Origin of the sequence: Geothrix fermentans DSM 14018, from assembly GCF_000428885.1 — a bacterium.
Classification (GTDB): domain Bacteria; phylum Acidobacteriota; class Holophagae; order Holophagales; family Holophagaceae; genus Geothrix; species Geothrix fermentans.
On record NZ_KE386810.1, the window covers coordinates 562187 to 616808 of the forward strand.

Below are 54622 nucleotides of genomic sequence, written 5' to 3' on the forward strand. Positions count from 1 at the left end.
ATCAAGGGAGGTGGTCCATCCGTAGGACCAGATGTCCCCGTCGTGCTGCATGGACTTCTCCGTGAGGGCCTCGAAGGGGAGCCGCCGGACTTCGATGCGGATCCCCACCTTGGCCGCCTCCTCCGACAGCAGCTGGGCCGTGCTGCGGCGGATGGAGGTGGCCTGCTCGTAGGCCACCAGGGAGAGCGGGCGGCCGCTGCCGTCATGCCGGATTCCATCGGGGCCCAGGTGCCATCCGGCGGCCTCCAGGATCGCCACGGCCCGCCCGGGCTGAGGCAGGGGCCTGGGGGTGCCATCGTGGGCCCAGTTCTCCGGAGGCCAGAAGGCCGAAGCCAACCGGGCCGGGAAGAACCGCCGCGCCCGGGCCAGCTCCTGCCAGGGCACCAGCTCCGCCAGGGCCTGGCGCAGGGCCACGTCGCCCAGAAGGCTCAGCTTGGGATCGCAGTTGAGGAAGAAGGCTCCGAAGGCCGCCTGGGGCACGGAGTAGGCCTGGAGGCGCCCGGCGCCCTGGGCCCCCTTCCTGACCAGGTAGTGCGGCAGGGCCCGGACCAGGGCGTAGTGGTACTGGCGGTCCAGCAGGGCCTGGACCAGGTTCTTCTCGTCGGTGGAATCCTTGAACTCGAAGGCCGGCCAGGTGCCGGGGTGCGCGCCCCGATAGCCGGGCCAGAGCTCCAGCTTCAGATGGGTGGTGGTGGCCTTGCCGACCACCCGGTAGGGTCCCGAGCCCACAGGCTGGAAGTTCACGGCCGCCGCCTGGGGCTTGGCCCCCGGCTGGTAGTGGCGCCGGGGCACGGGGATGAAGTTGTAGAGGTCCGAGAGCAGCGTCCCCCGGGGCCGCGAAAGGCGGATCCGCACCCGGAGGGGCCCCTCGGCCACCAGGCTGTCCAGGGAGGCCACCCCCCCGGCCGTGTCCGCGATGGCCCTGACCTGGGGCAGGCGGAGGGCCTTCCAGGTGAAGACGAGATCCTCCGCCTCGATGGGGGTCCCGTCCTGCCAGGTCATGCCCGGCCGAAGTTCCAGGAGGACCTCGCGCCCCCCCTTGAGGACCGTCCAGCTCTGGAGGAGCCCCGGGATGAAGGTGCCTTCGGCGTCCAGGGTCACCAGGCGGTCGAAGACCAGGTCCACGGCCTCCCCGTCCGTATCCCGGCTCATGAGGAGCGGGTTCAGCGTGGTCCACCCGTCCACGGCCACACGAATGGGCTCGACGGCGCCCAAGCCCCCGAGGAGGCAGACCGAAAGGAGGAGGGATCGCCAAGGCATCGTGCCCCCTCCATCGGCCGGATCGGGGAGGGACTGAAATCTATCCCTTCGAGGCGGTTTCCACCAACTCCACCAGCGCCTCGGCCATGCGCTGGCCGGCCCGGGGCGGGTTCTCCACCACGGTCCCCACCAGCTTCTGCGTGCCTCCGGGCTGGGTGGCGAACAGGTAGAAGGTCGGAACGCGCACCACGGGCTGGGGGGCACAGCCCTTGGGCCACTGGGCCTCCGCCAGGGCCTTGTCCCGGTAGACGCCCAGGTAGTGGACCTCGATGAAGGGGTTGGGGTCCGCCTCCAGGCCCAGCAGGTCCGGCAGCTGGTACTGGCTGTCACCGCACCAGGAGCCGAAGACCGCCACCAGCGTGAAGGGCTGCCGCACGGCCTTCCACCGGGCCTTCAGATCCGCCGGCAGTGGCGCATTGGCCAGGGTGTCCCTGAAGACGGCCCGATGGGCCAGGATCTCCGCGGCCGTCGCCGGCCCCAGCAGCAGGGGCTGGTGATCCCGGGCGTCGCAGGGCAGCCCTCCGGGCGTGCTGGCCGGGATGGGCGGCGGCACGGCGGGCGGCTCTGCCTGCAATCCGAGGGTTCCAAGGGCCAGGAGGACAGCTTTCATGGGGATCTCCGGGCTCCAGTCTAGCCCTGCGATAAACTTGACTCAATCACTCAGGAATACTAGCCTGGAAGCTGGAGAAGGTTTCGTGAAGATCTCGGCCCGAGGCAGGTACAGCATGCAGGCCCTGTTCGACCTGGCCCACCACAGCCATGGCCAGCCGGTGCCCCTGCATGTCATCGCCGAGCGCCAGAAGCTCTCCCTGCCCTTCCTGGAGCAGATCTTCAACAAGCTCAAGAAGGCCGGTGTCGTCGCCAGCGTGCGCGGCCCCAAGGGCGGCTACATCCTCACCCGGCCCTGCAACCAGGTGAGCGTGGGCGAGATCCTGCGTCTCACGGACAGCAGCTTCTACGCCGTGGCCAAGGAGGATCCCCGCTCCGCCAACCAGGCGCTCATGGCCGACGAGCGCATGAGCCTCATGCTCTGGAACCGGCTCTCCGACCACATTTCCGCCTTCATGGAGAAGGTGACCTTCGCGGACCTCTGCTCCGAGACCTCCAGCAACACCTGTCCCGACTGCACCTGCCCCGAGTATGTGAAGGATGTGCAGGGCCAGATGACCCGCGGCGAGCGCAAAGCCTGCGGAGTGATGTAGGACCGTGAGCAATCCCTGCGCCCTTCCCAGCCTGGCCCTGCCGCCCACCGAGGCCGAGCTCAAGACCCTGCCCCGCCTGGAGCGGAAGCTCGCCCGGCGCGTGGGCGAGACGAACGCCGCCTACAAGCTCATCGAGGATGGCGACCGCATCCTGGTGGCCGTGAGCGGCGGCAAGGACTCCTGGGCCCTGCTGGACATCCTTGAGCGGCTGCGGAAGCGCGCCCCCGTGACCTTCCAGGTGGAGGCCGTCACCGTGGATCCGGGCTTCCCCCAGTTCAACCCCGATCCCATCGCCGAGACCTGCGAACGCCTGGGCGTGCCACACCACATCATCCCGGCCCCCATCGACAAGATGGTGCGCAGCAAGCCCGAGGAGCTGCCCTGCATCATCTGCTCCCGGCTGCGGCGTGGCGTGCTCTACTCCTTCGCCAAGCAGCGCGGCTTCTCCAAGATCGCCCTGGGCCACCACCTGGACGACCTGCTGGAGACCCTGCTCATCAACCTGTTCTTCGAAGGCCGTCTCAGCACCATGCCCCTCCGCTTGGTGAGCGACGACGGCGCCAACACGGTGATCCGCCCCCTGGGCACCTGCGAGGAGAAGGACCTGCAACGCTACGCCTGGCTGCGGGGCTTCCCCATCGTGCCCTGCGGCTGCCCCCTCTGCGGCTGCTCCAGCCTGGAGAGCCGCCGCAAGCAGGCGAAGGAGCTTATCGCCTCCATGGAAACGAGCATCCCCCGTCTCAAGGCCTCCATGCTCGGCGCCATGGGCAACGTGAAGCTCAGTCACCTGCTGGACCTGAAGCTCGGGGCCTTGGAGGCCAAGGGCGTGGACGAGGCTGTGGAGCGGCTGGGGTAGCGATCCCAGGTTCCATGGACTAAGGACTCCACGAAGGACACGAAGAAAGGCACCAAGGACACGAATGGAACCCTTCGTGCTCTTGATTTGCCTTCGTGTCCTTCGTGGAGTCCTTTTGCCCTTCAGTCCAGGCTCAGCCACAGCCCCTTGAGGTAGAACCCCTCGGGATGGTTCAGGGCGTAGGGATGATCGCTGGGCTGACCGAGGTGGGCCAGCACCCTCGCTTCGCGGCCGGCTTCGAGCAGGGCCGTCCACACGGCCTCCTGGAACCGCGTACGGTCCAGGTGCTGGCTGCAGGAGAAGACCCAGAGCAGGCCGCCGGGCGCCGTGGCGCGGGCCCCGAGGCGGAAGACGTCCTTGTAGGCCTTGAAGGCCTTGTCCACGTCCTTGCGCTGCTTGGCGAAGGCCGGGGGATCCACGATGACGCGGTCCCAACCCATGGGTTCCAGCTGGCGCATGAGCTCAAAGGCGTCGCCCTCCATGCGGAGGTGGGCCTCAGGGTCCAGGCCGTTGGCGGCCCAGTCGCGCTCCGCCTGGTCCAGCGCCGGGGCACTGATGTCCAGCGTGGCCACCTGGGAGGCGCCGCCCAGGCCCGCATGGATGCTGAAGCCGCCGGTGTAGCCGAAGGCATTGAGCACGCGGCAACCTTCGGCGTGGGCGCCGACCTGCAGCCGGTGCACCCGCTGGTCCAGGAAGAAGCCTGTCTTCTGGCCGCGAAGCAGATCCACGCTCAGCTTCGCGGCACCTTCATGCACCGTCACAGACCCACCGAGGCTGCCCTTGAGCAGCCGGTTCACGGGATCAAGCCCCTCCTCCTTCCTGCCGGACTGGCTGCGCTCCACGAAGGCGGTGAGGCCCTCGCGCTTGCCGATCTCGAAGAGGATGGGCCACCAGAGATCGCGCAGGGCCTCCAGGCCCGCGGTCCCCACCTGCAGCACGAGGGCCTGGGCGTAGCGGTCCACCACCAGGCCCGGCAGGCCGTCGCCCTCGCCGAAGATCCAGCGGCAGCCGCCCTGGGGGTCCCAGAGCCCCAGGGTCTTCCGCAGGGCCAGGGCCGATTCGAAGCGCGAGCGGAAGAAGGCCTCGTCCAGGGGCGCGTCCTCGAAGCGGAAGATCCGCGCCGCCAGGGGGTTCGCGGTGCTGGCCGTACCCACGCCCAGCACCTGGCCGGAATCATCCGCGAGGCGCACCAGGGTGGCTTCCGAGGGCCTCGCCAGCGCCCCGGAGAACACCCACGGGTGGCGCTTGGAAATCAATCCCTCCTTGCCGGGCTTGAGGCGGAGCAGCGGATAAGGCCAGCGGGACGTATTCATGGCTTCAGATTAGCTTGATAGGCTGGAGGGATGCGCCTCCACGCCCTCCTCGCCCTCGCCTTTATCCTGCTCCCCCTCAGGGCCGAAGCCCCGGGACCCGCGGCAGGCCCCGTCCTCATCATCAGCGAGGATGGACTGGGCGCCGACCAGTTCCGCCCGGACACCATGCCGAACCTCTGGGCCATGGCCAGGCAGGGACGCCGCGCCGCGGTGCTCCCGCCCTTCCCCGCCACCACCTTCAATGGGCACGTCACCCTGGCCACGGGCTGCTGGCCCGAGCACCACGGCGTGGTGGCCAACGGCTACCTCCGTCCCGAGGACAAGCTGCGCGTCCCCGCGGCCAACCGGGTGGAGGACATCCTCCGGGAGCCGCTGTGGGTGGCCGCCACGAGGAGCGGCGTGCGCACCGCCGTCTTCCACTGGGTGGGCGCCTCCGGCCCCTGGGAGGGTGTGGCGCCCTGGCGCATGCAGGCCTTCCGGCCGGGGATTCCCGATGCCGAGGGACTGGCTTTCAGCGAACGGGCCCTGGCCGAAGGCGCGCAGCTCGTCATGGCCTACCTCTCCGGCAGCGACGAGGAGGGCCACCTCAAGGGCCCCCGCAGCCCAGAGACCCTGGCCAAGCTGCGGACCCTCGACGCCGAGCTGGCCCCCTGGCTCACGCGCATGCAGGCCGCCCATCCGGGCCTGCGCATCATCCTCACGGCGGACCACGGCATGGTCCCCATGAAGCGGCGCGTGCACCTGCCGAGCGTCCTCGACGGCATTCCCGTGGACCTCATCACCCACGGCGGCAGCGCCTACGTCTACCTCAAGCAGCCCGGCGACCGGGCCCGCGTCCTCGCCCGCCTGCACAGGGCCGGGCTCAAGGCCTGGGCCCGGGAGCAGGTGCCCAGCCGCTACCACCTGGGCGGCAGCCCCCGGGTGGGCGATGTCGTCGTCCTGGCCCCCCTGGGCACCTGGCTCTCCCAGGCCCGCAGCAGCCGCGAGGACGAGTCCGAGCGCCACGGTCGTGCCGGCGCCCACGCATACACGCCGGAATCCGCCCCCATGAAGTCGTGGCTCGTGGTGCTCGGCGCCGGCCAGGGCCCCCTGGCGGACGTCCCCGCCTGGGACATCGCTCCCACCGCGGCCGCCTGGCTGGGCATCCGCTGGGCGCAGGCCCCGGACGGGAAGCCCGTGGCGGCGCTGCTCCCCCGCTGATCAGCGGATGAGCGCCAGCAGCACCTGCGCCAGGACGATCTTGAGGATGGTGGCCAGGGGATAGACCGTGGCGAACCCCACATTGGGCAGCTCGTTGCCCGTGTGGTGGTTGGCGTAGCCCAGGACCACGGGCTGGGTGTGGGTGCCGGCCACGATGCCGAACATCACGTTGAGGGGGATGCCGAAGCCCTTGTGCCCGATGAGCATGGTCAGCGAGTCCGCCACGAGGCAGACGAGGAAGGCCGCGCCCAGGAACAGGGGCAGGACTCCCGCGTTGCCCGACACGATGGCGCGGAATCCTTCTCCGGAGATCACGCCGATGCCCGCCGCGAAGAGCACCAGCCCGAACTGGCGGATGGTGTGGTTGGCGCTGTAGGGGAAGTTCCAGACCAACGGCCCGATGCGGTGGAAGCGGCCGAGGATCAGCGCCACGGCCAGGGGACCGCCGGCGAAGCCCAGCTTGAAGACGATGCCGTGGCCGAGCGGGATGGGCAGCTGGCCCAGGGAGAGGCCCGCCGCCAGGCCCATGGCGAAGGTGAGGAAGCTCACCTCGCTGAGGGCGCGATAGCTGTCCCCGAAGAAGGCCTCGATGGCCTCGATGTTGTCCCGGCGTGTGGTGACGCGCACCCGGTCGCCCAGCTCCAGCACGGTGTCGCCGGCCGGCACGAACCAGAGATCCCCGCGCCGCACGCGGGTGATGATGGCTTGGTGCTTGTTCACCAGGTCCAGCTTGCCGAGGGGCACGCCCACCACGTCCCAGTTCGAGACGAAGACCCGCGTGGCATCCAGCGCGCTCTGGTCGCGGTCCAGCTCCACGTGGCTGCGCTCCCCGATGAGGGCCGCCACCTGGACGAGGTCGTCCGGCGATCCCACCACCGTCACCAGGTCGTCCAGCTTCAGCCTGAAGTCCGGCCCCGGCAGGAGCAGCTCGGCCTTGCGCAACACCCGCCCGAATACCACCTGGAACCGGCCGGCGGCGCGGATCTCCCGCTTTGTCAGGGATTCCGCCTCGGGTTTCGTCACCCTCAGAGTCCAGACCTCCAGCCGGTGGTGGCCCGTCTGGTAGTCCTTGAGGCCGTCCGCCTCCTCCCGCAGGTTCACGCGGAAGAGCTTCGGGCTCACGAGGATGACGAGCATGGGCACCAGCACGCCGATGGGGTAGGCGATGGCGGAGGCCACCGTGGGCTGGGCCAGCTCCAGGGGCCCGGCACCCAGGGACTTCACGCGCTCGATGACACCCGCCAGGGCCGGCATGTTGGTGAAGCTGCCCGTGAGCAGGCCCGCGGCGTAACGGGCGTTGAACCCCATCAGGTGGGCCAGGAGCACCACGAAGCCCGTGGAGGCCACCATCACCAGGACGACCACGGCGTTCTTCTTCATGCCCTCGCGGCTGAAGGCCGCCCAGAAGCTGTGGGAGATGGAAAGCCCCATGGCGTAGACGAAGACGGCCAGGCCCAGCTCGTAGACGAGCTTCATCTCCCGGGAGATGTCCTTCTTGAGACCGGGATCCAGGCCGGGCGCCATCACCAGCGCACCCAGGGCGATGCCCGCGAAGAGGATGCTGGCGATGCCGAAGGAGGCCCCGGCGATCCGGATCTTGCTGATGGGGTAGCCCAGCGCCACCACGGCGAACAGCATCAGGAGCGGGTTGTGCGCGAAGAAGAAGAGGGTCTGCTCGATCATGCCCGCCCCGCTCAGGATCACCTGGGGATCATGTCAACCGCCGGATGGCCGCCGCCAGGGCCTCCACCTCGCCGGGCCGCGCGTCCGGGAGCAGCGAAAACCGGAGCACCGAGCGCGCGTCGTCCGAACTATACCCCAAGGTCATGATTGCGTAACTGGGCTTCACCGCCCCGCTGTGGCAGGCGCTGCCGGTGCTGACGGCGAAGCCGGCCAGGTCCAGGGCGGCGTGCAGGGCCTCGCCGTTGCGGCCCCGGAACAGGAGGCAGCTGGTATTGGGCAGGCGTGGCTGGCCGGCGCCGATGACCTCGATGCCCCGGTTCCAAGAGGTGATTTCCGTCTCGAAGGCATCGCGGATCGGCGCCAGGGCCCCATTCATCGCTTGACGCTCCGTCAAGTGGCGCACGGCGGCCGCCAGGCCCAGGATGGCCGGCAGGTCCTCGGTCCCGCCGCGGCGGCGGCGCTCCTGCGGGCCTTCCATGAGGGCCTCCCAGGGCAGGCCCGGTCGCATCCACAGCAGGGCCGCGCCCCGGGGGCCGCCCATCTTGTGGCCGCTGAACACGGCCGCGTCGCAGTCCGACAGGTCCACGGCCACCTTGCCCCAGGCCTGGCAGCAGTCTTTGATGCGGACCGCGTCCAGCACCGGGGGCATCCCGTAGAGGATCCCCGTCTCGTTGTTGGCGGCCATCTGCACCACCGTGGCGCAGTCCGCCGGGACCTCCGGCAGCCAGCTCACGCGGGGCCAATCCCGCAGGGGATTCAGGCAGGCGCTGTGCTCCCCCGGGAACACCGCGGCGGGCCGGTCCCCCAGGGCTCCGTGGAGCCCCCGGATGAGCAGGTGCAGGGCCTCCGTGGCACTGGCGCAGAACACCAACTCCCCCGGCGCCACCCCCAGGGAGGCCGCAATCTCGCGGCGGGCCTCCTCCAGGCGGAACCGCGCCCGCTGCCCTTCCCGGTGGGTGCTGGTGGGGTTGGCCCAGTCTTCCGCCATGGCCCGCCGCACCGCCTCCACCGCATCCGGGTGGGGCGGCGTGGTGGCGTTGGCGTCGAAGTAGAGGCGCGGCATCTCTCCAATGTACTCTGGGGCATGCCCAAATCCCTGGAAGGCAAGCTCGTCGTCGCCATCTCCTCCCGGGCCCTCTTCGACTTCGAGGAGGAGAACCGGGTCTTCGAGGAATCGGATGACCGGGCCTACATGGAACTCCAGCTCTCACGACTGGATGTGCCCGCCCAGCCCGGCGTGGCCTACCCGCTGGTGAAGAAGCTGCTGGCCTTCAACACCGGAAACGAGGGCCGGGTGGCCGTGGTGATCCTCTCCCGCAACGACCCCGTGAGCGGCCTGCGGGTGTTCCGTAGCGCCCAGGAGGCCAACCTCAAGCTGGAACAGGGCGTCTTCACCCGGGGCCGGAACCCCTATCCCTACCTCACCTCCCTGGGGGCGAACCTGTTCCTGTCCGCCAAAGAGGAGGACGTCCGCGCCGCCCTGAACGCAGGCTTCGCCGCAGCGAGGGTCTACCCGGACAGCGCCGTGGCTGCGGACCGCCACCCTGACGAGATCCGCATCGCCTTCGATGGTGATGCCGTGCTGTTCAGCGACGAGGCCGAGCGGATCTACGCCGAGGGGGGCCTGGCGGCCTTCCAGGCCCATGAGATCGAGCGGGCGGCGGTCCCCCTGCCCCCCGGTCCCTTCAAGCCCCTCCTCGAGGCGCTGAGACCCCTGCAGGACATGGCCGAGGGTGCCCCCATGCGCATCCGCACCGCGCTTGTGACCGCCCGCAGCGCCCCCGCCCACGAGCGCGCCATCCGCACGCTCATGGCCTGGAACATCCAGGTGGACGAGGCCATGTTCCTGGGCGGTCTGGAGAAGGCCGACTTCCTGCGCGAGTTCGAGCCCGACTTCTTCTTCGATGACCAGACGGGATACTGCGATACCGCCGCGAAGGTGGGACCGACGGGCCATGTGGTGAGTGGCGTGAAGAACGAAGAGAGGGCTTCGAGATAGCGCCTCGCTGGGCTCGGAACGCTGCGCGTTCCGAGCAGGGGGAAAGGATCCCCTTTAACAAGTCGTCAACCATACTCCAAAGGCGAGCCGCGTGCGGACCGCCTTTGGAGCCGCCAGGCTGCGCCACGGCTACACTCGAAACCTACGGAGGATCCATGTCCCGCAGGCTGGTGGAGTGCGTGCCGAACATCTCGGAGGGCCGGGATGCCGCGAAGATCAGGCAGGTGACGGACGCCATCGCGGCGGTGCCGGGCGTGCGGATCCTGGATGTGGACCCGGGGGCGGACACGAACCGCACGGTTATCACCTTCGTGGGCGAGCCAGAGGCTGTGCTGGAAGGCGCCTTCACCTGCATCCGGGAAGCCGCCAAGGTCATCGACATGCGCCAGCACAAGGGCGCCCACCCCCGCATGGGCGCCACGGACGTGACGCCCTTCGTGCCCGTGGAGGACGTCACCATGGAGGACTGCGCCGAGCTGGCCCGCCGCCTGGGCCAGCGCGTGGCGGCCGAGCTGGCCATCCCGGTCTACCTCTACGAATCCGCCGCCTCGCGGCCCGAGCGCCGGAATTTGGCGGAGGTGCGCCGGGGCGAGTACGAGGGTCTGGAGAAGAAGCTGCGGGATCCCCAGTGGCAGCCCGATTTCGCCGCCCCCTACAACGCCCAGGCCGGGGCCGCCATCATCGGCGCCCGGGAGTTCCTGGTGGCCTACAACGTGACGCTGAACAGCGCCGACAAGGCCCACGCCACGGACATCGCCTTCGAGTTGCGCGAGAAGGGCCGCGTGGCCCGGCGCGGCCGCGTGAAGCCCTACTACCAGGCCGGCGAGCTGATCTACTACGCCGAGGGCAGCTTCCCCTGCGGCAACTGCGACTTCACCGGGAGCACCTTCCAGGAGACTGTGGACCACTGCGCCTCGGCCCATGGCTACGACCTGCCGGCCCTCATGCGCCTGAACGACGTGGACCCTGCGAGCCCCGTGGGCGAGAAGGTCCGCCGCCGGGGCCTCTACGACCACTGCAAGGCCATCGGCTGGTACGTGGACACCTACCGCCGCGCCCAGATCAGCATCAACCTCACGGACTACAAGCAGACGGCGCCCCACACGGTGCTGGAGGCCGCCCGCGGCCTCGCCGCCGAGCGGGGCCTGGTGGTCACGGGCAGCGAGATCGTGGGCCTGGTGCCCTTCCAGTGTCTGCTGGCCTCGGGCCGCCACTACCTGAAGGCCATGGGCAAGTCCACGGGCGTGCCCACCCCCGACATCCTCCAGACCGCCGTGTTCTCCATGGGCCTGGGCGATGTCGCCCCCTTCGAGGTCGAGAAGAAGGTGCTGGGCCTGCCCACCTACGATCCCAAGTCCCTCGTCGCCATGCCGGTCCACGCCTTCACGGACGAGGTCAGCCGCGACACGCCGGCCCCCGGCGGCGGCTCCATCGCGGCCCTGGCGGGCAGCCTGGGCGCGGCCCTGGCGAGCATGGTGGCGAACCTGGCCCAGGGCGGGCCGGACGCCGGGAAGGACGCCAAGCTCGTCGCCCTGGCGGAGAAGGCCCAGGCACTAAAGGACCGCCTCATGGTGGCCGTGGACGCCGACACCAACGCCTTCAACGCCTTCATGGACGCCCGCCGCCTGCCGGACGCCACCCCCGAGCAGAAGGCCGCCCGGCACGAGGCCATGCAGGCCGGCCTCAAGGTGGCCATCGACGTGCCCCTGGACACGGCGAAGACCAGCTTCGCGGCCCTGGAGCTGGCCGGCGAGGCCGCCCAACTGGGCAAGGTGGCCTCCATCACCGATGCGGCCGTGGGTGCCCAGATGGCCTATGCCGGGGTGCGCGGCGGCATCTGGAACGTCGTGATCAACCTCAAGGACATCACGGATGCCGCCTACGTCACCAACATGCAGGCCCAGTGCTCCAGCCTGCTGGCGCAGGCTGGAGAACGGCTGAGCGAGATCACGACCTTCGTGGATCAGAAGCTCATCGATCGGCTGAAGAAGAAGTAGGCGGTGGCTGTCAGCTATCGGCTATCAGCTCTCAGCTATCAGCTCTCAGTGACTGACAGCTGATAGCTCTACTCCGCCATCCAGAAGAACAGCGCCGTCATCCGCTTGGTGGCGAGATCGTGGCCGAAGTAGCCGGTGGCGGAGTGCACCAGGTCCGCCCGGTAGAGCAGCAGGCGGTTGAAGACGTTGGGCACGGCGACATCGGGATGCCAGGCCTGGAGGGGCAGTCCGGTCACGCCCAGGGCCTCCCGCAGGTTGGCGTGGGGCGGCGGGCACAGGTTCCCGCCCAGGGTGCCGTTGGGGGAGCGGAGACGGTAGAACGTGGTGCCCGCGGCGGCCGGGGCTCGGGGCGTCAGGTAGATCACGGCCGCATAGCGGCACAGCCGCCGCGAGTCCGTGTGGGGCCGGGGACCGGACTCCCGGGCCCCCACCACCTGCACCACGTTGTGGTTGAGGTAGGCGCCGTCCGGGGCGGTCTCGCACCACAGCCGCTTCGCGCCGGTGAGCTCCCGCACTTTCGCTTCGAGGGGCTCCAGTTCCTCGGGCCTCAGGGCACCCCGCGAGCGCATGCCCGGCCAGGTCTCCCCGGTGTGCGGGAAGCCCAGCTCCCAGGCCTCCAGGGCGCAGAACCGCGCCACCAGGGCCGTGGGATCCGGGAGGATGCCGTCCACGATCCAGTAGTCGCGCCCTTCGGTGGGCTTCCGGTAGGGAAGGGATGGGGGCCGCGAGGGGCCGGATGGAGGAGGTGTGCGCACGGCGGCTCCGGGCCTCCAGCCTACCCCCGGCCACGAAAAAGGGGGCCTTTCGGGCCCCCCACTCCCCCCCCCCCGGGGAGAGTTCTCGTGGATTCACGCGGCCAAGCACATGGAACGCGCGACCGATAGACACTTCTCGACCCTAGAGTGCCCCAACTTGAGGAGTGGTGTCAGAAAAAAACGTCTTGATTAAGACAAGATTTGATCCTTGTCACGGCAGCCATCCCCGGCAAGGAATGCCAGGGACATAATGGGTGATCCAGAGGAGCCGCCGACCACATGGGACTCAACCAGGGCTTTGTCCACCGGGAGCAGGTCGGAGCGGAAGGGTCCGGGGTGCCTCTGGTGGCCCATCTGGCCGATCGGCACCCCCTGGCAGGCCCGGAGCTGTGGCGGAAGCGGATCCAGGAGGGACTGGTGCAGCTCGAAGGGGTCCCCGCCCTTCCGGAGGCGGTCCTGCGGGCCGGCCAGTGGATCACCTGGGCGCGCCCGCCGTGGGTCGAGCCCGAGGTCCCCCTGGCCACGGCCGTGTTCTACGAGGACGAGGATCTGCTGGCCGTGGCCAAGCCCAGCGGGCTGCCCACCCTGCCCGCCGGCGGCGCGTTCCTGGACCACACCTTATTGGCTCTGGTGCGCCGGCGGGCGCCGGAGGCCACACCCATGCACCGGCTGGGCCGCGCCACCTCGGGTCTGGTGCTCTTCGCCCGCACGGCCGCCGCCCGGGGCCCGCTCCAGGAGCAGTTCCGGGCGCGGCAGGTCCGCAAGGTCTACCTCACCCTCTGCACCGGCTCGCCGGAGCAGGACGCCTTCGACATCGCCACCCCCATCGGCGAGGTGCCCTACGCCCCCCTGGGCCTCCTCCATGCGGCCTCACCCGGGGGGCGCTCCTCCCTCAGCCACGCCCGGGTGCTGGAGCGGCGCGAGGGGTGCGCGCTCATGGAGGTGGAGATCGCCACAGGCCGCCCCCACCAGATCCGCATCCACCTGGCCTCGGCGGGGCATCCCCTGGTGGGTGATCCCCTCTACGGCCCCGGTGGCGTCCCCCTGCCGGAGACGCGCGCCGTCCCCGGCGACCCGGGCTACCTGCTGCACGCCCACCGGCTGGAGTTTGCGCATCCTCGAACGGGGACCTGGCTCGCCCTCGCCTGCCCCCCGCCGCCGCCCCTCCGCTCTCAGCGCCCGGGGTGGTAGGTGCGCCTGGCGTGCGCCTCCACGGCCTCCCGGTAGAACCAGACCTCCTTGAACTGGCCCTTGGCGTAGCGCTCGGCCTGGTCGGCGAAGTGCGGCGAGGCCGGATCGCCGCTCTCCCCGCCGGCCAGGAGGCTCTTGGCCTGGATCCTGGGACCGAACGCCACCACCGCCACGAAGCTGTTGCCCCGGTTGCCGTAGATCCGCCTGGTGCCCGTGGCGGTCGCGGGGCCGAAGGCCGCCAGGGAGCCCCAGGTGGACGAGGCGAAGGGCACTGGGAGGCTTGGCTTGGCATCGTCGTAGGCCAGGTCGATGGCGCCGCTCAGCCGCTGGAAGCGGTTGATCTCGCCCCAGGGTGTCTTCCAGGTTCCGAAGTCCTTCTGCAGCTTCTCCAGGGCCCGGATGAGGGACTGGAGGCGCTCCACGGGCGCCGTGTCCCTGGCCATGAAGTCGTAGACGGGCACACCCTTGGCCCGGGCCGGCGCCGCGCAGCGCGCCATCAGATCCTGCCCCCAGGCGATCGCCAGGGAGGTGGGGACCGAGTCCAGCCCGCTGCGCAGGTCCCAGGCCCGCAGCAGCGCCACGGGCTCCGCCAGCCGGGCCCGGAGCGGATCCTCCTCCGGTGTGGCGTCGTAGGCCTGGAAGAGCGCCGGCAGCAGGTCCGCGAAGGCGGTGAGCTCAGGGTCGTAGGCCGCCGCGATGAGGCCGTCGAGGGTGACGCCCGTGCGGCCCTGGAGTACCTTCACCGCGTGGAGGCCCCGGGGATTCTCCGGCTGGCTCCACATGTAGGCCGGATAGTCCGACTGTCGCGGGCTGTCAGGTCCCGCCGCCGAGAAAGGCCAGTTGTTGGTGTTCTGGATCCAGCCGTGCTTCGGGTTCACCACCTGGATGGCCTCGCGCACCGGGTGGAGTCCCTGCCAGTCCGTGGCGGGGTTGCTGCCGTCCACGGGCTTCGTGAAGTCGAAGCGCGGGTCCCGCCGCGGCACGAAGTTCCCGTAGAAGAGGGCGATGTTCCCGTCCGCGTCGGCGTACACGGTGTTGTTGGAGGAGTTGGTGCGGAGGTCCAGCACCTTCACGAACTCAGCGTAGGTGCGGGCTTTGGTGCGCCGGTAGGACTGCATGAGGGCATGGACGGGATCCTGCATCAGCCGGAGGCTCACCCACCGGCCATCAGCCTCGCGGACCACGGGGCCGCGATGGCTGTAGTAGGCCGTGACAGTGGCCTCCTTCATCTGCAATCCGTCCCGGTACTTGAGCGTGATCCGCTTCGTGCGGAAGGGACGCAGCGTATCGCCGTAGCGGTAATAGGCCCGGCCTCCCTTCCGCACCACGGTCTCCAGCCACTCGTCGATGACGTCGGCGCCGCCGGAGGTGTGCATCCAGCCCATGCGTTCGTTGAAGCCCTGGTAGACGAAGAACTGGCCCCAGGTGACGGCCCCGTAGGCGTTGAGCCCCTCGCCGCTCACGGCGTGGACCTCGGGGCGGAAGTAGAACGAGGTGTGGGGGTTGATCAACAGCAGGGCGTGGCCCGAGGCCGTGACGGACGGGGCCAGGGCGAAGCCGTTGGAGCCCGACGGCTCGCTGGAGGGATCCGGCAGGGCCTCCGGCGGCATGTGGGTGTCCGCCTGGCGGCCGTAGAAGCGGGCCAGGGGCGTAAGGCGGATGGACTCGATGTCCCCGCCGATGCTGCCTTCGGTGAAGCTGAGGGCCATCCACGGCTCGAAGCGCGTCAGGAGCCGCGGCCTGACGGACGGGTGCTCGTGGAGGTAGAAGTTGAGCCCGTCGGCCCAGGCCACCATCAGCGCCTTCAGCCAGGCCGGGCTGGCGGCGAACTTCGCCTTCAGGTCCGCCGGATCAATGAAGAGCCGCATCCGCAGATCCCGGGCCAGCTCGCGCGGGCCCTCCACCTCGGCCAGTCGGCCCAAGGCGTTGAGGTAGTTGGTCTCCACCCGCGGGAAGTCGTCCTCGGCCTGGGCGTAGATCAGCCCGAACACCGTGTCCGCGTCCGTCTTCCCGTAGACGTGGGGGATGCCCCAGGTGTCCCGGATGATCGTCACGCGCGCGGCCCGCTGGCGCCACCGTGCCAGGTCGCCGGACGGCGTCCGGGCGGCGAGGGCCGGCAGGCAGGTGAGGGCCAGGACGAGGAGGAGACGCCGCATGGGGGATCCGATCAGCAGGGGAACCCACCCATGGTCCCCCCGCGCCGGTTCCGGATCAATCCGGTGCCCGGCGTGTTGCGCTCGTCAACCTAGGCGTGCACGCCCGGCGCCTCGCGGCCGGTGCGCTCCACGTACTCGGCGTAGGTGCCCGGGAACAACAGGGGCCCCGCGTGCTCTTCTCCGCCCAGTTCCAGCACGCGGTTGGCCAGGCCCCGGAGGAAGGTGCGGTCATGGGAGACGAAGAGCATGGTGCCCTCGAAGTCCTTCAGGGCCTCGATGAGCATCTCCTTGGTGGCCAGATCCAGGTGGTTGGTGGGCTCGTCCAGCACCAGGAAGTTGGGCGGATCGAAGAGCATGCGGGCCATCACCAGCCGCGACTTCTCGCCGCCGGAGAGGGCGCGGATCCGCTTGTCCACATCGTCCCCTGAGAACTGGAAGGCCCCCAGGAGGTTGCGCAGCACGCCCAAGCCCTCCAGCGGGAAGTCCTTCTGCAACTGCTCCAGCACGGTCAGGTCGGGATCCAACAGGTCCAGGGCCTGCTGGGAGAAGTAGCCCAGCTTGAGGCTCGCGCCCAACTTCACAGTGCCGGCGTCCGGCGCCAGGGCCCCCGCCACCATCTTCAGCAGCGTGGACTTGCCGGCGCCGTTCTTGCCCATGACGCACCAGCGCTCGCCGCGGCGGATGTGCAAGGCGAACTGGTCGTAGAGCTTCTTGGAACCATAAGCCTTGCCGACGCCCTCCAGCATGGCCACGTCATCGCCGGAGCGGCCGGGGATGCGGAAGTCCCACTTCACGACGCGGCGCCGCTTGGGCGGCTCCACGCGCTCGATCTTGTCCAGGGCCTTGATGCGGCTCTGCACCTGGGCTGCCTTGGCGGCGTGGGCGCTGAACCGCTCGATGAAGCGCTGCTCCTTGGCCAGCTTGGCCTGCTGCCGGGCGTAGGCGGCCTCCTGGTTGGCCTCGCGGGCCTCCCGCTCCTTGGCGTAGAAGTCGTAGTTGCCGGAATACGTGACGATGTCGCCACCGTCGATCTCCAGCACCTTGGTGACCACGCGGTTCATGAAGTCCCGGTCGTGGCTGGTCATGAGGAGCGTGGCCGGCACGGACTTGAGGAAGCCCTCCAGCCAGAGGATGGACTCGATGTCCAGGTGGTTGGTGGGCTCGTCCATGAGCAGCACATCGAAGTTGCCCAGCAGCACCTTGGCCATGGACACGCGCATCTTCCAGCCGCCGGAAAGCGCGCCCACGTCGCCGTCGATCTGCGCATCCTCGAAGCCCAGGCCGTAGAGGCAGGCCCGGGCCCGGGCCTCCAGCTCATAGCCACCCAGGTGCTGGTACTCCTCCTGGACGTGGCCGAAGCGCTCCAGCACGGCCTCGAAGTCCGGCGTGTCCGGGTCGGACATGGCCTTCTCCAGGTCCATCAGCTCGTGGTGCAGGTCCCCCAGGCGCCCGCTGCCGGCGATGGCCTCGTCCAGCACGGGCCGGCCGGACATCTCGTCCACCTCCTGCCGGAAGTAGCCGAGGGTGAGCTTCTTCGGGAGGGTGACGACGCCGTCGTCCGGCGCCTCCTCACCCATGATCATGCGGAAGAGCGTGGACTTCCCCGCCCCGTTGGGGCCGACGAGGCCGACCTTCTCGCCGGGATTCAGCTGGAAGTCCGCCTCGATGAACAGGACCTGCTTGCCGTACTGCTTGCTGACGCTGGAGAACGAGATCATGGGGCTCCGGATCGTGGAACAGGGCTGCCGGAGGCCTTGGGAAGACCTGCCAGGAACAGCGGCCCAGGTCCCTGACGGTGGACCCCTGGCCACGAGCTTCCAGGGTACCACAGGGCCCCGGCAGGCCTAGGCGGGCCCCTTGATGACGCCCTCCAGCCCCAGGAGCTTCCGGGCCACACCGAGCTGGCCAAGGTGGTAGGCCTCGTGCTGGAGGAAGGTGCCCACGATCTCCTCGAGCGGAGCGGGCGCATTCAGGAAAGGGTGGGGACGCAGCGCGCGCCAGTCCGGCACGGCCTCGAAGGCCGCGGCCAGGGCCGCCTGGGTCGCGTCGACGGCCGCCACGAGCTCCGCGAGCTCGCCCCGCTTCGAAGTGGCCACCGGGTCCGGGGCATGGAAGACCTCCTTCAGCATCCAGCGCCGGGTGTCCACCACGTGGCTCAGGATCCAGGCGATGCTGTTGACGCCCGGCGCAGGCGCTCGGTCGGCCATCTCCTGGCTGATGCCCTGGAGGTTGAGCGCCATGAGGGGCGCACGGTTGATCTGGAAGAGGGTGGTCCAGGGCTGGGTCATGGCGGACTCCGTGCAGGGGCCTGGGAGGCCCGGGGTGGAAGGGAACCGGATTGGATGGTGGTACTCAGCCCTCGACGTGGGCCTTGAGCCGGGCCAGGGCGTCGTCCCACTGCCGCGACAGCCGCTCCAGGACCAGGTGGGCATCCTCCAGGCGCTGGGGCTGGAAGGCCCAGAGGCGCTCGCGCCCCTGGCGCCGGCTGCTGACCAGGCCCGCCTCGGACAGCACCCCCAGGTGCTTGGTGAGGGCCTGGCGGGACACCGCGAACTGGCCGCTCAGGCGCGAGACCGTGAGCGGCCCGCCTGCGCAGAGGGTCAGGAGCAGCCCGAGCCGGGTGGCATCTCCCAGCGCCGCGAAGAGCGGGGCCGCTTCCTGGACCCGGTCGGGCGGCAGGTTCTCAGCCCGCGACATGGCGTTCGATGTTCTTGAGCTGGCCCGCCCAGCCGCGTTCGTTCATGCGGAAGGCCTCGTCGCGGCGGTGCGCAGGGACCCGGTCGAACCCGGACTCGACCACGGACAGGAGGGTCCCCCCACCCTGGGGCGAAAGCCGGAACTCCACCAGCGTGGTGGGTTCCTGGGAGTAGTCCACCGCGGGGTCCACGGCGTAGGGGTGCCAACGGTAGGAGAACAGGGTCTCGGCGTCCATCCGCTCGACCAGGAGTTCCATGGTGATGTGCTCGTAACCCGGGTGCGTGATCCTTCCCGTGAGCCGCTGGCCGGGCACGAAGGGGCCATCCAGGGCCACGCGGAACCAGGTCCCGAACTCCCCGGCGTCCGTCAGCGCCCGCCAGACGCGGGCCACGGGCGCCTGGAGCAGGATCTCCTTCTCGATGCGGTCGGTGCTGGATGCAGTCATGTGCAACCTCCGGGTTACATGTTAGGAGGCCCGCGGCTTCGCGCAACCCCCAGGTTGCATTTTTGAATCGGCCCGGAAAACCCTAGTGGTTCACCCGCGGTCCGTGCATGAGCTCGACCACGGCCTGGTTCAGGCGCAGGCGGGTCTCGTGGCGCTCGAAGGCGCGGGTGAGGTAGCGGGCCCGGATCTCCATGCCGGTCGGCCCGGGCACCACCTGGACACCGGGCACCGCTGAGAAGGCCTTCACCCGGTACCGGGCTGCGGTCTGCTGCCACTCGGCTTCAGCGATCTTGGCGTTGGCCTGGGTCTGCGTCTCCACCAGCCGCTGGACGCCGTCGAGGACCGGGTAGGGATCCTGGCCCATGGGGAGGACGACGTGGAGTTCATCCCACATCCACTTGCCCGAAGTGGAGAAGTTGAAGAAGTGCCCCTCGATGGCGAAGTTGTTCACGAAGGCCACCCGGCGGCCCGTGGGGTGGCCCGCATCGCTCCAGCTGCCGGTCTCCAGGATCACCGTGCGGAGCAGCCCGATCTCAACCACCTCGCCGCCCACACCGCGGATCTCCACCCAGTCGCCCATGCGGATGCCATTCTTCCCCATGAGGATGAACCAACCGAAGAAGGCCACGATGAAGTCCTTGAGGGCCACCGTCAGGCCGGCGCCCGCAAGGCCGAAGATGGTGGTGGCCTGGGCCGGCATCCCCATGATCAGGAAGCCGATGGCCAGGACCGCCACCACGCGCAGGATCACCTTGAACACGGAAGTCGAGGCCCCGAGTGAGACCCGCTCGGCCGAGGAGGCGCGGTCGCGCCGCCAGTCGATGAAGAGGCTGAGCAGGGCGACGACCACCGCCACCCCGAGGATGACCAGACCCTGCGCCAGCATCTTGTGCAGGGCGGCGGTGCGGTAGCCGTCCGCCAGGACGAGCCAGGCGCCATAGGTCTCGACCAGGCCCTGCTGGTCCTGGATGCGGCGGGAGATGATGGCCAGCCGGCGCTGGGCGTCCCCGAACTGCTTGAGGGAGGACAAGGCGGCCTTGGCCTCCCCGCGGTCGACCTTGTGTCCGGCCGCTCCATGCATGAGGGATGAGGCGGCGCTCCGGGCAGCCTCGCGATCCTCGGCCTCCTTCTTGACCTGGGCTTCGACCTCCACCCGCCGCTTGGAGGCGGATTCCACTTTGACCTGGGCTTCGGCCTGGGCCCGGACCAGGCGCTGGCACTTGTCCCGCTGGAACCGCCACTCCTGCAGCCGCCCCATCAGGCTGCCCGCCTGGAAGGTGCTGGGTGCCTTGGTCCCGACCATGGCCTGGGAGGAATCCCGGTCCGCGGCCTCGTGGGCCTCCTTCAGGCGGCGGATCCGGGCCTGGGGATCCCCGCCGGCCTGGGCAAGGTCGTCCGAGGCAGTCTCAGCCTCATCCTTGTCCAGCTCCAGCTGGGCCTTGGCGATGTCAATCTGGTCCTCGAGGACGTCCTTTTCGGATTCCGGGGCCGTGGCGAGCTTCCGGGTCAGTCCGGCCAACTGCTTCTCGCCGGCTTCCACGGCCGCCTGGGCCTTGACCTTGGCTTCCATGAGCTCTTTCAGCTCAGGAGTCTCCTTCACCGGGGTGGTCGCCGCCCGGCGGATGGCGAAGCTGAAGGCGAGGTCCACGGAGTGGTTGCCCAGCCGTTCCGCCTGGAGGGCCAGCTGCTTCTCCTCGAGGGTGATGGCCATGGGCACCAGGCTCCTGGCCGTGAGGAGCGGCGATTGGTCGATGAGCCGCTCCTGCACCGGGGCGGCCTTCCGCTTGCCTTTCTTCACCGTGGGGGCGGGCGCCTCCTGCCCCGGGGGAGGGGCCGGTGCCTCCCGGGTCAGGATCCATCCGGCAGTGGCACCGGCCGTAAGGATCAGCAGGGTGGCGGCGGGAATCCAGGATCTGGCGCTCATTCCACCAGACAACCATGAACAGGGCCGGAACGCAAAAACCCCGGAGCAGGCTCCGGGGTTCCATGAATGCCGAGGGGATTCAGCCCTTCTTCGGGGCGTCCTTCTTCTTGGCGCAATCCGGGCAGTCCTTGCAGGAGGCGGCCTTGTTCTTCTCGCAGCAGGCCATCCCGCAGCACTTCTTGGGCTCGGCCTTCTTCTCTTCGGCAGCGTAGCCGGCCAGGGCGAAGGAGCTCACCAGGGCCAGCGCCAGCATTTTCTTCATGGGGATTCTCCAGGCAGGGGGCACAGCCCCGCACACACACCATAACCCGCGTCAGGGGATTTCCCCGCGGGAGAAAACCATCAGTGGCCGAACAGATTCTTGAGCACCATGGCGGCCATGGCGGGATTGGCTCCCAGGCGGCGCTTCATGTAATGGATGGCGAACTTCCAGTCCTCGGCGAAGGGGACGTAGAGGCGCATGATGTGGCCCCGCTTCACGATCTCCTTCTGGATCTCTGCGCGGGGGACACCCATCAGCATCTGGAATTCGTAGGCGTCCTTCGCCACGCCCTTCTTGTCCAGGTGCTCGATGCAGCGGCGGATCAGGGGCTCGTCGTGGGTGGCGATCTCGGGGTAGTGACCATGGTCCAGCAGCAGCTGCACGTACTCGAAGAGCTTCTCCTTCATGTCCTTCTTGTCCTGCAGGGCGACCTCCGCGGGTTCCTTGTAGATGCCGATGCAGATGCGGACCTTGCAGGGCTTGAGGTGGAGGGCCTTGATGTCCTCGCCGGTGCGGAAGAGGCGGCTCTGCAGCACGATGCCGAAGTTGTCGAACTCATTCCGGATGGCCTTGAACATCCTCAGCGTGACGTCCGTGAAGTGCCGGTCCTCCATGTCCAGGGTGATGTGGACCCCATGCACGGCCGCGGCGGCGACGATGCGGCGCAGGTTCTCCTGGCAGTAGGCCTCGCTCTCGTTGATGCCCAGCTGCGTGGGCTTGAGGCTGATGCTGGCGTTGGAGCGGGTCTTCACCGCCTCGATCATCCTGAAGTACACCTGGACCGTGGCCTCCACATCCTCCCGCTTGAACACCTCCTCGCCCAGCAGGTCCAGGGTGGCCGAGAGCCCCTGCTTGTGGAGCTCGTCCACCTTGGCCATGCCGCTTTCAAGGCCCTTGCCCGCGCAGTAGGGCGCGGCGAAGGTGCGGACGAGCCCGTCCGGCATGAGATCGAGCACGATGCGTTTCAAATCCACGGTGTTCCTCCCGTCGTTCCTGCGTTTCCCGGCCCTTCCCTGCGGCCGGACAGCCCTACAAATATACCGGCGTCCATGCTCCTGACCGAGCGCGCAGAATGAGATGTGACCTCGGAGACAACGCGAAAAAGCCCGCGGACTTTGGATCCGCGGGCTTCTCGTGCTGGTGGTTCCTCTGGGACTCGAACCCAGGACCCTCTGATTAAGAGTCAGATGCTCTAACCAGCTGAGCTAAGGAACCGCTGGAAGAACCAGTCTAGCAGGGTGCACCGGGGACGCAAGAGCCGGATCTGCACCCATTTCTAGAGGCTGGGCATCTTCATGGCCCGGCGGACGTCCACCATGGTCTCGGCGGCCACGGCCCGGGCCCGGGCGCTGCCGTCCTGGAGGACGGCTTCCAGCTCGGCGGGATGGGCCAGGGAGGCCTCGATCTTCTCCCGCACGGGCTCCACGCGCCGGATGATGGCCTCGGCCACGCGCTTCTTGCAGTCGAAGCAGCCGATGCCCGCCCGGCGGCACTCCGTGTTCACCATCTGCACGGTCGCGTCGTCGCTGAAGAGCTTGTGGAAGTCGAAAACCGGGCAGATGTCGGGGTTGCCGGGATCGGTCTTCCGGACGCGGGCGGGATCGGAGGCCATCTGCCGGGTACACTTCTCGAGGATGGCGGCATTGGTGTCGCGCAGGTAGATGCAGTTCCCGTAGCTCTTGGACATCTTCCGCCCGTCGAGGCCCGGCACCTTGGGCGTCTTGGTGAGCACGGCCTCGGGCTCCGGGAAGACCTCCTTCTGGTAGAGGAAGTTGAAGCGGCGGAGTACCTCGCGGGCCAGTTCGATGTGGAAGAGCTGGTCCTCGCCCACGGGCACCTTGTGGGCGCGGTAGATGATGATGTCGGCGGTCATCAGGAGGGGGTAGCCCAGGAAGCCGTAGCTGCCGAGGTCGGCCACGGCGTTCTGCAGCTTTTCCTTGTAGGTGGGCACCCGCTCCAGCCAGGAGAGGGGCGTCACCATGGACAGCAGCAGGTGCAGCTCCGCGTGCTCCTTCACGAGGCTCTGCACGAAGATGGTGGCCTTCTGCGGATCCAACCCCGCGGCCAGGTAGGTGGCGGTCAGCTCCAGCGTGGCGGGCCAGATCTCATCCACGGCCTCGTACTTCGACGTGAGCGCATGCCAGTCCGCGATCATGTAGAAGGCCTCGCCCTGGCCCTGAAGCACCGTGAAGTTGTCCAGGGCTCCCACCAGGTGGCCGATGTGCTGGGAGCCCGAGGGCTGGATGCCGGAAAGGATGCGTTGCATGGGAACTCCGATGGGGCGCGTGGATCAGAAGTGGAGGACGAGGCGGGCGACGAGCTCGATGCCGTAGAACACCAGCCCGAACACGGGACCCAGCACGTAGCCCAGGAGCCCCGTGAGGGCCACCACGATGAGGATGCCGCCCATCCAGGGCTGGATCCGGTCGAACTTCGGCAGCCAGCGCCAGGGCAGGAAGCCCCGCAGGATGCCGGCTCCGTCCAGGGGCCCCATGGGCAGCAGGTTGAAGAGGGCCAGGCCGATGTTGATGAGCACCAGGCGCCCGAGCAGGGCCAGGAAGAGCGTGGTGGTGGTCCCCAGCTGGAGCACCTGGAGGCTCTCCACCTTGCCGGCCAGCAGCGCCCGCGCGAAGACCCGGAACTCCATCTCGGGCACGGGCGCCACGGCCTTCACCATCAGGAGCATGATCCCCAGGAAGACCACAGCCTGGATCAGGTTCGACGCCGGCCCCGCGCTGGCCACGAAGGCATAGCCCACCCGCTGGGTGAAGCGGCGGGTGAGCTTGCGGGGATCCACGGGCACGGGCTTGGCCCAGCCGATGAAGGGGAAGCCCGTGGCCATGCCCAGCAGGGGGAAGACGAAGGTGCCCAGGAGGTCCATGTGGGCCAGGGGGTTCAGCGTCATCCGGCCCAGGCGCGCCGCCGTGTCGTCCTCCAGCAGGTAGGCCGCCGTGGCATGGCTGGCCTCGTGCACGCTCAGGCTGAAGAGGAGGGCCACGTAGCTGACGAGGATGGTGGGGATGGAGATGCTGTCGAACACCCGGGCTCCGGCAATCCCCCAGTGTACAGGCTGGGGGTCAGAGCCCCAAAGCGGCCAGGGCCGGCCCCAGGGTCCCCGCCGAAGCTCCCAGGCCCAGTCGCAGGAGGAACTCGACGTTGCCCTCGCCGCCCCGGATGGGGCTTTCCGCCAGGTCCAGGGGGCGCAGCTCCGTGCCCGCGAAGAAGGTCCAGGTCTCCACCAGCACGCGGCGATGGACGGCGGGATCGCGCACGATGCCACCGGCGCCCACGTCCTCCCGGCCCGCCTCGAACTGGGGCTTCACCAGCAGCACGGCCTCCGCCCCGGCTTCGAGGCTCGGCAGGATGGGCGGAATGGCCAGGCGCAGGGAGATGAAGCTCAGGTCCGCCACCAGCAGGCTGCAGCGCTCAGGGATGCGGGCCGGATCCCAGGTGCGGAGGTTCATGTGCTCCATGGAGACCACCCGGGGATCGCTCCGCAGCTTCCAGTGGAGCTGGTTGGTGCCCACGTCCACGGCATAGACTTTCGCCGCGCCCCGCTGGAGCAGGCAGTCCGTGAAGCCGCCGGTGCTGGCCCCGGCGTCGAAGCAGATGCGGCCGGTGGGATCGATGGTCCAGCGGTCCAGGGCCCCGGCCAGCTTGAGCCCGCCCCGGCTCACGAAGGGCAGCGCATCCCCGCGCAGGCGGATGGAGGCCGCCTCGTCCACGGCCGTGCCCGCCTTGGTGACGGGCCGGTCCTCCACCAGCACCTCCCCTGCCAGGATGCGGGCCTGGGCCTTGGCGCGGGTCTCGCATAGGCCGCGCTGCACCAGGAGCTGGTCCAGACGCATCTTAGCCACGGGCCTGCTTCCGCTGCCGGGCCAGCTCCTTGCGGTAGGTCCCCACATTGCGGTTGTGGTCCCGCAGGCTGGGGGCGAAGTTATGGCCGCCCCGGCCCGTGGCCACGAAGTAGAGATCCTTCCCCGAGAGCGGCTCCTTCGCCGCGTCGATGGCCGAAGGGCTGGGCACGGCGATGGGCGTGGGCGGAAGTCCCTTCACCGAGTAGGTGTTGAAGCGGCTGGGCCGGCGGATGTCCTCGGGCGTAGGGGCGGTGAAGCGCAGGTCGCCGGCGGCCCACCGCGCGTAGAGGCTGGTGGGGTCGCACTGGAGGCGCATGCCGATCTTCAGCCGCTTCAGATAGACACCCGCCACCCGGGGCTGCTCCTCCACCAGCTTGGTCTCCTTCTCCACCAGGCTCGCCAGGATGAGCGTCTGGTAGGGGGGCAGCGCGCCGCCCTCCAGCCGGGGCCGCACCTGGTCTCGGAAGGCCTCCACCAGCATGAGCATGATCTCCTCGGGCTCCAGCGCATGGTGCAGCTTGTAGGTGGCCGGGGCCACGAGCCCCTCCAGGCTTTCGGCGTCCTCGAATCCGGCCGTCCTGGCCAGGCGCGGGCTCTTCCACAGGGTCCAGAAGACCTCCTCGGGCACGAAGTCCTTCAGGCGCTTCTGCACGGCCCAGGCATGGGCCCCTTCGGGGATGGACACGGAGGTGTAGTGGATCTCCGCGCGGCGCAGCTTCCCGGTCACGTCCGACAGGCTGGCCCGGGGGGCGAAGGTGTATTCGCCCCGGATGAGCTGGAGCTTCCGGGTCCGGGCCCAGAGCTTGAACAGCGAGGCCGAGCGGATGACACCGTCCCGCTCCAGCTGGTCCGCGATCTGGTTGATGCTGGCGCCCTTCCTCACCAGGACCGTGGCCTCCTCCCGGAGGGGCCCCCGCCCCTTCCAGGCCCACCAGGCGCCAGCGGCGGGAGCCACGGCCAGGATCAACGTGGCCAGGAAGAATCTGAGGGACATCGAAGAACGCGCCATGCCTCCAGAATGCCGTGGTAGCGTGGATCCATCCACCCAAGGAACCTGATGAGCACCCCCGGCTACCGCCGTCACGTCGGTCTGTTCTCGGCCACCATGCTGATCGCTGGCTCCATGATCGGCTCTGGCGTATTCATCGTCGCGGCGGATATGGTCCGCACGGGCGGTTCCGGCGGCTTCCTGCTGGCGGCCTGGGGCCTCACGGCCGTGCTCACGCTCTTCGCGGCCCTCAGCTACGGGGAGCTCGCGGGGATGTTCCCCCAGGCTGGCGGCCAATACACCTACCTGCGGGAGACCTACGGCCCCACCGTGGGCTTCCTCTATGGCTGGACCTTCTTCGTGGTCATCGAGTGCGGCACCATCGCCGCCGTGGCCGTGGGCTTCGGGAAGTACCTGGGCAGCTTCCTCCCGGCGGTCACGGACTCGGCCTGGATCGGCCCTCACCTGGACGTGCCCCTGATGAAGGTTTCGCATGCCATCGCCGTGGGGCCCTACCACTTGGGGCTGACGCCCTCCCGCCTGTCCGGCGTGGTGGTGGTGCTGCTGCTCAGCGCCGTGAACCTCTACGGCGTGCGCCTGGGCTCCCGCATCCAGGATCTCTTCACCGTGGCCAAGATCGGCGGCCTCGCGGCCCTGATCCTCCTGGGCCTGATGCTGAAGCCCGCCGTCGCCCCCTCCCAGGCTCCCTTCACCGCCGGCGACGGCGCCGCCCTGCCCTTCCTGACGGCCCTGCTGGTGGTGCAGACCGGCAGCCTCTTCTCCGCGGACGCCTGGAACGCCATTACGTTCATCGCGGGGGAGGTGAAGGATCCGCGGCGAACCATCCCCTACGCCCTGCTGGTGGGCACGACCCTGGTCTGCGGCCTCTACATCCTGGCCAACGCCGCCTACCTGCGGGTGCTGGGTCCCACGGGCATCGCCCACGCCCCCCAGGACCGCGTGGGCAGCGCGGCCCTCCAGGCCCTGCTGGGCAGCGGCGGCGGCCTCATCATGGCCGGCAGCATCCTCATCTCGATGTTCGGCTGCCTCAACGGCCTGATCCTCTCAGGCGCCCGGGTCTACCAGCGCATGGCAGAGGACGGCCTGTTCTATCCCCGCGCCGCCCTCCTCAACGAGCACGGCGTCCCGGGCTTCGGCCTCTGGATCCAGGCCTTCTGGACCTGCCTGCTCACCCTTACGGGCACCTATGGCCAGCTGCTGGACTTCGTGATGCTGCCCACAATCCTCTTCTACATCCTGGCCGTGGGCGGGGTCATCCTGCTGCGCCGGCGGCGGCCCGATCTCGAGCGCCCCGTGAAAGTCTGGGGCTATCCCTTCGTCCCCGGACTCTACCTCCTGGGGGCCACGGCCATCATCGGCGCCCTCTTCATCTACCGTCCCAGCTATTCGTGGCCCGGCCTGGCCCTGGTGGCCCTGGGCTGGCCCGTCTACCTCGCCGTGAAACCCCGCGTCGCGGCCCCTGGAGGGAGTCTCCCATGACCCACATCGTCGTTCTCGGAGCCGGCCGCGTCGGCGGCGCCATGGCCAGGGACTTGGCCCCGGATTTCAAGGTGACGGTGGCCGACCGCTCCGAAGCGGCCCTGGCCCGCATGCGCGAGGGCGGGCTGGGCACCCGGGGCGCCGACCTGGCCTCCTCCGAGGGCGTGAAGGCCGCCGTGGCGGACGCGGACCTGGTGGTGGGCGCCGTGCCGGGCTTCATGGGCTTCGCCACGGCGAAGGCCGTGCTGGAGGCGGGCAAGCCCCTGGTGGACATCTCCTTCTTTGACGAGGATTGCTTCGAGCTCGACGAACTGGCCAAGCGCCAGGGCCTCACCGCCATCGTGGACTGCGGCGTGGCACCCGGCTGCGGGAACATCATCCTCGGGGATACCGCCCGGCAGTGGGATCACGTGGACACCTTCGAGTGCCTGGTGGGCGGCCTGCCCGTGGTGCGGACCTGGCCCTACGAGTACAAGGCCGGCTTCAGCCCCATCGACGTCATCGAGGAGTACACCCGTCCCGCCCGCTACGTGAAGGACGGGCGCACGGTCACCCTGCCCGCCCTGTCCGAGCCCGAGCTGCTGGACTTCCAGGGCCTGGGCACTCTGGAATCCTTCAATACGGATGGGCTCCGCAGCCTCATCCGGACCTTCCCGCATGTGCCGGACATGAAGGAGAAGACTCTCCGCTATCCCGGGCACATCGAGAAGATGCGCATGCTCCGTGAATCCGGTTTCTTCCGCAAGGAGAAGCTCCGGGTGGGCGACGTGGAGATCAGCCCCCTGGACCTCACCACGGCCCTGCTCTTCCCCATGTGGTTCATGCAGGAGGGCGACGAGGACTTCACGGTCATGCGCGTCACCGTCACCGGCCGGAAGGACGGGCGCCCCGCGCGCCGGGAGCTGAACCTGCTGGACCGCTACGACCCCGCCACGAAGACCACTTCCATGGCGCGCACCACGGGCTACACCTGCACCGCCGCCGTGCGGCTCCTCCTCCGGGGAGGCTACGCGAAGAAGGGGGTCAACCCGCCGGAGTTCCTGGGCCGGGAGCCCGGAGCCTGGGACTTCATCCGGGCCGAGCTGGCGAAGCGGGGCGTGGTCTTCACGGAGGGTTGATCAGCCCACCAGTTCCCGGTGCCGCACCGTGAGGGCGGCCACATCGTTCTGGATCCGGTGGGCCAGCAGCTCCACCAGGGCCACGGAGCGGTGTTGGCCGCCGGTGCAACCGATGGCCAGGGTGTGGTAGGCGCGGCCCTCCTGGCGCACCAGGGGCAGGGACCACCGCAGCCACGACTCGGCCCGCTCCAGGAACTCGCGGAAGTCCGGGGATTCCAGCAGGTATTCCTGCACGGCCGCATCCTGGCCCGTCAGGGGCTTCAGGGCCTCCACATAGTAGGGATTGGGCAGGAACCGGGCATCCAGCACCACGTCCGCGTCCTGGGGCACGCCGCGCTTGAACCCGAAGCTGAGCAGCCGTACGGCCGTGCTGCGGGTCGGCAGCTGGGGCACCAGGGCCGCGACCCGCTGGCGCAGGTCCGCCAGGCTCAGGCCCGTGGTGTCGAGGATGGTCGTGGCCAGGGCACGGATGGGGGCCAGCAGCTCCCGCTCGCGCTGGATGCCCTCGCCCGCGGAGCCCAGCAGGGCGAGGTGGTGGGGGCGCCGGGTTTCTGAATAGCGACGAAGCAGGGCGCTGTCGTCCGCCTCCACGAAGACCACCTGCACCGGCACGTTGCTGGCGTTGAGCCGCTCCAGCAGCGGCCCGAACTCGTGCGCGAACTCCACCTGCCGGCTGTCCATGCCCACCACCAGCCGCTCCCGGCCGGGCCGGAGCTTCGCCTCCAGCTCGATGAGCGGCTCGAGGAGCCTCGGCGGGACGTTGTCCAGGGCCGTGCAGCCGCTGTCCTCCAGGGCCCCCAGCACCGAATGGCGCCCGGCCCCCGCCAGTCCCGTGACGACGATGAGTTCCATGGATCTAGAAGCTATCAGCTGTCGGCTGTCGGCTGTCAGTAAAAACAGCGGGCCCCGCATGGGGCCCGCTGACAGCTGAGAGCTGAGAGCTGATAGCTGATAGCTAATCTTCCAATCCCCCCGCCGTGAACCGCAGCACCCGCTGGATGCCGTCGGGGGCGTTGCCCTGCTCGTCGGGACCCAGCTCGAAGGTGTCGGCGGGGCCGCGGAAGAGCTCCTCCTCCGGCGTGTAGGCCGGCTGGGGCTCCACGCGGTAGAGGTAGGAGATGATCTCGTCCTCGTAGCCGAAGCGCATCTGCTCGAAGTATTCGTAGCTCTCGCGCTTGTACTCCACCAGCGGGTCCTTCTGGCCGTAGCCGCGGAAGCCGATGGCCTCCTTGAGGTGGTCCATGACCAGCAGGTGGCGCTTCCAGGCCGCGTCGATGATCTGGAGGATGGACCAGCGCTCGTAGCTGCGCATGCCCTCGCCGCCCAGCCGCTCGTCCTTGCCCTCATAGTACTTCTGCACCAGCGCGACCAGGGCCTCGGTGGCCTGGGCCTGGGGCATCTGACCCACGGCGTCCACCTCTTCGCCTCCGAGGGTGAAGAGCTGCTCCACCCGCTCCCGGAAGCCCGCCAGGTCCCGCTCGCCCTTGTCGGGCAGGAAGTCGTTGGCGATGCCCTCGGCGATCTCCCCGGCGACGCGGAGCACGTAATCCTTGGTGTTGCCCTTGAGGATCTCCGTGCGCAGCCCGTAAAAGAAGATGCGCTGCTTGTTCATCACATCGTCGTACTCAAGAAGGTGCTTGCGGATCTCGAAGTGGTGGGTCTCCACCCGCTTCTGGCTGCGCTCGATGGCGCGGGTGACCATGCCGGCCTCGATGGGCTCGTCATCGTTCATGCCCATGGCGCCCATGAGGCTCTTGATGCGGTCGCCCCCGAAGATCCGCATCAGGTCGTCCTCGAGGGACAGGTAGAAGCGGCTGCTGCCGGGGTCGCCCTGGCGGCCGGCGCGGCCGCGGAGCTGGTTGTCGATGCGCCGGCTCTCGTGGCGCTCGGTGCCCAGGATGTGCAGGCCGCCGAGGCCCACCACTTCCTCGTGTTCGGTAGCCGTCTGCTCGCGCATCTGGTCGACGAGCGCGGAGAACTCGGCCGTCTCCTTCCCCTCCTCATCGTAGAGCGCGATGTCCTTCTTCTTGGCCTCCAGCCGGGCCATGCCCTCGGGATTGCCGCCGAGGATGATGTCCGTGCCGCGGCCGGCCATGTTGGTGGCGATGGTGACGGCGCCCTTGCGGCCCGCCTGGGCCACGATCTCGGCCTCCCGCTCATGGTGCTTGGCGTTCAGCACCACGTGGGGGATGCGGGCGGCCTTGAGGGCGTCCGCCAGATCCTCGCTGCTCTCGATGCTGGCGGTGCCCACCAGGACCGGCTGGCCCTTGGTGTGGAGCTCCCGGATCTCCTCGACGATGGCCTTCTTCTTCCCCTTGCGAGTGGCGTAGACCGTGTCCGCGAAGTCCTTGCGGACCATGGGCATGTTCGTGGGGACGATGATCACATCCAGCTTGTAGATGGAGTGCAGCTCCGTGGCCTCGGTCTCGGCCGTTCCGGTCATGCCCGCCAGCTTGCCGTACATGCGGAAGAAGTTCTGGAAGGTGACGGTGGCAAGGGTCTGGTTCTCGGCGTTGACCTCCACGCCCTCCTTGGCCTCGATGGCCTGGTGCAGGCCGTTGGACCAGCGGCGGCCCGGCATGAGGCGGCCCGTGAACTCGTCCACGATGACCACTTCCATGCCCTTGCCGTCCTCCTTGGGACGCACCATGTAGTCCACGTCCAGCTTGTAGAGGTTGTGGGCCAGCAGGGCCTGGTTGAGGCCGTGCAGGGTCTCGATGCTGCCCGGATCGTAGAGGTTCGCCACGCCCAGGAGCTGCTCCGCGTGGTGGATGCCGTCATCGGTGAGCATCACCTGGCGGTCCTTCTCGTCGATCTTGTAGTCGGCTTCGGCCTTGAGCTTCGGCACCACCGCGTCGATGCGGAAGTACTTGGAGGTGTCCTCCTCGCTGCTGCCCGCGATGATGAGCGGCGTGCGGGCCTCGTCGATGAGGATGCTGTCCACCTCGTCCACGATGGCGTAGTGGAAGCCGCGCTGGGTGAATTCCTCCAGGTCCCACTTCATGTTGTCGCGGAGGTAGTCGAAGCCCAGCTCGTTGTTGGTGGCGTAGGTGATGTCGCAGGCGTAGGCGTCGCGGCGCTCCTGGTCGTCGAGCCCGTGCTGGATGACGCCGATGGTGAGGCCCAGCCAGGAATAGAGGCGCCCCATCCACTCCGCGTCGCGCCGGGCCAGGTAGTCGTTGACCGTGACGAGGTGGGCGCCCTTGCCCGCCAGGGCGTTCAGGTAGAGCGGCAGCGTGGCGGTGAGGGTCTTGCCCTCGCCCGTCCTCATCTCGGCCACCTTGCCCTCGTGGAGCACCATGCCGCCCACCAGCTGGACGTCGAAGTGCCGCATCTTGAGCACGCGCTTGCTGGCCTCGCGGGCCACGGCGAAGGCCTCGGGCAGGATGTCGTCCAGGGTGGCGCCGTTGGCCAGCTTCTCCCGGAGGTAGGGCGTCTTGGCCTTCAATGCCTCATCGCTCAGGGCGGAGATCTCCGGTTCCAGGGCGTTGATGGCCTGGACCCTGCCCCACAACCGCTTCAGCTCCCGGTCGTTCTTGGAACCGATGAGTTTCTTCAGGAGATTGTCGATCATGGAGCCGTCCAGTCGCGTAAACCATTGATTGTAGCCTGACGGATCCCTGATTCCCAGCGGAGGTGCGGCACCCCAAGCCTCCTTGGTTGCCAAAGTTACCCCGCCCAGGCAAACTGATCGTTTGGAAAATGGAGAAACCATGGCCCTCGAACGCACCTTTGCCATCGTCAAGCCCGACGCCGTCAAGGACGGCCACATGGGCGAGATCCTCACCGCCATCGAGCAGAGCGGCCTGAAGATCGTGGGCCTGAAGCTGACCCGCCTCACCCCCGCCATCTGCCAGGGCTTCTACCATGAGCACGTGGGCAAGGGCTTCTACGCGGAGCTGGAGGCCTTCATGACCGAGGGTCCCGTGGCGATCATGGTGCTCGAGGGCGAGAACGCCATCCTCCGCTGGCGCGATCTCATGGGCGCCACCAACCCCGCCAACGCCGCCGAAGGCACGCTGCGCAAGCGCTTCGGCGCCAGCATCGGCCGCAACGCCACCCACGGCAGCGACAAGCCCGAGAGCGCCAAGTTCGAAGTCAGCTACTTCTTCAACGCGTTCGAGCAGTTCTGAAGCCAGTCCTCAGTCCTCGGTCTTCAGTGGAACGGCGCCCAATGGGCGCCGTTCCTGCATTTACTGAGGACTGAAGACTGAGGACCGAAGACTATCCTTCCGCCACCGCCTGCAGTGCGGCCTGGCAGAGCCGCCGGATGCCCGGGAGCAGCTCGGCGCTCTGGAGTCCCTTCTCATTGAACCACTGCCCCCCGGGCGGTGGCTGAGGGAGGAGGTCCTCCGGGGCCCGAGCCAGGAGGAGGTGGGTGAGGTAGAGGCGTTGCTGGCCTTCCAGGCCTTCCACCCTGAGCAGCCAGGGGGTGGGCAGGCGGCTGGTTCGCTCGTCGAAGATCACCGGAAGCATGGACTTGTCCACGAAGCGGCAGGGGATGCCCCAACTCGTCTCGAGCTGGGAACTCAGGAGCGTCGTCGGCAGGAATCCCGGCGACCAGGGGACCTGGATCGGCATCAGCAGGCCGTGATGGGGCGCATGTGGCGATGGCGCCAGCAGGACGAACGGGGTGCGCCCGCCGTGGACCACCACGCCTTCGAGGAAGGTGGTCAGGTGGACCCGGCCCTCGGCCATCAGCGCCCTCCCGCGGCTTCCAGTTCCTGCATGATGCGGTCGCGGGCGGCGGCCACTTCGGCGGCGGCGGCCTCGGGCTTGAGCTTCAGGACTTCCTTGGTGCGGCGGTCGCGCAGCTCGACGATGCCGTCCTTCAGGCCCTTGGCGCCCACAGTGAGGCGCAGGGGGAAGCCCAGCAGGTCGGCATCCTTGAACTTGGCGCCGGGGCTCATGCCCTCGCGGTCGTCGTGGAGCACCTCGAAGCCGGCCTTCTCCAGATCCTGCTCGACCTGGGAGGCCACGCCGGAGACCTCCGGATTGGCCGGATCGAGACAGACGATGTGCACCTGGTAGGGCGCGATGGGCCAGGGCCAGATGATGCCGTCGGCATCGTAGTTCTGCTCGACTGCCGCGGCCACGGTGCGGGTGATGCCGATGCCGTAGCAGCCCATCACCATGGGGTTCTCCTTGCCCTGTTCGTCCAGGAAGGTGCAGCCCATGCTCTTGGAATACTTCAGGCCCAGCTTGAAGACTTGGCCCACCTCGATGCCGCGGAAGGCCTGGTAGTGCCCCTTCCCGCAGCGCGTGCAGGCGTCGCCCTCGGTGGCCATGCGCAGGTCCGCGTAGGCGCAGCCCGGCAGGTCGCGCACGGGATCCAGACCGAAGTGGTGGTAGTCCGTGCGGTTCGCGCCGCAGGTGAGGTTCACGGCGCCTTCCAGGCTGCCGTCCACGAGCATCTGGACGTCCTTCAACCCCACCGGCCCCATGAAGCCGCTCTTGGCTCCCGTGAAGGCCTCGGCCTCTTCCAGCGGCATCATCTCCATCTCCGCGGCCCCGACGAAGTTCTTCACCTTGACGGGGTTGACCTCGTGGTCGCCCCGCAGGACGGCCCCCACGAGCTTCGTGGTCCCATCCGCGAAGGTGACGCGGTAGAGGAAGAACTTGCTGGTCTGGGTGATGGGCATGCCCTTCGGATGATCCGCGTCGATCATCCCCTCGGCCTGCTCCACCTGCCCCACCACACCCGGCGTGCGGAAATGATCTTTCTTCAGTTCGAAGGCTATTCCATGTTCTCCGGCGCGCAGCACCGGAGCCTCGGTCTTCTCGATGTTGGAGGTGTAGTCGCAGGCATCACAGCTGAGGATCGCGTCCTCGCCGCTGCCCGCCAGCACGTGGAATTCGTGGGTGAAGCTGCCGCCGATGGCGCCGCTGTCGGCCTCCACGGGCCGGAACTTCACGCCGAGACGCGAGTAGATCCGCTTGTAGGCGTTGAACATGGCCCAGTACTCGCGGTCGGCGCAGGCGTCGTCCGCATGGAAGGAGTAGGCGTCCTTCATGGTGAACTCGCGGCCACGCATGAGGCCGAAGCGGGGGCGGCGTTCGTCGCGGAACTTGGTCTGGATCTGGAAGAGGTTCATGGGCAGCTGCTTGTAGCTGCGTACGTTCTTCCGCACGATGTCGGTGATGACCTCCTCGTGCGTGGGGCCCAAACAGAAGTTGTAGAACTCCCGCTCATCGGGCTTCTCCCCCCGGGCCCGGCGCTCGGCCATCTCCGCCTTGGCCTTGCGGTCGCAGAAGCGCAGCAGCTCATCGCCGTAGAACTTCCAGCGCCCGCTCTCCTGCCACAGCTCCGCGGGCAGCACCGCGGGCATGAGCAGCTCCTGGCAGCCGTCCTTGGCCAGCTCCTCGCGGACGATCTCCTCGAACTTGCGGATGCTCCGGAAGGCCAGCGGCAGGTAGCTGTAGATGCCCGCCGCCACTTTCTGGATCATGCCCGCGCGCATCATGAGCTGCTGGCTCACCACGTCGGCATCGCGCGGCGTCTCGCGCAGGGTCTGGATCAGGAGCTTCGACTGCTTCATGGGGGCCTCGAACCTTCGAGTCTATACGAGGAAGGGGGGACCGCCTGCCCGCTTTGCTCGCGATGTCCCCCCTTCGACCCCCACGTTCGGGCCAGGCGAAGCCCGGCCCGAACGTCCGGAGCTCCGCGGCCTCCGTCGATCGGGCGGCGTCAGGCCAGAAGGCTCTGCACGAGCGCGCTGGCGGCCTTGCCGTCGAAGGCGGCGCCGTGCGCGGCCTGGAGGGCCTTCATGACCTGGCCCATGTCCTTCTTGGTGGCGGCGCCGGTCTGGGCGATGGCGGCCTTCACGGCCGCCTCCAGGGCCGGGCCCTCGATCATGGCCGGCAGATAGGGCTTGAGCAGCTCGATCTCCGCCCGCTCCTGGGCGGCCCGGTCGGCCTGCCCCACCTTCTCGAACTGGGCGATGCTGTCCTCCCGGGACTTCACCAGCCGCTTGAGGACGGCCAGGGCATCGCCCTCCTCCAGGGTCCCCTGGGGGCCCAGCCCCTTGGCCACGGCCTCGTTCTTGTAGGCGGCCAGGGCCATGCGGAGCACCTGGGTCCGGGCGGCGTCCCGAGCCAGCATGGCGGTTTTCAGATCGGCCTGCAGACGGGTGAGCATGGGGGCCTCCGGGTGATCTTCCATGGTGACGCAGATGACGGGGACAGTCTTCAGTCCTCAGTCCTCAGTCCTCAGTAAAAGATACGAAGCGGGCGCCTTCCGGCGCCCGCTTCGCTACTGGAGACTGATCCCTGAAGACTGTCCTCAGGCCTTCTCGAACTTGATGACTTCCACAGGGCAGCCGGCCGCGGCGGCCTCGATGCTGGCCTCCAGGTCGGTGCCGAAGCTGCCGGAGAGGGGGCTCTGCTCATCCCGGTTCTCGGAATCGATGCCGTCCTCGCGCACGGAGCCGTTGATGTTGCAGCTGGTGTCGGTGACGTGGAACACGTCGGGGCACTCGGCCTCGCAGGCATTGCACACGATGCAGCCTTCGTCGATCCAGACTTTGGTGATGGCCATGGTCGTCTCCTCGAGATTCAATGGGGGCCCTGGCAGGGGCGAACCCAATCAAACTAGCATCGCGCGGGCCCCGGACCAAGCGTCCCCTCGCCTCCAGAGGCGTGGGAGACTGGACTTGTGACGGAGGTCCGCCCATGCGCCTGAGGGAGACGGGAATTCTCGCCCGGATCCGGGAGCTGCTGCCCGGCGGCGGCACGCTCCTGGACGACTGCGGTGCCCTGCCCGCCCCTCCGCCAGGCCAGACCCTGCTGGTCACCACGGACCTCATGGAATCCGGCCAGCACTTCCGCCTGGACTGGCACCCGCCGGACCTCCTGGCTCGCAAGCTGTTGATGGTGAACCTTTCGGATCTGGATGCCTCGGGCGCCAGGCCCTTCGGCTACACCCTCACCCTGGCCCTGGGCCCGGAGATCGACGGACCATGGCTTGACGCCTTCCTGGAGGGCCTGGCCGGGGCCTCCCGCGAGGCGGAGGTGCAAGTTCTGGGCGGAGATACGGTGGGCCGTCCCGCAGGCCTGGGCCTGGGTCTCACGGCCTTCGGCCACGCGGTGCGCTGGTTGAGGCGGGATGGCCTGAGGCCCGGCGATCGGATCTTCGTGGACCAGCCCCCCGGCGCCAGCCTGCGGGGCCTGCGGAAGCTCCAGGCGGGCCAGCGCTGGAACCCTTCCCGGCCAGACGCGGATCTGGCGGCCCATCTGGCGCCCCGGCCCAGACTGGGCCTGGGCCCGCGCCTGGCGGAGCTGCCCGAAGTCCACGCCTGCCTGGACCTGTCGGATGGCCTGAGCCGGGACCTTCGCAACCTGGCCGAGGCCTCAGGCCTCAGCATCGCCGTGGAACCCGGCCTGGACGAGGACATGCTGCGGGGCGGCGAGGACTACGCCCGCTGCTTCGGCGCCGCCCTGCCCCAGGCGGAACTGGAGGCGCGCCTCGGCCTGCCGCTGATTCCCGTGGGCGAGGCCCTGCCCCGCGGCGAATCGCCTCTGCTCGCCTATGATGGAGGTTCGCTCCGCCCCCTGCCCGACCTCAGCTTCGACCACTTCGGACCTTCATGAAGCATCGCGACAAAACGCACATCTGGGCCCGCACCAAGCGGTTCCTGGCCGATCCGGATCTGGAGCCGCACCACCTGGCCTGGAGCTTCGCCCTGGGCTTTTCCATCGCCTGGAACCCCCTGCTGGGCACCCACACCGCCATCATCCTGGTGGCCTGCGCCCTGGTGAAGAAGCTGCACCGGCCCCTCACCTTCCTGGGCGCCTTCACCAACAACCCCTGGACCATGGTGCCCATGGCCACGGGCTCCGCCCTGCTCGGCAACCTCCTGCTGGGCCGGGGACTCCACCTGGATCTCAGCGGGGTGGACTGGAAGAGCTTCGGCTGGCACAGCTTCGCCACCCGCGAGGGCTTCCAGGCCGCCGCGGCCATGCTCAAGCCCATCCTCGCGCCCTATCTGCTGGGCGGGTTCGTCATGAGCGCCCTGGCCCTTCCCGTGGGATATTTCCTCATGCTCCGGCTGGCGCACCGCCTGCGCCGGCCCAAGCCTGCTCCCACCCCTCTTCCCGGAGACTGACATGGACATGCGCTTCCTGATGAAACAGGCCCAGCAGATGCAGGCGAAGCTCGCCGAGGCCCAGGCGAACCTGCGCATCGAGGGCACCGCCGGCGGCGAGCTGGTGAAGGTCACCCTGAACGGTTCCAAGGAGCTGATGGGCCTCTCCATCGCCAAGGACGCCATGGATCCCGAGGATCCCTCCATGCTCGAAGACCTGCTCATGGCCGCCTTTCGCGACGCCACGGGCAAGGTGGACGAGGCCATGAAGAAGCAGATGGGCGGCATGGGCGCGGGCCTGGGCATCCCCGGACTGGGATTATGAGATTCACCACGGAGACACCGAGGGCACAGAGAAAAACCACCGAGGAAACACAGAGCCTCTGTGACTCTCCGTGTAACCTCAGTGATCTCTGTGCCTCCGTGGTGAATCCTTTCGTCCAGGTTGGGTCCAAACCATGAAGCTGCCGCCGCCGCTCGAGGCCGTGGTGGAGAGCCTCCAGAAGCTTCCGGGCGTAGGGGCGAAGTCCGCCCAGCGCATGGCCCTGCACCTGCTCAAGGAGGGGCCGGAGGCCATGGCCCACCTGGCCCAACAGCTGCAGCAGGCCGCCGACAAGGTGGGCTTCTGCCAGGTCTGCGGCGCCTTCACGGACCAGCCCACCTGCCCCATCTGCCTGGATCCCCGGCGCGATCCCGCCAGCCTCGTCATCGTGGCCGAAGCCTCCAACGTGCTCAGCTTCGAACGCAGCGGCCACTTCCGGGGCCGCTACCACGTGCTGGGCGGCCTCATCTCGCCCCTGCGCGGCGTGGGGCCGGACCAGCTGCGCATCCGCGAGCTGCTCAAGCGCCTGGAGGACGGCGCCATCCAGGAGATCATCCTGGCCACCAACCCCACCGTGGACGGCGAGGCCACCGCCAGCTGGCTGGCCCGCATCCTCGAGCCCATCGGCATCCGCACCACCCGCATCGGCCTGGGCCTCCCGATCGGCAGCGATCTGGAATACGCCGACGAACTCACCCTGGACCGCGCCATGGAAGGGCGCCGGCCCATCGCATAGCCAGGCCGGTACGCATCTGGATGGTGTTCGAAAGAACACCTGAGATGGAAGCGGAGCTAGAAAAGGTGATTTTCTCAGCTCTCCTCGGCTCTTCCGCATACCTCCGCTTATTCATGCCTTTTTCAAGAGCGGATGGAGGGGGAAATCCGATCAGTACTTCACGGAGACATCGCCCCGGGCCCAGGCCTGGCAGGCGAGGCGCTGATCGGGACCGGCTTTGAGCACCTCCAGCACGCGGCGCTCGGCGTTGCCCTTCTCGCTCAGGTGCTCGGCGCCCTCGACCACGGTGACGAGGCAGGTGCCACAGCGGGCGTGGCCTCCGCAGCGGTGGTTCAGGGGCACGCCGGCCCGGGCGCTGGCCGCCAGCAGCGCGGTCTCCTGTTCGCATTCCGCGGTGCCGGGTTTCTTGCCGTCGAATCGGATGGTGTGCATGCGATACCTGTAAGTCAATAAAACACAAGGAATCAGTGGCTTGCGCCCTTCCCACTCTATCAGGGCGTGGGCCGGCCCAGGTGGTCTTTCGCCACCGCCAGGAACCGCTCCCGGGCCGCCGCGTGGTCCACGATGAGCTCCGGGTAGTCCAGGCGGCGGCGCAGGTCGCGGGGCGCCCTCCATGGCTCGTGGATGAAGGCTTCGGGACAGTCCGCCAGTTCCGGGACCCAGCGTCTGACGTAGTCGCCGCGGGGATCGAAGGTCCGCCCCTGGGTCACGGGGTTGAAGATGCGGAACCATGGCTGGGCGTCGCAGCCACACCCGGCGCTCCACTGCCAGCCCAGGTTGTTGGCAGCCCAGTCGCCATCCGTGAGCCAGCGCAGGTAGTGGGCCTCGCCCTGCCGGTAGTCGATGAGCAGGTGCTTGGCCAGGAAGCTGGCCGCCACCATGCGGGCCCGGTTGTGGACGAAGCCTTCGGCCCGCAGCTGCCGGGCCGCCGCATCCACCACCGGGTACCCCGTGCATCCCTGCGTCCAGGCCGCCCAGCCCGCCTCGTCCTCCCGCCAGGGGAAGCCTGCGAACTCGGGACGGAAGGGGCGCTCCAGCACCTCCGGCCACTCCCAGAGCAGGTGGTGGCTGAACTCGCGCCAGAGCAGCTCGTTCAGGTAGCGGCGGGCGGACTCGCCCGCCCCGGCCGCCGCCCCGGCCGCCGCCACGGCCTGCCACACGGCCCGCACGGACAGCGTGCCGAACTTCAGGTCCGCGCTGAGCCGCGAGGTGCCGGGCCGGTCCATGCGATCGCGGGCGGCCCCGTAGTCCGTCAGGCGCTCCTCCACGAAGGCCTTCAGGCGCTGGCGGGCGGCCCGCTCGCCGCCTTCCTGGAGGCGCGGATTGGGAGCGAGCCCCAGGGCCTGCATCGAAGGAATCGGCACCGCTTCGGCCCGGATGTCCGCGGGAACCGGCGGGAGCGAACGCGGGGCGGGCAGTGCCGGTTCCAGATCCAGCTTCGCCCCGCAGGCCCGCGCAAAGGGCGTGAAGATCCGGAACATGCCGCCCTGCCCGTTCCGCACCGAGCCCAGCGGCAGCAGGGTCTCCCCCTCGAACAGCCGGAAGGCGACACCCTCTCGGGCCAGGGCCTCGCCCACCCGGCGGTCACGCTCCCGGCCGAAGGGTTCCACCCAGCGGTGGGCCAGCACCTGGTCGGCCTTCCACTTGTCGGCCAGGCGGGGCAGCACCGCCACGCTCCGCCCCTCCACCAGAATCAGCTCCGATCCCAGGTGGGCCAGGTTCGCGGCCAGGGAGGCCAGCGAGGCCAGCAGGAACTGCATCCGGTGGGGCAGCTCCCGCGCCCGGTCCGGCGCGAAGAAGTAGGGATCCAGCACGAAGAGCGGAATTACCTCGCCGGCGGCGGCCGCCTCGGACAGCGGCCCGTGGTCCGCCACGCGGAGGTCCTTGCCACGGAACCAGACGATGCTGCGCATGCCGCGAGCCTAGCTGAGATCCGGGCGGGACGACAGCCGGACGATCCGCCTCAGATGGCCTGGCCGCCCCGTTCGCCGGTCCGGATGCGGATGCACTCCTTCAGGTCCTGGACGAAGATCTTCCCGTCGCCCACCTCGCCCTCGCCGTGGCGCGCGGTGCGGATGATGGTGTCCACGGTGATGTCCTCGAAGGCGTCGTTGCAGGCGATGGTGATCTGGATCTTGGGAATCAGGTTGGGGATCACCTTCTTGCCGCGCTGGATCGAGATCTCCTTCTGGCGCCCATGGCCGCTGACGCGGGACACGGTGATGCGCTCGATCTCCGCTTCGATGAGGGCCTCGCGGACCTCGTCGAGCTTCTCCTCCGGGATGATGGCGGTGATGAGTTTCATCAGAGCCTCCTGATTCAGCCTAGTTGAGGTTATTCAGCCCGTAGGCGCGTTCCCCGTGGATCTCATGGTCGAGGCCGGTCTTCTCCACGCCCTCCGCCACGCGGAAGCCGACCACCTTCTCCACCAGGTAGGCGATGAGCAGCGTCATGGCCACCGAGAAGACGATGGTTGTCCCCACGGCGAAGGCCTGGACCTTCAGCTGGGAGAGCAGGCCCCAGCCCGGGCTCTTGGCCGCGGCCTCGGCCCACCAGGAACCGCGGATGAAGAAGGTGAGGCCCAGGGCCCCCACGATGCCGCCGGTGCCGTGGATGCCGAAGGCGTCCAGGGAGTCGTCGTAGCCCAGGCGGTTCTTCAGCAGGATCATGCCGTAGCAGGTGCAGGAGGCGATGGCGCCGAGGGCGATGGCCCCGCCCACCTGCACCACCCCCGCGGCCGGGGTGATGACCACCAGGCCCGCGAGGATGCCCGAGGCCATGCCCAGGCTGGTGGGCTTGTCCTCGCGGATGATCTCGATGAGCATCCAGGTGAGGGCGCCGGCTGCCGCGGCCACCTGGGTGACCGTGAGGGCCCGGGCCGTCTCCAGGTTCGAGGCGATGGAGGAGCCCGCATTGAAGCCGAACCAGCCCACCCACAGCAGGCCGGCGCCGATGAGGGTGAAGGTCAGGTTGTTGGGGGCCATGGCGGTCTTGGGATAGCCGTGGCGGGCGCCCAGGAAGAGGGCCAGGGCCAGGCCGGCCACGCCCGAGGAGATGTGCACCACGGTGCCGCCGGCGAAGTCGATGGCCCCCTTGGCGCCGAGGTTGAAGAAGTAGCCGTCGGAGGCCCACACCCAGTGGCAGAGCGGGCAGTAGACGAGGAGCACCCACAGGGTGATGAAGGTGACCCAGCCCCGGAAGGAGATGCGCTCGGCCACCGCCCCGGCGATCAGGGCCGGAGTGATGATGGCGAACTTGCCCTGGAACATGGCGAAGGCGTACTCGGGCACGCCAGCCGGAAGGATCGTATGGTCGATGCCGCGCAGGAGCACCAGGTCCCGGCTCCAGCCCACCAGACCGCCGAGGGCGTTGGGACCGAAGCTCAGCGCGTAGCCCACGACCGTCCAGAGCACGCCCACCACGGCCATGGCCGAGAACGAGTGCATCATCGTCCCCAGCACGTTCTTGGTGCGCACCAGGCCGCCGTAGAACATGGCGAGCCCGGGCACCATCAGCAGCACCAGGGTCGTGGAGGTCAGCATCCACGCCGTGGTCCCCGTGTCGTTCACCGGGGCGCTCCCCGCCGCGGCCAGGGGGAGCCCCGCGCCCAGGATGGCGGCGAAAGGAAGGAGTCGCGTCCAGGTCATCGGTTCCTCCGGGGAAGCGGGGTGGGCCTGCCTGAGAAATGGAGACGGAAAGTCTACCTTTGAATCAATCAATTTAATGAACAGATGACAAATCATTAAAATAATTGATACACGTATAACAGGCCCCCGGTGCCGAGGCGGGAAAACGCCAGAACTCAGCCGTTGGCGCCGCTGGCCAGGGCGACCTGCCAAAGGCCCGTGGGGTCCGGGTGCATGAGCCACTCGGAGACCACGGGGCGCCGGGTCCAGGCCCCCATCTCCAGCTCGCGGTCAAGCTGGCCCGGGCCCCACCCGGCGTAGCCCAGGAAGAGGCGGTAGCGGGCCAGCGGATCCGCCAGCAGGGATTCCAGCAGGTCCTTGCGGTGGCTCACGAAGTGGGTGAGGTCCACCACTGTGTCCTCCTCGGCCGGCAGGCCGCCCTGCACCAGGAGGATGCCCCGCTGCGGGTCCACGGGTCCGCCTCGCCAGGCGGTGGCTTCCTCGGAACCCTCATAGTCCAGTCCCCCCTCCTCGCCGACCTGGGCCAGGGCCAGCGGCAGGGGCCGGTTGAGGATCAACCCGAGGGCGCCCTCCTCGTCATGCTCCACGATCAGCACCACGGTATGCAGGAAGTTGGGGTCCAGGAGGGAGGGGCTGGCCACCAGGAGGCAAGGGGCTTCGGGCGTCATGATGCGGAAGATGATAGCCCAGCGTTCCAGGCCCCGGACCCGGATAGCCTGGAGGGATGCGCACGCCCATGCCGTCCCACCTCGGCGCCCTCCGTGAGGGCCTCGCCATGCTCCGCCGCCATCCCCTGCCCTTCCTCGGGCTGGCCGTGATGGCCATGGCCCTCGCCCAGCTGGGACCGGTCTTGGAGCTGGCGGCGCGGGTGGGGCCCAGCCTGCTGATCCAGCCGATCTTCGGATTCGCGGGGCTGCTGCCCCTGGAGATGTATTTCATCCCCCGCATGCAGGCGCAACTCGACGCGGAACTCCGCGATGCGCCGGGCAACCCCGCCAGAAGCTGGCGCGAGGTCTTCGAAGGGCGCTGGCTGAGGGCCTTCCTCCTGCGCCTGGGCCTCAGCGTGGCCATTGGCCTGGGCCTGCTGTGCTTCCTGATTCCGGGCATCCTGGTCCTCACGCTCTTCGGCTGGGCTCCCCTGCGCGTGCTGCTGCGGGGGGACGCCCCTGTTCCTGCCCTGCGCTGGAGCCAGACCGCCATGGCCCGCCAGTGGCCGCGGATCGTCCAGGCCGTGCTGGCCATGCTGCTGGTGGCCCTGGTCTACCAGATCGCCGCGGGCTGGGCCCTGGATCGCCTGCTGCCGGCCGTGGACCCGGAGGTGGGGCCCGGCGCCCTGCTCCGCCTGAAGCACCCTGCCTTCTGGATCTTCAACCTGCTGGGCGGCGCCCTGAATCTCTGGCTCAGCTGCTCCCTGCTGGCCCTGTACCACCGGCTGGAAGCGGCCACCGCCGCCCCGGCGCCCTGATCAGGCCTCGTCGTCGAAGAACCCGGGATCCTCGATCTCGATCAGCTCCCCGGCCTCCAGGGCCCGCCGCTGCTCCACGGTGAGGGGGGCCTCCGCCCAGCGCGGGTCCGTCTTGCCATGGAGGAAGTGAGCCGAAGGCTCAGCGGCCTCGAAGTCCTCACGGCGGCGCCAGAGGTGCACCCAGCCCACGTGGTTGATGCGGGCCCAGACCTTCACGTGCAGGGTCCTCCGGCCGCGCCCTCCTTCCGCAGCACGGAGACCGCGTGCAGGAGGAGGGGCCAGGCCAGCTGGATCTGCTCCAGGGCGGCGGCGGGCCGGCCGGAGAGGTTGAGGATCACAGTCCGGCCCGCAATGCCGCACACGGCCCGGCTGGCGAAGGCCAGGGGATGGCCGCCCTTGGCGCGGATCAGCTCGCAGATGCCCGGCGCCTCGCGCTCCATGACGCGACGCGTGGCCTCGGGCGTGGTGTCTCGGGGGCCGAAGCCCGTCCCCCCGCAGGTGAGCACCAGGGGCGCATCTGCGGCCACCGCGGCACGCAGGTCCGCCTCCAGGGCCGCCGGATCATCCGGCATCAGCGATGCGGTCACGGCCTTCACCCCCTGCCCCTTGAGCCACGACGTCAGCAGTGGCGTGGACTGATCCTGGTACTCGCCCCGGGAGGCGCGGTCGGACAGGGTGATGAGGTGGACGCGATCCATGTCAGGGCATCACGAGGGTGTCGTCCGCCAGCGCCTTCTCGGTCTGCGCCTGGCGGTGGGCCAGGTAGCGGTCGCGGATGCCCGCATCCGTGAGCGAGAGGATCGAGGTGGCCAGCAGGGCGGCATTGATGGCGCCGGCCTTGCCGATGGCCAGGGTGCCCACGGGAATGCCCGAGGGCATCTGCACCGTGGAGAGCAGCGCGTCCATGCCTTCCGTGGCCCAGCCCTTCATGGGCACGCCCAGCACGGGCAGATGCGTCTTGCTTGCGCAGACGCCCGCCAGGTGCGCCGCGCCACCCGCCGCCGCGATGATCACCTTCAGGCCCCGCCCTTCGGCGCCCCTGCAGAACTCGACCACCTTCTCCGGCGTCCGGTGCGCGCTGGCCACATGGGCCTCGAAGGGAACACCCAGGCTCTTCAGGGTCAGCGCCGTGTGCTGCATGGTCTCCCAGTCATTCTTGGAGCCCATCAGGATGCCCACCAGGGGAGTCGTCGTCATGGAGACCTCAGAGAGTGGTTGCCGGGATGGATGAGAAAGGCCGGACGCAGAGAAGATTCCCTCATCCTCCCGCGCTTCTTCATCCTGGCTCATCTCTTTTGAAAATACAATTTAGCCAAGATAAAGAGGATGGACTGGATGACTATGCTGATGGCATCCAGAGCGGCCCAGCTCTGCTGCATCTGCTCCAGGAGGGACCCGGTCCCGACCTCACCCTGGGTCCCACCGGAGGAAGCGGAATCACCACCTCGCCCACCCCAGCGCCCAGAGGATGCCCAGGAAGGCCAGGGCCTCCTGGTCGTCCGGGTCCATGCGCTGGTTGCGGTCACGGAGCTCTTCTGGGCCGGGACCGCGCATGACGACGCGGTGGGTGTCCTGGGCGGGATCCTCCAGCAGCACCCAGTCGGGGGCCGTGCGGCCCACCACGGCGGCGCCGATGCGCGGCGGGCCTGGTTTCCAGCGGACTTCCAGGGGTTCCCACTGTCCGGCGTTCATCACCCGCCAGGGACCTTCCGTCGGCGCCACCGCCAGGTCCAGCGCCGCGTCCCGGTCCAGGTAGCGCACGATGAGGCGCGCCTGCGGCGCCGCCACGGCCTCGGGCTTCCGGCAGCCGAGGCCAGCCAGCACCAGCAGCGCCACCAGGACCAGACGCATGGGACCTCCGCACCCATTCTGATGCTTTTCCTTCCGGCGCCAAGGGCACCTTGGCGCAGCTCCGCAGCTACCGCCGGTAGTACGCGCGTATGGCATTCACCACCGCCACGGCATAGCGCTCGCGGAAGTCCGGGTCGCGCAGGTTGGCGGCGTCGTCCTCATTGGTGAGGTTGGCCACTTCGATGAGGGCCTTGGTCGCGCCGGTGCTGTATCGGATGACGGCAGGGATCCACTTCCCATGGCCACGGTGGATGACGTTGCGGATGGGCCGGTTGGCGTGGACGGGGATGCTGTCCTTCTGGAGGGCCGACAGCAGGGCCTCGGAGAACTGCCGGGCACGGGCCTCACCCTGGAGCTTCTCCCGACCGGTGAAGGCGACCCGGGCCGAGCGCCGCGCCTCGGCCACGCGGCCAGTCTTCGCGCCGCCCAGGGCGAAGGTGGAGGGCACCAGAGCAGCCCCGGGTACATAGATCATCGAGCCCCGGGCCGAGGGGTGCAGGCTGTCGGCATGGAAGCTGAGGAAGAGGGTCTTCTGGGCATCGCCCCGGGTCTTCCGGAAGTCCGCGAAGAGGTCGTTGGCCAGTACCCAGCGCAGGTGGACGCTCACGGCCGAGGGACTCTCGCCATCCACGGCGAAGGGGGGGCTGGTGAGGATCTCGGCGGCGCGGCTGGGCGTGCGGATGGTCTCGCGGCTCTTGAAGCCCAGGCCAGGGTAGCGGATGGTGCTGCTCACCTGGGCCTCGGTCTCCTGCTCCAGGAGCCGCCGCACGCGCATGGTGATGTCGTAGACGAAATCCGATTCCCAGAGGCCGTTGGCCCGGGCGCCGGGGTCCACGCCGCCATGGCCGGCATCCAGGATGATCCGCACCCCCTTGAGCTTGGGGCCGGCCTCCACGCGGGCCGTGCGCCGCACCTCGGCGCGGACTTCGCGCTCCTCCGCCAGGCCCGAGCTGCCTTCGGACTGGAAGGGGTCCGCCAGATAGACCACGGGGATCTTGACGAGCTGGCCGGGCTGGATGCCACGCACATCCGCGATGCCGCTGCGCTTGGCGATGAGGTCCGCCAGCTCGTTCACGCCCTTGGGATCCACCCGGTCCGTGTAGCGGATCACCACGCTCGAATACAGCGCCTCGCCCTTCCGCATGCGGTAGGCTGCGAACTTCCCCTGGGCGTCCTCGTCGAAGGTGAGCATCCCGCGGTAGGCCGCCACGCGGGCCTCGTCGTCCAGCTCGTCCTCGGGATGGGAGCGGTCGGGACCCCGCCCCGGCCCTCCGAGATCCGCCGACAGCAGGCTGCGGGGGATGCGCCAGACGTCGCCCTCCCGCAGCTTCTCCGGCAGGTCCGGATTCCCGGCCATGAGCCGGTCGTAGTTCTGGCCATGGCCCGTGAAGAGCGCCGCCAGGGTCCAGACGGATTCCACCTCGGGATGGCGGACGGTGTGGCGCACCTCCTCCTGGCGCCACTGGTCCCCGGGGAAGAGGGCCGACAGGGCCCAGCGCTTGCCCTGGGGGCTGAGGGACTCGAAGCCCACCCACCCACCGGGGTCGGCCCCCTTGGCCAGGAAGGCCCTGGGCAGCGACTTGCCTTCCACGCTGAGACCTTTCCGGAACTGGAGCCGGAGGAGGATGGCCCGGCCCTCGGGCGTGCGGGCGTGCGCCAGCACGGGCGCGGGCTCCTGCGCCGCGGCGACCACCGCGGGCAGGAGCAGGGCCATGCCGAACCTCAGGCCTCCCACGGGGCCTCGCCCGTGGGCAACGCCTCGCCGGAGCGCCCGGCCTTCACCCAGGCCCGCATGGATTCCTGAAGACCGTCAGGATCCTCGGAGCGGGCCCGGAGGAACCCTTTCAGGCGGCGCTCCAGGTGCCCGGCGCCCTCCTCCAGCAGGAAGAGACGGTCGTGGAGCCGCTCGTGGGGCGCCTTGCCGGTGCTTGGCGGCAGCTTGAGGGTGCCCATGTCCAGGGTGGCGGCATTGAGGGTGCAGACCCACTCCAGGTCGCCGGAGAGGATGCGGAGCTTCATCTTGGCGGGGCGCATGCCGCGGGCCAGGGCCTCGAAGGCCTCGCGGCTCTCGGCCGGGTTGCCCTTGCGGAGGCTGATCTCCTTCACTTCGCCGCGCTCGGAGACCAGCTGGATGGCGTCGTCCACGAAGCAGCCAGAGCCGTCGCCATCCTCGCCGCTGGCGCCACCCTCGGCCATGCTGCGCATCCAGAGCCAGAGCAGGAACTCCTCGCCGAGGAAGCGGCCCTGCTCCATGAGTTCAAGCGGCTTCACCTAGGCCTCCTCGAGTTCGAGATCCAGCGGATCCAGGGCCATCAGGCCCTCCACGGACAGTTCCGGACTGAGCCGGCCCGCCAGCACCAGGGGCGCCAGGGGGTGGATCTCGCAGCCGAACGATTTGATGAAGATGCTCGCGAGGGCGCCCTGGGCCTTGCTCGACGAGGCCGTGGTCCAGAGGATGCCGCCCTTGAGGTCCCAGGCCACCTCCACCACCTTGGGCGTGGGCAGCACCTTGCGCAGCAGCTCGAGCTTGACCTCATCCTGGAGGGAGATGCGGGCCTCCTTGCCGATGAAGGCGAGGTCCTTCTCCTTCTGGAGGGTCTGCAGGCGCAGGTCCACATGGGCCTTCAGCAGGGCCGGCGGCACGCGGCGGGTGTCGATGCGGAGCCCGAAGACGGCGAAGCGCTCCTGGCTGACCCAGTCCTCGTCCGGCGGGGTGATGAGGGGGTTGCGCCAGTCGCACCAGCCGATGCGCTCCTCCTCCATCCCGTCCTGGAACGGGCGGAACTGGTCCTGCGCCAGGCCGGCCTGGAGATCCTTGGGGTCGGGCACGGGGCCCAGCACCAGGAAGCGTTTGAGGGACACGGTCCCCTGAAGGATGCTCATGAGGCACCGCCTCCGAAAAGGCTCCGCAGACGGCCCCAGAAGCCGCCTGCCTGGTTCCGGGTGTCCGGGTGCAGCAGGTGGAGGGGCTCCCCCGCCATGGGCAGGGGGAGGGAGGGATCGTTGAGGACCAGGACGACGCCGGTGACATTGTCCCGGGCGCCCCGGGCGATGGCCTCGTCCAGCAGGAGTTCCAGGCTGCGCCGGGGGCTGAGGCTCTGGTCCAGCACCTCCCGGATGCGCCCGTCGCCCACTTCGCCGTGAAGGCCGTCGGAGCAGCAGAGCAGCCGGTCGCCGCGGCGCAGCTCCAGGCGGGACAGCGCCACCTTCAGCGGCTGGGGCGAACCCAGGGCCTGGGTGATCATGTTGCGCTGGGGATGGGTGCGGGCCTGCTCGCGGGTGAGCGTGCCCTGGGCCACCAGGTCGTTCACAAGGGTCTGGTCCTCGGTGAGCTGGTGCAGTTCGCCCTGGCGCAGCAGGTAGGCCCGGGAGTCGCCGATCTGCGCCACATAGGCGCAGCCGTTCCAGATGACCGCCGCCGTCAGGGTGGAGCCCATGCCCCGGGCGGTGCGGTCGTCGTCGGAATACCGCAGGACGGCGTCGCTGGCCTGCCGTACGGCGGCCTCCAGGGCCTTGACCAGATCGGTCTCCCGGCCCCTGCCCGGCGCGAGGCGGCCCCAGTGGCCGAAGAGGTACAGGGCCACCGCCGCCAGGCCTTCCCGGCTGGCCACCTCCCCGGCGGCGGCCCCGCCCATGCCATCGGCCACAGCCACCAGGAGGCCCGGCTCGCCCACCCGCAGCGAATGGGCCGGTCCGTTGATGATGGGCTCTTCGCCGTCCAGCGCGCTCAGCAGGTAGGCGTCTTCGTTGTTCCTCCGGACTTTGCCCGGATGGGTGATCGCGGCGAAATCGATGAGCATGAGGGATGACGACCCTGGCGGGTGGCGGGGTTCGGGAAGGTACGGAGGGCCCTTTCCGTTCATCATAGCGGGTGAGGGGAGGAAACAATGGCTGAAGGACCCGCGGAGGCGGATCTTCTGGACCTGTTGATCATCGGGGCGGGGCCCGCGGGGATCGCCACCGCCGTGGAGGCCCGCCGGGCCGGCATCCGGCGCATCCTGCTGCTCGAGAAGGGGCCGGGCCACAGCTTCTCCATCGAGAAGCTCTACACCCCGGGCAAGCGGGTGGACAAGGTCTACCTGGGCCAGCAGGTGGACTGCGAAGGCGCGGTCTGCATCGTGGATGGCACCCGGGAGACGGTACTGGAGGCCCTGGATGGTTTCGTGCGCGAGTACGGCCTGGACATCCGCAGCCACACGGAGGTCAGCCGCATCACACCCCTGGATGGCGGTGGCTTCGAGGCGGTGGATGCCCAGGGAGCCACGTACCGGACGCGGACCGTGGTCATCGCCATCGGCGTCTACGGGCGGCCCAACAAGCCGGACTACCCCCTTCCCGCCAGCCTCAAGGGCAACGTACGCTTCGATCTCACGGAGAGCCTCCCCGCCGGCGCGAGCGTACTCGTGGTGGGTGGCGGGAACACCGCCCTGGAGTACGTGGAATACCTCTATGCCGGACACGACGTGACCCTGGCCTACCGCGGCGCCGAGTTCGCCAGGGCCAACGAGGTGAACCGCAGGATCCTGCGGGACCTGGAGACCTCTGGGCAGGCCACCGTCTGGCGGAACGCCGACATCGCCTCGCTCGGGGATGCCGGGGCGGCCCCGCGAGTCGAGGTGCGGTTCAAGGATGGCCGGACGGCCCGGTTCGACCATGTGGTGTATGCCCTGGGCGGAGCCACGCCGGAGGGTTTCCTCCGCCAGGCCGGTGTGGACCTGGACGGGCGGCATCCGCGGGTGGACCACCGCTACCACACGGCGGTGCCCGGCCTCTTCCTGGCGGGCGACCTGGTGGCGGGCGGCAAGGGTTCCATCGTCAAGGCCTTCAACACGGGCCGGACCGTGGTGTGGGAGGGGCTCTGCCAGGACCACCTGGAGTGCCGGATCCCGGGCGCCGGGGAAGGCGCTTGACGGGCGTCCTGGCCATCCTGGGCCCGGGAGCCCTCGGCCTGTCCGCGGCCCAGTGGGCGGCGGAATGCGGACTCGAGGTGCGCCTGCTGGGCCGGGACCTGGATCACGCCCGCCGGGGTCTTGCGGAGGTGGAACGGCGGTGGGAGGCCGCCTTCCGGAAGGGAAGGGTGGCGGCGGAGATCCTGGAACAGGCCTCGGCCCGGATCCGGCCGGCCCCCTTCGGCCCCGGGGCCCTGGAGGGCGTGGACATCTTGCTGGAGGCCTTGCCTGAGGATTCGGCCGTGAAGGTCCCCGCCCTGGCGGCGGCCGCGGCCTGGGGCGGAGCCGGCCTGCTGCCGCTCTCAGGCACGTCCGCCCTGCCCATCGCGGACCTGGCCGCGGCCGCGGGCCTTCAGGGGCGCCTCCTGGGCTTCCACCTGTTCGTGCCGGTGCCGCGCATGGCCGTGGTGGAAATCGCCGTGCCTCCGGGCGTGTCTGCGGCCCAGGTGGACCGGGCCCGGGCCCTGGGTCTGGCCCTCCGCAAGCGCACCGTGGTCGTGAGGGACCAGCCCGGCTTCGCCGCGGCCCGCATGGCCCTGGCCCAGGGGCTGGAGGCCATGCGGCTGCTGGAGGCCGGCGTGGCCTCCGCCGAGGACCTCGATGCCCTCATGACCCTGGGCTATGGCCATCCGGTGGGCCCCCTGGAACTGTCCGACCGCGTGGGCCTGGACCTGCGCCTCCGCATCGCCGAAGGCCTCCACCGGGCTTCCGGGGATCCCCGGTTCGAGCCTCCCGCCATCCTCCGGGAAAAGGTGGCCGAGGGCGCCACGGGACGGGAAGCTGGACGGGGTTTCTACATCTGGGATCCAGACGGGAGGCGCCTGTGAACACCCCCATCCTCGTGGCCGGCGGTCTCCTCCTCCTGGTCGTGATCTACGTCGCATATCGGATCGGCAAGGTGCTGCTGCGGGTCTTCGTGGGCCTGGCCGCGCTGGCTCTGCTAAGCTGGGGGCTCTGGAAAGTGTTCCACTCCTGACTCTCAGCCTCCCGAGGAGCAAGCATGGCCGCCATCTCCTGCACCCACTGCGGCGCCGATCTGACCGCCCCCCAAAGCGTGCGCATCGCCGAGTACCACTTCGGCCACCTGGAGAAGGTCTCCGAGGACCCGGGCTTCAAGTACCACTTCGAGCAGGCGGATAACTTCACCATCCTCTGCAACAGCTGCAAGCGCCTCGTTCGCACCCTCCCCATCGCCAAGTAGTTTTTTCTTCTTCAAAAGGAAACGGCCCCGGATGGGGCCGTTTCCTTTTGGGCCGCGCCGGACTACTGGCGCAGCACCCGCGGCGTGATGAAGATCAGCAGCTCGCTGTTGGCCTCGGCCTTGGTGTCCTTCCGGAAGAGGAAGCCCAGGAGGGGGATCTTCGACAGGAAGGGGACACCCACCCGGCCACTGGTGTGGTTGGTGATGTAGACCCCGCCCAGCACCGCGGTGCCGCCATCCCGCACGAGCATCTGGGTTTCCAGGGCCTTGCGGAGGATGGTGGGGGTGCCGTTCACAGTGCGGCTGAAATCGGCCTCGGCCTTCTCCAGCTTGATGTCCATGATGATGGTGCCCTCGTTGGTGATCTGGGGCGTGACATCGAGCTGCAGGTTCGCGTCCACGAAGGCCACGGTGATGGCGCCGCCGGCCGCGCCGCCCTGCTGGGAGGGATAGGGGATCTTCTCGCCGCTGAGAATGGTGGCCTTCTTGTTGTTCTGGGTCACCACCTTCGGGGAAGAGACGATCTTCACCGTGCCGTCGGACTCCAGGGCCTGGAGGATGGCGTTGATGCTGATGCGATTGCTGAGGAAGGAGAGCCAGAGCTCGCCGGCGGGGGCCGCGAGGGAGGTGACACCGGTCATGCCGGGGGACCAGGCCACAGCCGCCTGCTGCCCGGAGGCTGTGCGATTGAAGCCCTGGATGCCGTTCCAGAAGGGGGCCTGGGTACCGACCCATGGAGTGCCGGTGGAGCCGCTGCCGCCCGAGATGGAAGCTGCGCCGCTGTTGGCCTGGGGCCACTTCACGCCGAACTGGCGCTGCCAGTCCTTGTTGGCTTCCACCACGCGGGCTTCGATCTGGACCTGCTGGATCTGGACGTCCAGGGTCTCCAGCAACTCGGAGATGACCGGGATGCGGGAGGGCAGGTCCGTGATGATGAGCGTGTTGGTGCGGTCATCCAGGATGGCCGAGCCGCGCTTGGTCATCATCTCCTTAAGGATCTTCTGGACGTCGCTGACCTTCGCGTAGGAGAGGGGTCGGGTGATGGTCTGGAGTTCGCCGGCCAGGGCCTTGGTCTCCTCCAGCCGCTTCCGTTCCTCCTCCTCCTTCTGGAGTTTCTCGACCTTGGCGACGCGCAGGACGCCGTTCTGGATCTCCTTGCCCAGGCTGGCATTCTTGAGCACCACGTCCAGGACCTGATCCCAGGGGGTCTCGTTGAACTTGAACCCGTAGCTGCCCTGCACGTCGGGGTCCATCACCAGATTCAGCTTGCCCGTATCCGCGAGGATGCGGAGGAAGTCCCGGATGTCCGTGTTCTGGAGGTCGATGGTGATCTTGGCGCCGGTATATCGCGTCGAGGACTCGCCGAGGGTCCGGCCCGGGTGCCGGCTCACCGGTGCCTGGGGCCGCTCGGCCTCGGGCAGTTGCACAGCCTCGGGGGTGGCCACGGGCAGGGCCGTGGAGGCGGCCAGCTGGGGCAGGATCTGGAAGGAGCCGCCCACGGCCGGCAGGCTGGTCAGCGGTTTCACCTGGGCCATCGCGGGAGCGGCGGCAGGTGCCGGGGCCGGCTCGGCGTGCACCGGCGCGGCGGCCTGAAGGACAGGCGTGGCCAGCGGCTGCGGGTGGTAGACGCCCTCCACGCGGGCCTGGACGCGGCCCTCGCCGGGGCTCAGCATCAGATCCACCCCGTCAGGGCTGGTGCCCACCACCACCTGGGTGCCCGGAGCCACCTCCAGCACCAGGCGGGTCACCGCCTTGGGTGCGGTGGAGAACTGGCCGAGCCTCGCCTTCTGCACCAGGGGGTGGCTCAGCTGGGCCAGGTCCTTCTTGGTGACGGCGGTGCCGCGTTCGACACCAGGCAAGTCCAGCACCACCCGGAGGGGGCTGGAAAGCACCTGGATGGCGGGCTGGCCCGCCAGGCCGGGGATCCGGAGCGACACCTTGGCCCCCGCACCAGCGGGTTCCAGGGTGGCGGCGACCAATGTGGCCTTCCCGACGGAGATTTCAGGGGCCGGCGAGGCAAGGAGGGACCCCGTGTGGATCCCCGCCAGGACCACGCCCCCTGCGACCAGCAAGGAACTCAGGCGAGCATTCATCGTTTACCCTCCTCACGCTTGAACGTCTTCGTGATGGTTCGGAATACAGAGCGGTTCGTGGTGTTCACATCCCATTGGTGGAACGTCACGGCCTTATCGGAAATGCCTGTGATCTCGCCGTCCTTGAACCGGTGCCCCACGGGCAGCCAGCGGACATTCCCGCGGCTGTCGGAGACGATGGCAAAATTCTTGCCGTCCTTCCGGATCATGCCCTTGACGGCGATGTCGTCGATGAGGTCGAGCGCGTCCACGGGACGGTCATCCCTAGGCGTCGAGAAGGGGTCCCGCTGGATGGTGGGCTTGTAGGGCGTGATCTTGATGACGGCCACGTCCTGGGCCGGAGCCTCGGGGGCCGGGGCGGCAGGAGCCTCCACGGGTTTCGCCGCGGGGCCCGTCTGGGCTGCCAGGGCGATGCCGGCGAGCAGGGGGAGATGGAGGAGTCGATGGATCATGGCGGGTACCTCAATCCTCCTTGGCGCCGCCCTTGGCGGCCGGAGCCTTGGCGGGTGCCTTGGCCGGCGCCGCCGGGGGCGGTTCGGGGTTGTAGATGAAGGCGCTGACGATGCACTTCACCGTGGCCGGGTAGAGACCGCCCTTGTCGGCCTTGCGGTTGAACTCGATGTTGGAGACGTTGATGATCTTGTCGTAGCCGGACACCAGCGAGGTGAACTGGCCGAAGCTGTGGTACCCCACACGGAACTCGAACTCCACGGGCTTTTCCGTGTAGTAGGCATCCTTCCGCTCGGGCTTGAGGGCGAAGGAGACCTGATCGATGCCGGCGTCATCCGCCAGCTTCTTGATGCGGTAGGGGATCTCGCCGTAGTCGGCCTCGGAGGGCATGATCTTGATCAGCTCCTCGATGCGCTTGTCCT

58 protein-coding genes and 1 tRNA gene (2 of these 59 cut by a window edge) are annotated in these 54622 nt (G+C 68.9%); 18 read left to right on the forward strand and 41 right to left on the reverse strand.

The window, feature by feature from the left end:
• Positions 1 to 1260: the 5' portion of an ABC transporter substrate-binding protein gene (locus G398_RS0113075; RefSeq protein ID WP_026853924.1), read on the reverse strand. It extends 315 nt beyond the left edge of the window; the window shows 1260 of its 1575 coding nt (coding positions 1–1260); the start codon lies at positions 1258 to 1260; its stop codon lies beyond the left edge, outside the window.
• 40 nt (positions 1261 to 1300) lie between these two features.
• Entirely contained in the window at positions 1301 to 1870 is a 570-nt protein-coding gene (locus tag G398_RS20495) for a thioredoxin domain-containing protein (protein ID WP_026853925.1), read from the reverse strand.
• 85 nt (positions 1871 to 1955) lie between these two features.
• Here G398_RS20495 and G398_RS18435 point away from each other — a divergent pair, with 85 nt between their 5' ends.
• Complete coding sequence (locus G398_RS18435) at positions 1956 to 2462, forward strand: Rrf2 family transcriptional regulator (protein WP_052571943.1); 507 nt, start codon at positions 1956 to 1958, stop codon at positions 2460 to 2462.
• Between the two features lie 4 nt (positions 2463 to 2466).
• Positions 2467 to 3318, forward strand: a complete 852-nt coding sequence (gene ttcA / locus G398_RS0113090; protein WP_052571944.1) for a tRNA 2-thiocytidine(32) synthetase TtcA — start codon at positions 2467 to 2469, stop codon at positions 3316 to 3318.
• Between the two features lie 122 nt (positions 3319 to 3440).
• Here ttcA and G398_RS0113095 read toward each other — a convergent pair whose 3' ends face one another.
• A complete protein-coding gene (locus G398_RS0113095; protein WP_026853927.1) occupies positions 3441 to 4631 on the reverse strand; it encodes a class I SAM-dependent rRNA methyltransferase in 1191 nt (396 codons plus the stop codon).
• Between the two features lie 30 nt (positions 4632 to 4661).
• Here G398_RS0113095 and G398_RS0113100 point away from each other — a divergent pair, with 30 nt between their 5' ends.
• Positions 4662 to 5831: an alkaline phosphatase family protein gene (locus G398_RS0113100; RefSeq protein ID WP_026853928.1), complete on the forward strand. Its 1170-nt coding sequence runs from the start codon at positions 4662 to 4664 to the stop codon at positions 5829 to 5831.
• Here G398_RS0113100 and G398_RS0113105 read toward each other — a convergent pair whose 3' ends face one another.
• Both G398_RS0113105 and G398_RS18440 read right to left on the reverse strand, forming a co-directional pair.
• Positions 5832 to 7514 (reverse strand): aspartate:alanine exchanger family transporter, encoded by a 1683-nt coding sequence (locus G398_RS0113105; RefSeq protein WP_026853929.1) that lies wholly within the window; start codon positions 7512 to 7514, stop codon positions 5832 to 5834.
• 28 nt (positions 7515 to 7542) lie between these two features.
• Positions 7543 to 8577, reverse strand: coding sequence for a cysteine desulfurase family protein (locus tag G398_RS18440; protein WP_052571947.1), 1035 nt, complete (start codon positions 8575 to 8577; stop codon positions 7543 to 7545).
• Positions 8578 to 8598: 21 nt separating this feature from the next.
• Here G398_RS18440 and G398_RS0113115 point away from each other — a divergent pair, with 21 nt between their 5' ends.
• Positions 8599 to 9513, forward strand: coding sequence for a 5'-nucleotidase (locus G398_RS0113115; protein WP_026853930.1), 915 nt, complete (start codon positions 8599 to 8601; stop codon positions 9511 to 9513).
• A gap of 155 nt (positions 9514 to 9668) precedes the next feature.
• Positions 9669 to 11510 carry a glutamate formimidoyltransferase gene (gene ftcD / locus G398_RS0113120; protein ID WP_026853931.1) on the forward strand — a complete coding sequence of 614 codons (1842 nt, stop codon included), beginning with the start codon at positions 9669 to 9671 and terminating at the stop codon, positions 11508 to 11510.
• Between the two features lie 68 nt (positions 11511 to 11578).
• Here ftcD and G398_RS0113125 read toward each other — a convergent pair whose 3' ends face one another.
• On the reverse strand, positions 11579 to 12265 hold the full coding sequence (locus G398_RS0113125) for a DUF6445 family protein (RefSeq protein ID WP_026853932.1): 687 nt from the start codon (positions 12263 to 12265) through the stop codon (positions 11579 to 11581).
• Between the two features lie 279 nt (positions 12266 to 12544).
• Here G398_RS0113125 and G398_RS0113130 point away from each other — a divergent pair, with 279 nt between their 5' ends.
• Positions 12545 to 13456 (forward strand): RluA family pseudouridine synthase, encoded by a 912-nt coding sequence (locus G398_RS0113130; protein WP_026853933.1) that lies wholly within the window; start codon positions 12545 to 12547, stop codon positions 13454 to 13456.
• Here the strand turns inward: G398_RS0113130 and G398_RS0113135 are convergent.
• The 13 genes from G398_RS0113135 to mltG all read right to left on the reverse strand — a co-directional run bounded on the left by G398_RS0113135 (position 13438) and on the right by mltG (position 25806).
• Complete coding sequence (locus G398_RS0113135) at positions 13438 to 15612, reverse strand: penicillin acylase family protein (RefSeq protein ID WP_026853934.1); 2175 nt, start codon at positions 15610 to 15612, stop codon at positions 13438 to 13440. The genes G398_RS0113130 and G398_RS0113135 overlap by 19 nt on opposite strands.
• 89 nt (positions 15613 to 15701) lie before the next feature.
• Positions 15702 to 17330: an ABC-F family ATP-binding cassette domain-containing protein gene (locus G398_RS0113140; protein ID WP_026853935.1), complete on the reverse strand. Its 1629-nt coding sequence runs from the start codon at positions 17328 to 17330 to the stop codon at positions 15702 to 15704.
• A 126-nt stretch (positions 17331 to 17456) separates the two neighbouring features.
• Complete coding sequence (locus G398_RS19910; protein WP_052571948.1) at positions 17457 to 17900, reverse strand: DinB family protein; 444 nt, start codon at positions 17898 to 17900, stop codon at positions 17457 to 17459.
• A gap of 64 nt (positions 17901 to 17964) precedes the next feature.
• On the reverse strand, positions 17965 to 18309 hold the full coding sequence (locus tag G398_RS0113155) for an ArsR/SmtB family transcription factor (protein WP_052571949.1): 345 nt from the start codon (positions 18307 to 18309) through the stop codon (positions 17965 to 17967).
• Positions 18296 to 18754 (reverse strand): SRPBCC family protein, encoded by a 459-nt coding sequence (locus tag G398_RS0113160; protein ID WP_026853937.1) that lies wholly within the window; start codon positions 18752 to 18754, stop codon positions 18296 to 18298. The genes G398_RS0113155 and G398_RS0113160 overlap by 14 nt, the downstream gene beginning before the upstream one ends.
• Positions 18755 to 18836: 82 nt before the next feature.
• Positions 18837 to 20678, reverse strand: coding sequence for a mechanosensitive ion channel family protein (locus G398_RS18450; protein WP_052571950.1), 1842 nt, complete (start codon positions 20676 to 20678; stop codon positions 18837 to 18839).
• Between the two features lie 79 nt (positions 20679 to 20757).
• Entirely contained in the window at positions 20758 to 20940 is a 183-nt protein-coding gene (locus G398_RS0113170) for a hypothetical protein (RefSeq protein WP_026853938.1), read from the reverse strand.
• Between the two features lie 80 nt (positions 20941 to 21020).
• Positions 21021 to 21914 (reverse strand): proline dehydrogenase family protein, encoded by an 894-nt coding sequence (locus G398_RS0113175; RefSeq protein WP_026853939.1) that lies wholly within the window; start codon positions 21912 to 21914, stop codon positions 21021 to 21023.
• A 164-nt stretch (positions 21915 to 22078) separates the two neighbouring features.
• Positions 22079 to 22155: transfer RNA gene (locus tag G398_RS0113180), tRNA-Lys, on the reverse strand.
• Between the two features lie 61 nt (positions 22156 to 22216).
• On the reverse strand, positions 22217 to 23206 hold the full coding sequence (gene trpS, locus G398_RS0113185) for a tryptophan--tRNA ligase (protein ID WP_026853940.1): 990 nt from the start codon (positions 23204 to 23206) through the stop codon (positions 22217 to 22219).
• 24 nt (positions 23207 to 23230) lie between these two features.
• Positions 23231 to 23980, reverse strand: a complete 750-nt coding sequence (locus tag G398_RS0113190) for a site-2 protease family protein (protein WP_052571951.1) — start codon at positions 23978 to 23980, stop codon at positions 23231 to 23233.
• 37 nt (positions 23981 to 24017) lie between these two features.
• Entirely contained in the window at positions 24018 to 24797 is a 780-nt protein-coding gene (locus G398_RS18455) for a TlyA family RNA methyltransferase (RefSeq protein WP_052571952.1), read from the reverse strand.
• Entirely contained in the window at positions 24790 to 25806 is a 1017-nt protein-coding gene (gene mltG / locus G398_RS18460) for an endolytic transglycosylase MltG (RefSeq protein ID WP_084512664.1), read from the reverse strand. The genes G398_RS18455 and mltG overlap by 8 nt, the downstream gene beginning before the upstream one ends.
• A 48-nt stretch (positions 25807 to 25854) precedes the next feature.
• Between mltG and G398_RS0113205 the strand changes: the two genes are divergently transcribed.
• Together G398_RS0113205 and G398_RS0113210 are read left to right on the forward strand one after the other, a co-directional pair.
• Complete coding sequence (locus tag G398_RS0113205) at positions 25855 to 27285, forward strand: APC family permease (RefSeq protein WP_026853942.1); 1431 nt, start codon at positions 25855 to 25857, stop codon at positions 27283 to 27285.
• Positions 27282 to 28403, forward strand: coding sequence for a saccharopine dehydrogenase family protein (locus G398_RS0113210; RefSeq protein ID WP_026853943.1), 1122 nt, complete (start codon positions 27282 to 27284; stop codon positions 28401 to 28403). The genes G398_RS0113205 and G398_RS0113210 overlap by 4 nt, the downstream gene beginning before the upstream one ends.
• Here the strand turns inward: G398_RS0113210 and rapZ are convergent, their stop codons facing one another.
• Both rapZ and secA read right to left on the reverse strand, forming a co-directional pair.
• Entirely contained in the window at positions 28404 to 29255 is an 852-nt protein-coding gene (gene rapZ, locus G398_RS0113215) for an RNase adapter RapZ (RefSeq protein WP_043484968.1), read from the reverse strand.
• Positions 29256 to 29358: 103 nt separating this feature from the next.
• Positions 29359 to 31977, reverse strand: a complete 2619-nt coding sequence (gene secA / locus G398_RS0113220) for a preprotein translocase subunit SecA (RefSeq protein ID WP_026853945.1) — start codon at positions 31975 to 31977, stop codon at positions 29359 to 29361.
• 139 nt (positions 31978 to 32116) lie between these two features.
• Between secA and ndk the strand changes: the two genes are divergently transcribed.
• Positions 32117 to 32536 (forward strand): nucleoside-diphosphate kinase, encoded by a 420-nt coding sequence (gene ndk / locus G398_RS0113225; RefSeq protein ID WP_026853946.1) that lies wholly within the window; start codon positions 32117 to 32119, stop codon positions 32534 to 32536.
• Positions 32537 to 32627: 91 nt separating this feature from the next.
• Here ndk and G398_RS0113230 read toward each other — a convergent pair whose 3' ends face one another.
• The 4 genes from G398_RS0113230 to G398_RS0113245 all read right to left on the reverse strand — a co-directional run bounded on the left by G398_RS0113230 (position 32628) and on the right by G398_RS0113245 (position 35940).
• Positions 32628 to 33101 (reverse strand): hypothetical protein, encoded by a 474-nt coding sequence (locus G398_RS0113230; RefSeq protein ID WP_026853947.1) that lies wholly within the window; start codon positions 33099 to 33101, stop codon positions 32628 to 32630.
• A complete protein-coding gene (gene proS / locus G398_RS0113235) occupies positions 33101 to 34942 on the reverse strand; it encodes a proline--tRNA ligase (RefSeq protein ID WP_026853948.1) in 1842 nt (613 codons plus the stop codon). The genes G398_RS0113230 and proS overlap by 1 nt, the downstream gene beginning before the upstream one ends.
• A gap of 149 nt (positions 34943 to 35091) precedes the next feature.
• On the reverse strand, positions 35092 to 35541 hold the full coding sequence (locus G398_RS0113240) for a GatB/YqeY domain-containing protein (RefSeq protein ID WP_026853949.1): 450 nt from the start codon (positions 35539 to 35541) through the stop codon (positions 35092 to 35094).
• Positions 35542 to 35685: 144 nt separating this feature from the next.
• Positions 35686 to 35940: a ferredoxin gene (locus G398_RS0113245; protein WP_026853950.1), complete on the reverse strand. Its 255-nt coding sequence runs from the start codon at positions 35938 to 35940 to the stop codon at positions 35686 to 35688.
• A gap of 134 nt (positions 35941 to 36074) precedes the next feature.
• Between G398_RS0113245 and G398_RS18465 the strand changes: the two genes are divergently transcribed.
• The 4 genes from G398_RS18465 to recR all read left to right on the forward strand — a co-directional run bounded on the left by G398_RS18465 (position 36075) and on the right by recR (position 38544).
• Complete coding sequence (locus G398_RS18465) at positions 36075 to 36992, forward strand: thiamine-phosphate kinase (protein ID WP_052571954.1); 918 nt, start codon at positions 36075 to 36077, stop codon at positions 36990 to 36992.
• Positions 36989 to 37507, forward strand: a complete 519-nt coding sequence (locus tag G398_RS0113255) for a DUF2062 domain-containing protein (RefSeq protein ID WP_026853951.1) — start codon at positions 36989 to 36991, stop codon at positions 37505 to 37507. The genes G398_RS18465 and G398_RS0113255 overlap by 4 nt, the downstream gene beginning before the upstream one ends.
• 1 nt (position 37508) lies before the next feature.
• Positions 37509 to 37811 carry a YbaB/EbfC family nucleoid-associated protein gene (locus G398_RS0113260; protein WP_026853952.1) on the forward strand — a complete coding sequence of 101 codons (303 nt, stop codon included), beginning with the start codon at positions 37509 to 37511 and terminating at the stop codon, positions 37809 to 37811.
• A gap of 133 nt (positions 37812 to 37944) precedes the next feature.
• Positions 37945 to 38544 carry a recombination mediator RecR gene (gene recR / locus G398_RS0113265; protein WP_026853953.1) on the forward strand — a complete coding sequence of 200 codons (600 nt, stop codon included), beginning with the start codon at positions 37945 to 37947 and terminating at the stop codon, positions 38542 to 38544.
• Between the two features lie 150 nt (positions 38545 to 38694).
• On the opposite strand, the gene G398_RS20885 is transcribed toward recR, so the two are convergent.
• The 5 genes from G398_RS20885 to G398_RS0113290 all read right to left on the reverse strand — a co-directional run bounded on the left by G398_RS20885 (position 38695) and on the right by G398_RS0113290 (position 42832).
• On the reverse strand, positions 38695 to 38976 hold the full coding sequence (locus G398_RS20885; protein WP_052571955.1) for a 2Fe-2S iron-sulfur cluster-binding protein: 282 nt from the start codon (positions 38974 to 38976) through the stop codon (positions 38695 to 38697).
• A gap of 59 nt (positions 38977 to 39035) precedes the next feature.
• Positions 39036 to 40457 carry a cryptochrome/photolyase family protein gene (locus G398_RS0113275; protein ID WP_026853954.1) on the reverse strand — a complete coding sequence of 474 codons (1422 nt, stop codon included), beginning with the start codon at positions 40455 to 40457 and terminating at the stop codon, positions 39036 to 39038.
• Between the two features lie 50 nt (positions 40458 to 40507).
• Positions 40508 to 40849 (reverse strand): P-II family nitrogen regulator, encoded by a 342-nt coding sequence (locus G398_RS0113280; RefSeq protein ID WP_026853955.1) that lies wholly within the window; start codon positions 40847 to 40849, stop codon positions 40508 to 40510.
• Between the two features lie 19 nt (positions 40850 to 40868).
• Positions 40869 to 42191, reverse strand: coding sequence for an ammonium transporter (locus G398_RS0113285; protein WP_026853956.1), 1323 nt, complete (start codon positions 42189 to 42191; stop codon positions 40869 to 40871).
• Between the two features lie 155 nt (positions 42192 to 42346).
• Complete coding sequence (locus G398_RS0113290) at positions 42347 to 42832, reverse strand: YqgE/AlgH family protein (protein ID WP_169720669.1); 486 nt, start codon at positions 42830 to 42832, stop codon at positions 42347 to 42349.
• An 83-nt stretch (positions 42833 to 42915) separates the two neighbouring features.
• On the opposite strand from G398_RS0113290, the gene G398_RS0113295 reads away from it, so the two are divergent.
• A complete protein-coding gene (locus G398_RS0113295) occupies positions 42916 to 43656 on the forward strand; it encodes a hypothetical protein (protein WP_026853958.1) in 741 nt (246 codons plus the stop codon).
• Here G398_RS0113295 and G398_RS0113300 read toward each other — a convergent pair whose 3' ends face one another.
• The 8 genes from G398_RS0113300 to G398_RS18475 form a co-directional block, all read right to left on the reverse strand.
• Positions 43657 to 43872 (reverse strand): hypothetical protein, encoded by a 216-nt coding sequence (locus G398_RS0113300; RefSeq protein WP_026853959.1) that lies wholly within the window; start codon positions 43870 to 43872, stop codon positions 43657 to 43659.
• The gene (locus G398_RS0113305) at positions 43869 to 44354 is read right to left on the reverse strand and encodes a MogA/MoaB family molybdenum cofactor biosynthesis protein (RefSeq protein ID WP_026853960.1); all 486 of its coding nucleotides are present in this window, start codon (positions 44352 to 44354) and stop codon (positions 43869 to 43871) included. Before G398_RS0113305 ends, G398_RS0113300 begins: the two co-directional genes overlap by 4 nt.
• Position 44355: 1 nt before the next feature.
• Positions 44356 to 44853, reverse strand: coding sequence for a 5-(carboxyamino)imidazole ribonucleotide mutase (purE, locus tag G398_RS0113310; RefSeq protein WP_026853961.1), 498 nt, complete (start codon positions 44851 to 44853; stop codon positions 44356 to 44358).
• A gap of 240 nt (positions 44854 to 45093) precedes the next feature.
• Complete coding sequence (locus tag G398_RS0113320; RefSeq protein ID WP_026853962.1) at positions 45094 to 45507, reverse strand: hypothetical protein; 414 nt, start codon at positions 45505 to 45507, stop codon at positions 45094 to 45096.
• Between the two features lie 67 nt (positions 45508 to 45574).
• Positions 45575 to 47221, reverse strand: coding sequence for an N-acetylmuramoyl-L-alanine amidase family protein (locus G398_RS20890; RefSeq protein WP_026853963.1), 1647 nt, complete (start codon positions 47219 to 47221; stop codon positions 45575 to 45577).
• A gap of 8 nt (positions 47222 to 47229) precedes the next feature.
• Positions 47230 to 47778, reverse strand: a complete 549-nt coding sequence (locus G398_RS0113330) for a hypothetical protein (RefSeq protein ID WP_026853964.1) — start codon at positions 47776 to 47778, stop codon at positions 47230 to 47232.
• Positions 47779 to 48390 carry a recombination-associated protein RdgC gene (gene rdgC, locus G398_RS0113335; protein WP_026853965.1) on the reverse strand — a complete coding sequence of 204 codons (612 nt, stop codon included), beginning with the start codon at positions 48388 to 48390 and terminating at the stop codon, positions 47779 to 47781.
• On the reverse strand, positions 48387 to 49307 hold the full coding sequence (locus G398_RS18475; protein WP_052571956.1) for a PP2C family protein-serine/threonine phosphatase: 921 nt from the start codon (positions 49305 to 49307) through the stop codon (positions 48387 to 48389). The genes rdgC and G398_RS18475 overlap by 4 nt, the downstream gene beginning before the upstream one ends.
• A gap of 87 nt (positions 49308 to 49394) precedes the next feature.
• Here G398_RS18475 and G398_RS18480 point away from each other — a divergent pair, with 87 nt between their 5' ends.
• From G398_RS18480 to G398_RS0113360, 4 genes are read left to right on the forward strand one after another with little or no spacing between them, the layout of a single operon-like run.
• Entirely contained in the window at positions 49395 to 50417 is a 1023-nt protein-coding gene (locus tag G398_RS18480; RefSeq protein ID WP_043484971.1) for an NAD(P)-binding domain-containing protein, read from the forward strand.
• Positions 50414 to 51283, forward strand: a complete 870-nt coding sequence (locus tag G398_RS0113350; protein ID WP_026853966.1) for a 3-hydroxyacyl-CoA dehydrogenase family protein — start codon at positions 50414 to 50416, stop codon at positions 51281 to 51283. Before G398_RS18480 ends, G398_RS0113350 begins: the two co-directional genes overlap by 4 nt.
• Positions 51280 to 51432: a hypothetical protein gene (locus G398_RS20895; protein WP_157492420.1), complete on the forward strand. Its 153-nt coding sequence runs from the start codon at positions 51280 to 51282 to the stop codon at positions 51430 to 51432. The genes G398_RS0113350 and G398_RS20895 overlap by 4 nt, the downstream gene beginning before the upstream one ends.
• A 24-nt stretch (positions 51433 to 51456) precedes the next feature.
• Positions 51457 to 51657 (forward strand): hypothetical protein, encoded by a 201-nt coding sequence (locus tag G398_RS0113360; RefSeq protein ID WP_026853967.1) that lies wholly within the window; start codon positions 51457 to 51459, stop codon positions 51655 to 51657.
• A gap of 62 nt (positions 51658 to 51719) precedes the next feature.
• Here the strand turns inward: G398_RS0113360 and pilQ are convergent, their stop codons facing one another.
• The 3 genes from pilQ to G398_RS0113375 form a co-directional block, all read right to left on the reverse strand.
• Positions 51720 to 53594 carry a type IV pilus secretin PilQ gene (gene pilQ, locus G398_RS0113365; protein ID WP_169720670.1) on the reverse strand — a complete coding sequence of 625 codons (1875 nt, stop codon included), beginning with the start codon at positions 53592 to 53594 and terminating at the stop codon, positions 51720 to 51722.
• Between the two features lie 152 nt (positions 53595 to 53746).
• A complete protein-coding gene (locus tag G398_RS0113370) occupies positions 53747 to 54202 on the reverse strand; it encodes a hypothetical protein (protein ID WP_026853969.1) in 456 nt (151 codons plus the stop codon).
• Positions 54203 to 54212: 10 nt separating this feature from the next.
• Positions 54213 to 54622: the 3' portion of a type IV pilus inner membrane component PilO gene (locus G398_RS0113375; protein ID WP_026853970.1), read on the reverse strand. Its footprint extends 202 nt past the window's final position; 410 of the gene's 612 nt are visible here — the last part of the coding sequence; its start codon lies beyond the right edge, outside the window; it ends in the stop codon at positions 54213 to 54215.

Bases quoted from the DNA above. Each gene is read 5' to 3' on its own strand.
- G398_RS20495 (WP_026853925.1), bottom strand. From the start codon at position 1,870: ATGAAAGCTGTCCTCCTGGCCCTTGGAACCCTCGGATTGCAGGCAGAG.
- G398_RS0113095 (WP_026853927.1), bottom strand. From the start codon at position 4,631: ATGAATACGTCCCGCTGGCCTTATCCGCTGCTCCGCCTCAAGCCCGGC.
- G398_RS0113100 (WP_026853928.1), top strand. From the start codon at position 4,662: ATGCGCCTCCACGCCCTCCTCGCCCTCGCCTTTATCCTGCTCCCCCTC.
- G398_RS0113105 (WP_026853929.1), bottom strand. From the start codon at position 7,514: ATGATCGAGCAGACCCTCTTCTTCTTCGCGCACAACCCGCTCCTGATG.
- G398_RS18440 (WP_052571947.1), bottom strand. From the start codon at position 8,577: ATGCCGCGCCTCTACTTCGACGCCAACGCCACCACGCCGCCCCACCCG.
- G398_RS0113115 (WP_026853930.1), top strand. From the start codon at position 8,599: ATGCCCAAATCCCTGGAAGGCAAGCTCGTCGTCGCCATCTCCTCCCGG.
- ftcD (WP_026853931.1), top strand. From the start codon at position 9,669: ATGTCCCGCAGGCTGGTGGAGTGCGTGCCGAACATCTCGGAGGGCCGG.
- G398_RS0113130 (WP_026853933.1), top strand. From the start codon at position 12,545: ATGGGACTCAACCAGGGCTTTGTCCACCGGGAGCAGGTCGGAGCGGAA.
- G398_RS0113135 (WP_026853934.1), bottom strand. From the start codon at position 15,612: ATGCGGCGTCTCCTCCTCGTCCTGGCCCTCACCTGCCTGCCGGCCCTC.
- G398_RS0113140 (WP_026853935.1), bottom strand. From the start codon at position 17,330: ATGATCTCGTTCTCCAGCGTCAGCAAGCAGTACGGCAAGCAGGTCCTG.
- G398_RS19910 (WP_052571948.1), bottom strand. From the start codon at position 17,900: ATGACCCAGCCCTGGACCACCCTCTTCCAGATCAACCGTGCGCCCCTC.
- G398_RS0113155 (WP_052571949.1), bottom strand. From the start codon at position 18,309: ATGTCGCGGGCTGAGAACCTGCCGCCCGACCGGGTCCAGGAAGCGGCC.
- G398_RS0113160 (WP_026853937.1), bottom strand. From the start codon at position 18,754: ATGACTGCATCCAGCACCGACCGCATCGAGAAGGAGATCCTGCTCCAG.
- G398_RS18450 (WP_052571950.1), bottom strand. From the start codon at position 20,678: ATGAGCGCCAGATCCTGGATTCCCGCCGCCACCCTGCTGATCCTTACG.
- G398_RS0113170 (WP_026853938.1), bottom strand. From the start codon at position 20,940: ATGAAGAAAATGCTGGCGCTGGCCCTGGTGAGCTCCTTCGCCCTGGCC.
- trpS (WP_026853940.1), bottom strand. From the start codon at position 23,206: ATGCAACGCATCCTTTCCGGCATCCAGCCCTCGGGCTCCCAGCACATC.
- mltG (WP_084512664.1), bottom strand. From the start codon at position 25,806: ATGGCGCGTTCTTCGATGTCCCTCAGATTCTTCCTGGCCACGTTGATC.
- G398_RS0113205 (WP_026853942.1), top strand. From the start codon at position 25,855: ATGAGCACCCCCGGCTACCGCCGTCACGTCGGTCTGTTCTCGGCCACC.
- G398_RS0113210 (WP_026853943.1), top strand. From the start codon at position 27,282: ATGACCCACATCGTCGTTCTCGGAGCCGGCCGCGTCGGCGGCGCCATG.
- rapZ (WP_043484968.1), bottom strand. From the start codon at position 29,255: ATGGAACTCATCGTCGTCACGGGACTGGCGGGGGCCGGGCGCCATTCG.
- secA (WP_026853945.1), bottom strand. From the start codon at position 31,977: ATGATCGACAATCTCCTGAAGAAACTCATCGGTTCCAAGAACGACCGG.
- ndk (WP_026853946.1), top strand. From the start codon at position 32,117: ATGGCCCTCGAACGCACCTTTGCCATCGTCAAGCCCGACGCCGTCAAG.
- G398_RS0113230 (WP_026853947.1), bottom strand. From the start codon at position 33,101: ATGGCCGAGGGCCGGGTCCACCTGACCACCTTCCTCGAAGGCGTGGTG.
- proS (WP_026853948.1), bottom strand. From the start codon at position 34,942: ATGAAGCAGTCGAAGCTCCTGATCCAGACCCTGCGCGAGACGCCGCGC.
- G398_RS0113240 (WP_026853949.1), bottom strand. From the start codon at position 35,541: ATGCTCACCCGTCTGCAGGCCGATCTGAAAACCGCCATGCTGGCTCGG.
- G398_RS0113245 (WP_026853950.1), bottom strand. From the start codon at position 35,940: ATGGCCATCACCAAAGTCTGGATCGACGAAGGCTGCATCGTGTGCAAT.
- G398_RS18465 (WP_052571954.1), top strand. From the start codon at position 36,075: ATGCGCCTGAGGGAGACGGGAATTCTCGCCCGGATCCGGGAGCTGCTG.
- G398_RS0113255 (WP_026853951.1), top strand. From the start codon at position 36,989: ATGAAGCATCGCGACAAAACGCACATCTGGGCCCGCACCAAGCGGTTC.
- G398_RS0113260 (WP_026853952.1), top strand. From the start codon at position 37,509: ATGGACATGCGCTTCCTGATGAAACAGGCCCAGCAGATGCAGGCGAAG.
- recR (WP_026853953.1), top strand. From the start codon at position 37,945: ATGAAGCTGCCGCCGCCGCTCGAGGCCGTGGTGGAGAGCCTCCAGAAG.
- G398_RS20885 (WP_052571955.1), bottom strand. From the start codon at position 38,976: ATGCACACCATCCGATTCGACGGCAAGAAACCCGGCACCGCGGAATGC.
- G398_RS0113275 (WP_026853954.1), bottom strand. From the start codon at position 40,457: ATGCGCAGCATCGTCTGGTTCCGTGGCAAGGACCTCCGCGTGGCGGAC.
- G398_RS0113280 (WP_026853955.1), bottom strand. From the start codon at position 40,849: ATGAAACTCATCACCGCCATCATCCCGGAGGAGAAGCTCGACGAGGTC.
- G398_RS0113285 (WP_026853956.1), bottom strand. From the start codon at position 42,191: ATGACCTGGACGCGACTCCTTCCTTTCGCCGCCATCCTGGGCGCGGGG.
- G398_RS0113295 (WP_026853958.1), top strand. From the start codon at position 42,916: ATGCGCACGCCCATGCCGTCCCACCTCGGCGCCCTCCGTGAGGGCCTC.
- G398_RS0113305 (WP_026853960.1), bottom strand. From the start codon at position 44,354: ATGGATCGCGTCCACCTCATCACCCTGTCCGACCGCGCCTCCCGGGGC.
- purE (WP_026853961.1), bottom strand. From the start codon at position 44,853: ATGACGACGACTCCCCTGGTGGGCATCCTGATGGGCTCCAAGAATGAC.
- G398_RS0113320 (WP_026853962.1), bottom strand. From the start codon at position 45,507: ATGCGTCTGGTCCTGGTGGCGCTGCTGGTGCTGGCTGGCCTCGGCTGC.
- G398_RS20890 (WP_026853963.1), bottom strand. From the start codon at position 47,221: ATGGCCCTGCTCCTGCCCGCGGTGGTCGCCGCGGCGCAGGAGCCCGCG.
- rdgC (WP_026853965.1), bottom strand. From the start codon at position 48,390: ATGAGCATCCTTCAGGGGACCGTGTCCCTCAAACGCTTCCTGGTGCTG.
- G398_RS18475 (WP_052571956.1), bottom strand. From the start codon at position 49,307: ATGCTCATCGATTTCGCCGCGATCACCCATCCGGGCAAAGTCCGGAGG.
- G398_RS18480 (WP_043484971.1), top strand. From the start codon at position 49,395: ATGGCTGAAGGACCCGCGGAGGCGGATCTTCTGGACCTGTTGATCATC.
- G398_RS0113360 (WP_026853967.1), top strand. From the start codon at position 51,457: ATGGCCGCCATCTCCTGCACCCACTGCGGCGCCGATCTGACCGCCCCC.
- G398_RS0113370 (WP_026853969.1), bottom strand. From the start codon at position 54,202: ATGATCCATCGACTCCTCCATCTCCCCCTGCTCGCCGGCATCGCCCTG.